This window comes from Microcoleus sp. K5-D4, assembly GCF_036704575.1.
In the GTDB taxonomy this organism is placed as follows: Bacteria; Cyanobacteriota; Cyanobacteriia; order Cyanobacteriales; family Microcoleaceae; genus Microcoleus.
Genome location: NZ_JAUBSD010000024.1, coordinates 1 through 56,500, shown reverse-complemented (window position 1 = coordinate 56,500; position 56,500 = coordinate 1). Strand labels below are relative to the sequence as shown.

The following is a 56,500-nucleotide window of genomic DNA, read 5'->3' as shown; positions in this document are numbered from 1 at the left end:
TTATTCGTTTTGCAGTTTGCTATTGCTGCCAAATCTCTTTTGAGCATGGTTTTGAGGTAAAGCTTTTCTTTGAGCCATATTGGCATGGCTGCTAGGAAAGAGCGAAAACCTTGGGGTGCGTAGGCTAAATAGGTTTCGAGAAGGCGCTCGAATTTGACTAAAGGTTTGTCGTAAAAGACTATGTGATCGAGTTCCCGCAAATCTATTTGCGCTTCTTTCAAGCAATAAGCGATCGCATTCTTAGGGAATCTGGCGTCATGCTTTTTGCGGGAAAATCTTTCTTCCTGCGCTGCTGCTATAATTTCTCCGTCGCGAATTAAGGCTGCGGCGCTGTCGTGATAGTACGCCGAGATTCCAAGTATGTTCATCGCTCTCCTCACAAATCGCAATGCGTTTGCTTTTGACTATTTAGAATAGCTAACGATTATAGCTGTTTCAGTGCTGATTGGGAATTGAATTTTGCGATCGCCTCTAATTTTACCTGGATCGATGTCGGTGTGCCGTCCTGGGACGATCGGCTGTTAGAGAGCATTTAAGCTAGCGCCGGCTTATTCTGCGCCGCCAAGCTCTGAAGTAAGTGACCACCGGGAATTGATAAAATTCACCTACCAACCACAGCACAATGCCTAAATGCGACAAAAAAGCTAAGCCTGTCCAAGCTACGGGCAGCCACGACAACCGGCTGCCGGGAACCGGGGGAAAATAGTAAGCTGAAAGTCCCAGCAAGGTAGTGGGAAGGAAAATTAGACCAATAGCCGCTGCAAAGTAGGGCCATCCGAATTCTACGCCTTCGAGGTGGGCTCCTATCCACTGTTTGCCGTTCCAGTGCCAAGTTACGGGCGGTTGGCGATCGGCCATTTGGAGCGATTGTCTTTCAACGCTTGCGGTATAAATGTGCTGGCAGAAGTTGCAAGCTAGGGCGTCCATCATTGCTAGGGTGGAAATTTGACCGGTGCGGCACACGGGACAGGGATATGTATCTTGAGGGTTGAAAGGTCGGGTTGATTTTTTGAAAATCTGCATAGATCAGGCTGTTTGTCAAGATATTGAGCGATCTTAACAAAGTACAGACATTATGGGTTGGCTGATGGCGGTTTTTGTATCTAGATTGTTGGTGATTTAACAGGTTTTTTCACGCTTACGTGTCCTAGGGGTTAATGCAGTTTCATGGTGGATGATTCGGATTAATTGCGGTGATTGTTGCTGTACCGAATTCGGGCTCCTGCCCAGTGAAGTTTTTCCCTCAAAGTGTTGAAATAAGAATAGTTTTCCCGCAAAATGATAAACTGGGCTTCGCAGTCTGCCCTCCGCACGTCTACGCGCTGTCCTGGCCAAATTGCAGTACCCAAAATGCCATCTGTCCAGAGTTTGGTACTGAGTTCGTAATCTGCTAAAGGCCAAATGCTGACGACTGAACCGGGCGGGAGTACGATCGCCCGACTAGATAAACTCAAAGGGCAAATCGGAGTAACTGCGATCGCCTCCATTCCCGAGTGCATAATCGGCCCGTTGGCAGATGCAGTGTAGCAAGTCGAACCGGTGGGAGTTGCCACAATTAAACCGTCGCCTTGATATTGATCGACTACTTCGCCGTCAACTTCCATTTCTAGAATACAGCTCGGCATTCGATCGGCTGAAGCAGGTTTGACACACATTTCATTTAGTGCCAAAAATCGATCGCTTTGGGGTTCGAGATTGCTTCTGTTTCCCTCAAAAACTGTTGCCTGCAACATCATCCGCGTCTGCACAGCATACCTGTCTTCCGAAAGTCTGTCCCAAATCTCCTCAGTATTTTGGAAATCCTCAAAAGACTCGGTTAAAAACCCCAGATGTCCCCCCACATTCGCTGCCAAAATCGGGATGCCATCAGCCGCCAAATTCCGCGCGGCAGCTAAGGCCGTACCGTCGCCGCCGAGCACCACCGCTAAATCAATTGGGCTGTTACTAGAAGCTAAAAAAACCGGATACGGGTTATCTTTCGGGCCACTGGGCCCCATTAAAACCTGACACCCGCGACTTTCTAATTGGCGGGAACACTGTTCAGCCCACCGCTGGCTGAGGGTATCTCTGGCTTTGTGGGCGATAATTACTTGTTTTAGTTGCACAACCTATCGATTTTAGATTTTAGATTTTGGATTTTAGATGATTAGATTTTAGACTGAATTGCCGCGAGCGGGACGATCGCACTGTACTCGGAAAAATATTATTCCGATGCCGCAGGGCATCTCCCCTCGGAGACTCTGCCTCTGGTTTATAGCAATTCCAAAAAGTAATCCAATTTTTGGCAAGCTGCAAACCCTTATCTCATATCAATTCCGGTTATATCGGAATGATTAAACCACAGAGGACGCAGAGGATACAGAGGAAGGGAGGAGAGATGAATAATTCCGATGAAGGGCGGATTTGATATCATCTGTCATTCCCAATTCTTTAATCGAAAATCGAAAATCGAAAATGGTATTATCCCTCGCTGCGGCTGGATTTTGCCCGCGGCCAGATAATGCTGGAATCGGCCGCGAGTAGGCGAGAAACTGCGATCGCCCCAAAGCGGTTGAGGTGGCTGGGGTCAAAAAAATAGTCGTTGCGGCCCGGCCACCGCTGCGACAAGTCGCGGAAAGCGAAGCCTTTTTGCCGCGAGAGTTGCTGCATTCGCTGCCGGAACTGCTGTTCTGCCCGCAGGCGAGTTCCGTCTAAGTAGTCGTTGGTGAGGGGTAAATTGACGAAAATTAGGGGAATTTTGCGAGCTTTGGTAAATGCTACAACTGAATTAAAGGCTGTTGCTTGTTTGCCTCCGAGGTTAAAGTTTTCGTAGTCGCGATCGTACTGGCCTGAAACGTAAGCACGTTCTCGATAATAAGTGTTGGGGTTGTAAGTGCCCGACATAGCCATGAATCCGTTAGAGTCGATCGAATCTGCCAATTGGTTGAGTTGTCTGATGGCTACTGTTGTGCGTCGCGACACTGGAATCAATTGGGCTTTTTGGGTTGCTGCATTCGCTGCGATCGGTTTTAACTCATATCTTGCAGCATTCTCAGCAACGGGCAAGATGCCCGTTCCACTGGACAGGAATTTGAGTGTGGGGTGGGTGTCAGCAACGGGCAAAATTCCCGTTCCACTAGACAGGAATTTGATTGGGGGGTCGACTTCTTGCCGGCCCCTGAAAGGTCGATCGACAGATGCCAATGCTTTGCGGAAAGTGTTGTTAGCGCAGGGCTGCGGGAATCTGTAACACAGCGGGATCTCGTTGGGTTCATCCAACTCCAGTTCGGGGCGAATGCCTGCTGCTAAAAGTTGGCTGCCTTCAGAATCGACGATCGAATTAAAAGTGCGATCGTCCCGGCCGCTGTTAAATGCCCGCACACCATCCGCCCAGACAATCATTTGAGGCAAATGCTCCGGCTTCAAAAGCCGCCGCAGTTGAAAGTCAACTACTTGTGCAGTTGCACCGTTGACTGAAAAGTTAAATACTTTTAAGCTCGGACGGCCCCTTTGGGCCAAAGATTGTTTTAGCTGTTTGGGATCGACGCCCTGCAATGCCCGGGAACTACCGACAATCAAAACATCTGGCGGCCCGACCGCAGCAACGTAGGATAGGTAAAGTTGTAGTTGTTCGTTTAGCAAATCGCTGCTGAAGCTGACTGTACTGGCTTGCGATCGGGTTGCGGTCGCTTGCTGCTGAGAATAAACCAGGTTTCTCATGTACTCGATTACTTTTTTCTCCGCAAACGCCCGTCTGGGACTGCCGGCGGGAACGGCTTGCATCCAGGCGACGGCCTGCACCCACAGGGCGGCTACTTCGTCCCAGTCTTGTTTTGAATTAGCTGATTGAGCCAAATTAGAAGCTTGGGTGGCAAAGTTAACTGCCTCGGTGAAGCCATCGTTTTGAGGGCATGAAGAAACGCTGACGGATTTTTTGGATTTGTTGGGGTTTCGGGCTAACAGAGACGTTGGGGACTGCGCTAGGACTGCGGATTCGATCGAACCCGATGGCGCTGCGGTGTTGGGCGGCTTGGTAGACGAACATCCCAAAGTTAAGGCTAGCAAGGCGGTTGCGGCACAGGTACGTTTTAAGATGCTGGTGCTGATGCTAGCAATGTAGCGGCGAATCATAAAGCTTTCAGCGATCGCGAAACATTAATAGATATTACCGCAAGCCACCATTGGTCTGCAGCGGCGATGGTGACTTTTGAGTATTTATGTATGGGATTCGATGACTGCTTCGGCTTCCAGGGCGATCGACCTCAATTTATCCAATGTATCCTGGTTCGCACTCTGCCATAACCCCCGCTGACGAGCTTCTAGCAATCTTTCCGCCATATCTCGCAGTGCCCAAGGATTGTTTTCTTGAATAAATGCCTGCACTTTCTCATCAAAAATGTAAGCCTCTGCGATTCCTTCATACATAAAATCCTCTACACAATTTGCCGTAGCATCGTAAGCGAACAAAAAATCAACAGTTGCTGCAATTTCAAAAGCACCTTTATAACCGTGTCGCATCGCACCTTCTATCCATTTGGGATTTACAGCCCTACTGCGGTAAACCCGCGCAATCTCTTCCCGCAGTTGCCGCACTTTCGGCTTCTCGGGAATCGAGTTGTCTCCGAAATAGGTTTCAGGATTTTTGCCTTGCAAATTGCGAATTGCGGCCGTCATTCCCCCTTGGAATTGATAATAATCATCGGAGTCGAGGATGTCGTGTTCGCGGTTGTCTTGGTTTTGCAGAACAATTTGCATTTGGCCGAGGCGTTTTTCAAAGGCTTCGGGTGCAGAACATCCCCATTCACTCTGGTTAACTCCTGCTACGTCTCCCGGCAAATTTGAGGAACTAGAGGAGGTATAGGCGTAACTGCTCCAATTAATGTAAGCTTTTGCTAAATCGTTGTCGTCTGTCCAGTTTTGAGCTTCAATTATGCCTTGAAGCCCTGCGCCGTAAGCACCCGGTTTTGAGCCAAAAACTCGAAATTGCGATCGCCCTTGCGCCTCTTCCTGACTCAGACCTGTAGATTCCCAATACTGAATCTCTGCTTGAACTTGTGCTGCTAAAGGATTATTTTCTGCCGATTCGTCTAAATCTGCCACAGCTTTTACCGCACTGTCAAACAAATCAATTAAATTAAAAAAAGCATCGCGGAAAAAGCCAGAAATTCGCAAAGTAACATCAACGCGCGGCCGCCCCAAAACAGAAACTGGCAAGATTTCAAAATCTACAACCCGGCGCGAAGGGCCATCCCAAACTGGTTGAACTCCTATCAGCGCCAAGGCTTCGGCGATGTCGTCTCCCCCCGTCCGCATGGTGGATGTTCCCCACACTGACAAACCCAAAGTTTTAGGATATTCGCCATTTTCTTGGGTGTATCTTTCGATTAAAGTTTCTGCAGCAACTCTGCCAACTCTCCAGGCCGTTTCTGTGGGAATGGCGCGGATATCTACTGAGTAAAAATTCCGACCGGTGGGCAATACATCTGGTCTGCCGCGAGTGGGCGCGCCGGATGCGCCGCTTGGTATGTGCCGCCCATCTAGTCCGCGCAAAAGGTTGGTAATTTCTTGATCTGTTTGGAGGAGTGAAGGTAAAAGATAGTTACTTATCCAGTCTAATTCTTGTTGGGTTGCTTCTCCTAGTTGGATATTTTTAACCGCAGATGAACGCGGATTAACGCGGATGTTTTCGATTAAATTATCTACTAATTCAGCGGCTTTTTCTTCGAGTTCTGCTGTTAAATCGCCTGCTGTGCGGTTCTGAATTATCGAGGTTGGATCGCAGGTTAAGGGGTCGAAATCGTAGCCTGAGTCTTCAGCTAGGGCGCGGGTTAAGCCCGATCGCCCGTTGGTGGGATGGCGGGCGATCGCAATTATCAAATCTCTCAACTGTCTACCTTCGGGACACTGACCGAAAATGTGCAATCCGTCGCGGATTTGGGATTCTTTGAGTTCGCAAAGATAGCCGTCTGTGCGAGTTATAAATTCTGTAAATTCCGATTTATTTAGTTGTATTCCTAAGTCTTTATCTAAGTTTTCTTTGTTGGTGAGGGCGAGAATGCGATCGCGAATCATGGGCAATCTGGACGGATCTAAACTTTGGGCTTCACAATACTCATCAATTAAGGTTTCCAACTGCTGCAAAGGCCCGTAGAGTTCGGCGCGAGTCATCGGCGGTGTCAGGTGGTCGATAATCACAGCTTGCGATCGTCTTTTTGCTTGGGAACCTTCCCCCGGATCGTTGACAATGAACGGATAAAAATTCGGCATCGCGCCTAATGCTACTTCTGGATAACATTTATTAGACAAGGCTATACTTTTACCGGGAAGCCATTCTAAATTGCCGTGTTTTCCGGCATGAATTATAGCGTCAATTCCCAACTTTTCTCGCAACCAATAATAGTAAGCTAGATAATTGTGAGTTGGTTCTAAGTCTGGGGCGTGATAATTTAAACTAGGGTCAAGTTCGTATCCCCGCGATGGTTGAATTCCTACAAATACATTACCGAACTGAACTCCCGGAATCGGAAAAGACGTATTGTTACTTATAAAATCTTGTGCATAGCTTCCCGGAAGCCCCCATCTGTTACAAATCCCATCTTGCACTTGCTGTGGCAAACTAGCAAAATATTCTTCATATTCTGCCAAATCCAAAGATTGATGAACAGGCCGCAATTCGCGTCCTTCCGGGTCATTTGTCACGCCAGAAGTCAGGAGTTCAATTAACTCGTTGCCGTTAGCGGGGATGTTTTCAATTTGATAGCCCGCTTGCTGCATAGCTTTGAGGATTTCGACACAGCTAGCGGGCGTATCTAAGCCGACACCGTTGGCTAAGCGGGCGTTGCGAGTGGGGTAATTTGCCAGAATTATGGCGATGCGTCTGTTGGCAACTGGGGTTTGTTTCATTTTCACCCAATTCGCGGTTAAATCTGCTACAAATTGAATGCGATCGCCCGCTGCTACATAGCCTACTACATCTGTTTCTAATTCGCTGTTCCAAGTCTGTACCGCTTTAAAAGAAACAGCCCTAGTAATAATTTTTCCGTCTACTTCCGGCAATGCTACATTCATCGCCACATCGCGGGGCGAAAGTCCTTGTAATTCAGTTTCCCACTGTTCCAAACCGCCACCGCTGAAGATTGCTTGCAATACGGGAACGTCTAAGGATTTTAAGCTGTTTTGTTCCGGTTCTTGACTGCTGAAACCCGAGACTGCAAAACTTGTGGTGTTGAGCAATAATTGAATTGGTTCGGATTCTTTAGGTTGAAAATACTCCAGCAATTCTATTTGCAAATCTGGTTCCCGCAGAGAAGACACAAAGACGGGAACTGGGACTAAATTTCGCTCTGCTAGAGATTGACAAAGTGCATCAATTGGTGCTAAGTTTCCTGATAAATAATGAGCGCGATAAAATAAAATTCCGACTTTAGATGTAGAAGTAATGTCCCCCTGTCCGCAAGTTGGAGACGATTCAATTTGCTTTTTCCAATCATAAATCCCGACGCGGGAAACTGTTTGAGGGAGGGGCGGACTATAAGCAGTTTTTAGGCAAGTATCGGCGGCAAATTTTAGTGCGTTAACAAAGTTTTGGACTCCGCCTTCTGTGAAATAGCGCCACAGTTTATTGACTGCTGATAGCGATACATTGGAATGGCTGATTAAATCGGGATCTGGACTGTCTTCTCCCGGCATTACAATCAGTGATGCGTTAGTTTTCTGCACCGTTTCCCGCAGAATTTCTAACCCGTAAGACCAATAAGAACGCCCTCCTAAAAGTCTTAATATTATGACCTCGGCGCGTTCTAAAACTTCCTCGGCATAAGTATCAATTGTTAGTTGTTGCTGCAACTGAAGCAGGTTTACGGCGCGCACTTGGGGAAATTTTGTCGGCATTTTGGAGGAGGCGGCCGCGAGTGTTTGAATGTCGGTGTCAGCAGCACTAATAAATACTATTGGTGCTGGGGTTTGCTGAATAAAAATTACTCCTTCTGCTTGAGGGTTCCAACCTCCGGGTGTGGCGGCTATTTTGTGCATTAATTTTTTTATGTTAATAAATAGTGAGAGGAAGTGCGATCGCCTTTACTATAACATGACTTATACATAAATAAAGGCTAGGGCGTGTTTCCCAACCCGGACATTCCCGCCCAACCTAGAAAGGGCGGGCACGGCGGCACCGCCCCTACATTCGGGGGGAGAATGAGCGTCAAAGTCCGGGAAATCTCAACTTATAAACTGATAAATAAAACTCCCACAATCATGATTCCGGCCCCTAATAATCTTTCTTGAATATCTTTTTCCTTAAAAATGAAATGACCGAACAATACACCCATTAACACGCTAGTACGCTTAAGCGCGATCACTCGCACTACGAAAGTTAATGTCAAAGCTTGCATTTGAAAAATTATTCCAATAGCATTGATAAACCCCATAGCCGCTAGCATTGGTAATTGTTTGAGAATTTGTCGCCCTGGATTTGGGGTTTTGTGCAATAAAACTGGCAGTAGCAAAACACTCATTGTACCAAACAAAGAGAATACCCAAAAAATAGGGTAGGAATTGGTAACTCCTATTTTGTCACAATTTGCGGCAATACTCCATAGTAATGCGACGATTAACATCAATTTTGGCCCGGGTTCATCCAGCAGTGCTTTGAATGGGGCTAAATATCCTTTAGATTTCTCTTTGATATTTAATAAATAAGAGCCTGCTACGATTAGTAAAATGCCAATATAATCAAATAATTTGGGATATTCACCGACAATTAACGGTGATGTTACCAACATGAATAAGGGTGTCAAAGCTACCAGCGGTAGTGTCAGGGATAAATCTGATACTTTGATGGCTTTGATGTAGAGGAGGGCTGTGACAGCGTTGATGCTACCTCCGATTAATAGGGCGAGCCAAAATTGAGAGTTTAATGGCGGAATTCCTGTATAAAATACCCAGGGAATCAAAAAGATGACTGAAAAAAATGACAGAGACCAAGCGACGACATATTCGTCACTTTTTTTGAGGTTTTGTTTGCCAAAAACGTCTTTGACGGCTTCAAAGAAAGCGGTCAAAATTCCAAAAATTAACCAAGTCAACCTAAATATGCGCTCCTGACTCGCTCGTCGTTTAGCAAATCCGCTCCTATACCTGTGAGGGTAATATTACCAGCTTCTAGTACGTAACCCCGATCGGCAATTTGCAGTGCTAAACTAGCATTTTGTTCGACTAAGAGGATTGTAACGCCTGTGGAGCGGAGGTTTTGAATAATTGCAAAAATTTCTTTGACGATCGCGGGTGCTAAGCCTAAACTGGGTTCGTCTAATAATAGCAGCTTCGGGCGACTCATCAGAGCGCGGGCGATCGCCAACATTTGCTGTTCCCCGCCGCTGAGGGTTCCTGCTAGCTGGCGGCGCCTTTCTGCTAGGCGCGGAAATATCTCAAATTGGCGCTCTAAATCGGCTTTTACTGCCGCCGAGTCCGATCGAATATAGGCCCCCAATTCCAAGTTAGTCAACACCGTTTGCTGCGCCAAAACCCGCCGCCCTTCTGGACTGTGGGCGATTCCCAATTTCACAACTTCGTGAGCTTGGCGGCGGCTAATATCGCGCCCGCTATAAATAATTTGTCCTTGCCGCAAATTAACTATTTTAGAAATCGCTCTCAGGGTCGTACTTTTGCCCGCACCGTTGGCACCGATGAGACTGACAACCTCGCCTGCATTAATCGTGAGATTAATATTTTGTATGGCTTGAATTCCCCCATAACTTACAGAAACATTTTTGAGTTCTAAGAGGATGTTTTGGGTGGTTTTGGGTGAGCTGTGTTGCATTTTGTGTGAGTTGATTGTTGATAAAATTTTCTCTCTTTTCCCGCAGTTCGCTAGTCGGTTAGTCCGCGAGTCCGCCAGAGGCTTCAACCCCTGGCTCATAGCTGAAGTCCTCTTAATAGGACTGGGAGATATATTTAACAATAACTATTAATCTTACTCGTTCCCCCGCTCTGTCTGGTAACGCAGAACCAGAGGCTCGGCCTCGATTTTTCCTGTTACCAAACGAGGCCGAGCCTGTAGATGTCGCTTCCCCGCCAGAGCCGGGGAAACATTTACAATTTCTACGTTTCATCTCCCAAATAAGCCTCAATCACCGCCGGGTCATTCCTCACAACAGCAGGTTCTCCCAAAGCAATAAGCTGACCGAAATGCAAGACGGCAATTCGATCGCACAACCCCATAACTAGCGGTACATGATGCTCGATCAATATTACAGTTAAATTGAATTGTTGGCGTACTTCTCGGATAAATTCGCTTAATTTGTGCTTTTCACTGGGATTCATCCCTGCGGCAGGTTCATCTAACAAGAGTATTTGCGGTTCTAAGGCTAAAGCGCGGGCAATTTCTAAGCGCCTCTGGTCGCCGTAGGCCAAGTTTTTGGCTTGTTCGCCCGCGCGATCGCCCAATCCGACTAAATCCAACAATTCTAAGGCTTTACGCTGGGTTTTGCGTTCCATTGCGTTAGATGCTGGCAAGCCGAAAATCCCCGCCAGCACCGATAAAACTGGATTGCCCGATCGACTGTGGATGTGTCGGGCGATCGCGACATTTTCTAGGGCAGAAAGTTCCCCAAATAAACGAATATTTTGAAAAGTTCGGGCAATACCTTTATTAGCAATTTGATAAGGCTTCAATTGGGAAATATTTTCATTTTGATAAATCAGGTTGCCGCTAGAAGCAGGTATCAGTCCAGTCATTAGATTAAATAGAGTGGTTTTGCCCGCGCCGTTAGGGCCGATTAATCCAAAAATTTCGTGTTTTTCAACTGTAAAAGATACGTTGTTTACAGCAATTAAACCACCAAAACGACGAGTTAATCCTTTGGCTGCTAAAACAGGATTGCTTGTTGAGAGGGTAAGGGGTTCGGAAATCATCAAATATGATAAAATAGTGATTCTCTAATTATGCCTCAAATTATGGATGCTCAAAAACTCTTAGAACGAATCACAGTAAATCCCAAGATATTTAACGGAAAACCCATTATTCGGGGTCGCCGTCTTGCAGTTGAGCATATTCTAGGAATGTTAGCTGCAGGCGACACTCCTGAAACGATTCTAGAAGGCTATCCCTGGCTAGAAAGAGAAGATATTCAGGCTTGTCTAGTTTATGCTCACCGACTGGTTAGTCACGAGCGTATCGAACCTCTCTTGGCCGAAGCTGGCAAATGAAAATTCTTTTGGATACTTGTGTTTGGGGCGGCTCCCGCCAACAACTCGAAATCGCGGGACATGATGCAATATGGACGGGAGATTTGCCCGAAGATCTGGGCGACGAAGAGATTCTTTCTCGTGCATATAATGAGGGTCGTATTCTAGTAACCTTAGACAAAGATTTTGGCGAACTTGCAATAGTCCGAGGCGTAGCTCACTGCGGGATTATCCGTTTAGTTAATCTAGCGGCGAGACAGCAAGCAGAAGTTTGCTTGCAGGCGATCGCACTTCACGGACAAGAACTCCAGTCAGGTGCTATTATCACTGCGGAATTAGGTCGATTGAGAATCCGAAATCCGGGATAATGAGGATAAACCCATGCGAGAAATCCGATGCAATACCGGAGGCAGCAACCGCTATGAGGAACGTAGAATCAATTACCTTTACAGCCATCAAGGTAAATACTTGCTAGTTCCTAACACGCCAGTAGAGATTTGTGTTGATTGTGCAATGATTTATTATGATGCAGCAGTTCTCAAAGAAATTGAGCGCCGTTTCTTTGCGATTCACCAGCAGAATGAAATGCCGGATTCGTATATTCAAATTCCCAGCAAGAGTTACACGTAAAGAAGGGTTTTTCCAGGAAAGAACCAGAATCTTCTTAAAGTGGCGCTTTTTAAGCAGTATTTAGGGCGATCGATTTCACCACAGACAAGCACAAATTTAGATCGCCCGGAGTCCTGAAACATTTTGATGAGAATGTATACACAATTATTCAAATGGCTGAGACGGCTCATCAAATACAAGGATTCTGGCCCATGACGAAGCACTACCGACAAAGATTAGTTGCCGTAATTGCCCTCTCGTTTCTATCTTTCACCTCCCCTTTGCTGTTGACTCGCAATGCTGCGGCTGGAATTGGGGACGAACCCACAGCTAATCCCAAACAGATTGCCTCCCTCACCGAGAAGTTAAAGAGTAACGATGAAAGCGCACTTGATCCAGCTATTAAGCTGTTACGAAAAATAGGTGAACCAGCCATCCCTGATTGGATGGAAGCTTTGCAGGATAAGAATTTGTCAGTCCCCCAGAGTGCTGCTGAGGTTCTAAGACAAATTGCTCTTCCTGCTATTCCTGCCTTTGTCAAAATCTTGAAAGACTCAGATGTGTCGGTTGGTGCAGAAGCTAAAACTGCACTGCCGCAGCTAATTCTGTTGCTGAAAGACTCCGATGCAACTGTGCGTAGCCGTGCTGACTATGCTTTGGGAAGGATGGGTGCAGAAGCTAAAACTGCTGTGCCACACCTAATTCTGTTGCTGAAAGACTCCGATGCAACTGTGCGTAGCCGTGCAGCCAATGCTTTGGGAAGGATGGGTGCAGAAGCTAAAATTGCTGTGCCGCAGCTAATTCTGTTGCTGAAAGACTCCGATGCAAAGGTGCGTAGCCGTGCAGACTATGCTTTGGGAAGGATGGGTGCAGAAGCTAAAACTGCTGTGCCACAGCTAATTTCCCTGCTTCAAGACTCAGATGCAACTGTGCGTAGTAGTGCAGCCAATGCTTTGGGAAGTTTCGGTCCAGAAGCTAAAACTGCACTGCCGCAGCTAATTGTCTTGCTGAAAGACTCAGATGCAACTGTGCGTAGTAGTACAGCCTCTGCTTTGAATAAAATCCGTGCAAAAGCTTAAACTGCACTGCCGCAGCTAATTGTCTTGCTGAAAGACTCCAATTCAAAGGTGCGTAGTAGTGCAGCCTCTGCTTTGAATAAAATTTGTGCAGAAGCTAAAACTGTACTGCCGCAGCTAATTGTCTTGCTGAAAGACTCCAATTCAAATGTGCGTAGTAGTGCAGCCTCTGCTTTGAATAAAATTTGTGCAGAAGCTAAAACTGTTGTGCCGCAGCTAGTGGCTGTTGACAAAGTGGAATTTTGAGTTAAATACTGACAGAATCGGCGCTGATTATAGCAATATGTACATTAGCCAACCCGACCCGGATCTTTGCAAACAAATCGGTGCGTTTGATGAACAATGTCAGGCTTTTACTTTGGTGAGGCCGGGAGTGGAGGGCGATCGAGCTTGGTGTTATTTCAAGAATGGTGTGCCGTCGTCAAGTCTGAGAGAAGGCAGGATTTCTAGTGTAAAACTAAGGCGTTAAAGAAAAACGAAAGCGGAATGTTATTAAAGTTTCCCTGTTTAAGCTCAACTTCCCCCCACGGGGAAGTTTAACTCAACTTCCGAAGCGATTACAGAATTTCATCGACTAGAACACCACGGATGTAACCGTTCAAGGGGTTTAAACTAAGACTTGAGAAAATAGCAGAGTCCGATTAAGGTAAGCGAGTTAGGTAATTCCTAAGCAAATCAGGTTAGAGGTTACTTCTGTGGACTTGGAATCTTGCTCAGAAATAATTCCTTAGTCCGAGAATCGCGATCGTACATATGTATAACAGGAACAAGTCGATTATCAACCATCACTTTGCCATCTTCAATCTCCCAACATCTCTCATGATCTCCACACAGTGTGAGGACGGCACCACTCTTCAAATTATGTCTCACTGTTTGGTTACTGGGAAATTCATAGTTAATCACCTTATTGAACATTGCTTGATCTAGAGGCTTACGACGATGGCGTTGAGCCTCCACCACCATTAATTCAATTAATTGCATCATGAGATGGTTTCCTCCTAATACTGTGCCTGCACAGAGTATAGGTTTTCCCAACAGTTTTTCAAGAGTTTTTTTTCCATAAACACCACTCACCCATTCACTATCTACATTTTCTGGAGTGGGCGCTCCAAAATAAATACCTGCTTCTTCAAAAACGTGAAGCTTACTAGAGTCTAAGTCATCGAAGGGAGAAGCTTGGAAAACAACATCACGCACATCTGAAGTCATAACCATTCGATAACTGGAGTTAACCTTAAGGAATGTATGGTAAGTAATCCACCGACCTGCTAGTGGATGAATCCAATTGGCAACCGTACTCCTATAATCCTCCTCTAAGTAGGTACGGTTAGACCCTGAACTTAGTCGAATTAAAGCTTGCAGTCCCACCATCTTTGCGTGATAGATGAGATTTAGGATCTTTGAGCTAGTAACCCACTTCCACACATTTTCAATTGGTATAAGGGTGATATTTTTTTCTAGAGCTACCTTTGCAAACTCATCTCCTAAAGCATTAATAAACACAACAATATCAACTTTATCTGGATCACAATGCTGACGAGTGGATACAACGAATCTGTAGAAATCATCGAATTTGCAGTTGGTTGCATAACCCATTATTAAGTCTTTCATTGTTTGTTACCTCAAAATCAGTAGATGTAAACAGTAAAGATACTAACAGAGTCTTAATTGAGTTTTGGTGTAGCCGTCTAAGCGTTGACCGAAAACGGCTTCTGTACTCATAAAAAAGTCCGCAGAGCCACAACTAATTGTGTCGCAGATATTGGGTGGCAGATGTGCAATAAATGATCCCACCTACCATACTACAAATACCTCATCTATGTCAACCTGTTGTTATTGCCAGTCGTCATCTTTTTTGGTCGCTCGAATTCGGCGCAGCATCAAACTCAAAAAATTGAGCGATTGCACTTAAAAATGTTACCTGCATTACATACTAAAATACGTTATAGCTCTCCAAAAAAATCTCAAACCGACCGTCATAGCAAAATGAGAATATTTATTAAGAAAAGGTGTGGGCGATCATCGTTATTTAGCAAAAACTTCCGGTGCAAAGGATAGCGACGTTCTGCCACGACAAATCACATCGCGTTATAATGGTAAGAATTACCATACCGCCTGAATCTCCTTAACATCTCGCAGGGATAATTGTATAACAATGTACATAACAGATTCGCCCAACGCAAACAAAAGTGCTGCTGACGATTTACGCTCTACCAAGTGAAGGCTCGAATCTCCCAGGCTTGCCTGACGAATATCACCTTGGCAATCACAAAATTTTTGAGATAGTTGATTTCTCCCTAATTATCCAGCCGATCGCGTATTCTCTGTCAGCGATATAAATCTCTACTACGACTCCAATCCTCCCAATTGGTACAAAAGACCCGATTGGTATTTAGTTGTCCATGTTTTGAGAGTTTGCCGAGACAGAGACTTGGGCGAAAATTACGTCATTTGTTACAAAGCAGTAAGTCGTTTAATCGCCATTTAAGTTCTGTTACTAGGTAGGGAAGATGAAGATTTGAGCCTGACAGAATCGGAACCAAATCAACCGCCGACCAAGTTGCCTATTTACGAGAGAATTTTGAAAATTCGTTATTAATTTAGTTTTAGCGAATACAACAACCAATTGAAAGTAGTTCGCTTAGTGGGCAACCTTTACCGCGAACAAGTGTTAACACGTTCTCGATTATGGATACTGGAAATAAAGTTGAGTTTGGGTTTGTGGTAAGGTTCTTTCTTGCAACATCAGAGGTTGTAACTGGTATGATGTTAATGGGAATTGAGTTCTGACTCCAGAAGAATTTGCAAGACAGCGATCTCAATTGGAAAGGCAGTGAGCCGAATCTGAAAGTCAGCGGGCAAATCCATTAGCCGATCGACTCCGAGCAATGGGCATTAATCCAGATGAGCTGTAAAATTAAGTAGCAGCATGAAATGGTGCAAGCTGCAAGCGCTGTCCATAAAAATTTATTAACTAAAAATAACTTATGCCTGAATCTACCTCATTGCGCGATCGCTACCTAGCCCTAATCGACAAAATTGTCGAAATCACCCTCAAAGGTCAAATTCGTTCCAAAGAACAAGTTTATCAAATGCTGGTGCAAGACATTAGTACGGGTACTGGCGAAATCTTTGAACGCTGTTTCGGCGAACGCCTTGATGCCGCCGAAAATCAAGTCAGAAATGAAAAAGACGAAATCAAACAAGCAAAGGCAAATCGCACCCTCCGAGCTCTCAAAACCATCCAAGGAGAATGGGAACGCTGGCAGAAAGATAACCGCGTCGATCGCGCAATTGCATCCTCAATCCAACAAATCGTTACGGCAGAATCTAACGCCCGTCTCCTGGCATTATTGCAAGTAATCGATCCGAATAAAGAACATCCGCTGACTCTGGCTCAATTGCAGCAATTGGCAAAATCCCTGCACCAACAAATGCTGCAAACTGCCAATCCTGAAACCGAACAAGATTTGCAGCAAATCACTGCCGGCATCGCTAAAGGTTTAGAATCTTGGCAGCGGTTGGAACCGGAACTCGTGGGCTGGATTTATCAGCCGCAGCAGCTAGGATTTGCCGGTAGTCCCGAACAAAATGGGCCTTGGGCTTTTTGGGCAAAAAAAGTTAACAGTCCCTTTCCCCAGGCTCTTTTGAATACTATTGCGCTCGGTGAATCTGTAGTTCAATTCGCAGCCCAGCAATCGAGTTTAGATTTAGGCATATTGGTGGAAGCGGCGATTATTTTGCAGTGCTTGCAGCGGGCGTTGGCGACATGGTTTGACAAGCAAGTTTATGATTCCAAAGTGTCAACAAAAGCTTCAATTTCTACTTACATTACTTTTGCGGTAATTTGGAGTCAGCTAGCTAGTGGGTTTAATAATTCTACCAAGAGTGGCGAGCAGTTGGCAAATGCTTGTTTTCAAGTAACTTTGCAAATTTTGCGTGCTTTTTCTCAGCGTGAATATTTTCCGCTTTACGGAGGAATTTTTGCTTCGTTTGATGGTAAAGCCCTGCGGCATACTTTGGATTATTTAGACGAACCGCTGCGGCGAGTTGAAGGCACTCAAGCGAAAGCTCGGATTCTAACGCTTTTGGGTTATTCGATGCAGGCGGCTGGGGCCTACGAGCGATCGCTCTTGCTGCACAAGCAAGCGCTGGAAATTGCCCGCATGGAAGGAGACAAAGCTTGCGAAGTTGCCAATCTCAATCACATCAGCCGCAACTATGTTGCTCAAAAAAATTATCAGGAAGCGATTAATTACAGCCAGCGGGCTTTAATTATGGCACGACAAGCGGGAGAGCGACAAGGCGAGGCAAATGCTCTGGCTAATTTGGGTTACAGTGAAGTGTTTCAAGCGCGGCAGTTGGAGGAGGTGGAACCGGAGGTTTACGAGAGTGCGATCGGTTATTTGGAACAAGGTTTGTTGCTATCGGAGAAATTGGGCGATCGCCAAAGTCAAGCTTTTTGTTCCAGCAGTCTCGGTATCGCTAAAATCGCCCTAGAAAATGCTGAAGCTGCGATCGAATATTTGCTCAAAGGTTGGCAAGCGGCTCAATTCTCAGGGGATTTATATTTGCAAGGTCTGAATTTGGCTTACTTGGCTCAAGCTTATTACAGAATCAACTCACTAGAAAAAGCGATATTTGCAGGCAGTTTGGGGATGTATACTTTGGAGCAAATTGGCGCGATGGAGTGGCGTCAATCGGCTGGTTTGTTGACAATTTTGCGGGGTCAAATGGGGGCGGAATCTTTTAAACAATCTTTGGCTAAAAGTCGAGCGAATATCATTCCGGCGATCGGTGTTGACGGCTACGATTACATCCCGGAGTTGCTGGAGAAATATCAGCAATCTATTTAACTCTTTGTGCAACAGGCGGAAAAGCCTGTTGCTGAGAGGGTTTAAGGTGTAAGTTCTAACTCACCGAAAATCACCATTATCAATCAGTCTTTCATGAACGGGCTCTCCTGCCCACCCCACAACCAAATTTAAGTCTTTGTGGAACAGGCATCTTGCCTGTTCCTGGATGTTTTTATGCACCCCAACCTCCAAATAATTAATGCTCAACTACCACCGGTGTGCCAACTGCGACTTTCTCAAATAAAGCCTGTGCGTCTTTATCAAACATTCTGACGCAGCCGTGAGAAGCCGCCCCCCCGATCGACTCTGGATTCGGAGTACCGTGAAAACCAATCACATTCTTGCCATCCGTCCAAAACCCCATCCACCTACTCCCTAATGGATTGTCTGGCCCAGCAGGAATAAGTTCTCCTGTCCAAGGATTTTGCCAAACAGGATCTTTGATCATTTGCATAACTTTAAAATTGCCTGTAGGAGTTTCCCACCCGCCTTTTCCTACAGCAACCGGGAAACTGGTTTGCACCTTATTTTGTCGGTAAACATAGACGCGGCGTTCTCGCAATTTCAGCACTAAACGCACTTCCTCAATAGGATTTACCGCAGGCTTTGGTTCCTGGGGAATATAACGAAATGGTTCTCCCAGGGGCGGCAGTTCTGGGGTTCCGAGATTCGGCAATTTTGTCTCGGGTGTGGGCCGCTGCGCCGCGATCGCACTATTACTTGAATTAGCCACCAGTTCGGCAGTCGCCTGCTGCTGTAGGCCCACCGACAGCGCCGCTGCACTCAAGCTCAGTACAATTAACTTGTCAAACCAAAATTTGCTCTTCACCATTGTTTTGTTCGCTAAACTCCTCACCAGCAGTTCCTACAAAGTTCCTATCTAATTATCCGCCAACCGCACCCGATCAGAAAAATTTTGAGATGGCTTTTTGACTGCCACTGCGCTGCACAGTTTTTAGTTGAAATTCCACCACTGATAACTTGTAACTCAACACAAAGCTTAGGCAATAATAGTACGAAAAAAACAAGGTTTTTATAACCGGCTCCGTGGACTTACGCAAGAGAATGTCGTGATAAAACCCGGTTTATGCGTAAATATTGCCAGAAAATGATTAAATTATACCTCCGACTAATTTGATTTTTTAGCCATGACCGACTGGGGATCGAGTATTCAAACTAGGGCGCTGCTGTATCCGGCAAGCACAATCTGTCTTTGGGTAGAGTTGGCCCCAGCAACAGTTAGGTTGGCGGAAAAAAACTGCTACGGTCGATCGAATAAACTCAATATATCACGGCAACACTCTAGAGATGCGAACCGCTGAACTTGTTGTAAATCGGGAACTTATGATGTAAAATTTAGTCTTTCAATACTTGTTCGATAATCTTTTTTTGAGATTGTCATAAATTTCCTACTCTGGGGATTAAACTGGATTAGGTATAGAGGTTGGGACTTTCGTGCAGCGGAAGCAAACCCGACCCTGAATAGCAGTTAATGTGAGGTTTCAATGCGTCTTCAGAACATCAAATTATTGACAGGTGCAACACTGTCGGTGGTAATTTCGGCGGTCTCAGTACATCCTGCGATGGCTAACCCTGCAACTCAAATAGCCCAAACGCAAACCACCACAACAGCAAACGCTAGAACCATTGTCGGTTTTGTCAAAAGTATTGTCGGCGATGTAGTAACTATTCGCGAAGAAAGCGCGCCGTACAGGACTCTCAGGGTTCAAAGATGCGTCCTGAGAATTATTGGCCTCGTACCGGGAATGAAAGTCAGAGCCACAGTCGCTGGATCTCAGATACAAAATATCGCGGTGATCCCCGATTATAAAGTGGTAGCCACACCGGTTGCTCGTCCCGCAACCCCAGCACCGGCACCGCGTCCGGCTCCAGAACCGCCACCGCGTCCTGCTCCTCGTCCGGCTCCGGCTCCGGCTCCGGTTCCGGCTCCCCGTCCGATTCCAGCTCCGGCTCCCCGTCCCGCTCCTGTGAGAGGGCTTTGGTAGACCTAGGTTATACCATTTTCGATTTTTGATTTTTGATTAGAGAATTGGGAATGACCAAAAGCAATGTGGTCACAAGCCCCGTGATTCATTCGCGGAGGGAGAAAAAAGCTCGAATCCGGATCGCAAGCCCTCGGAGTTATCAGTGGCGTCGCTTTCTTCAATCTAAAATCTAAAATCTAAAATCTAAAATTGATTGACTGATCAAGCTCAAAGCTTGGAGCACTTGCGTACAGTTGCATTCTTTTTTGCAACTGGTATCAGTAAATGGAATTAAGCCACCGCGCCGCCGGTGGCTTAGCTATTTAATAGCAGCTAGAATAATAGAATTGTCCAGCAATTGTGGAGAAATCGCTGCTATGTATTACCTGCGTTTCTTGCTGCTAATTCTGCTGTTGCCGATGATTGCGTGCGATCGAGCTACAGATGCGATCGCCCCTGCTGTGGGCGACAACGGCCCCCTGTCGCAAATACCCTCCCGTGCACCGCTGACAAATGTTGGGACAAATCAAATTGTACCGACCAAACCGCTTTCGCCGCAGCCAATCCGTATTGTTGCAACTACTTTGCCGCAGCCAGGAGCCAGCGATAGCGCCTCAAAACCTCCTCAAGTAGTACCGATTCCCGCATCGCCAGTGCTGCAAGTCCCTCGTGGCTTTGTAGTTAACGTTTTTGCTGACAATTTAGACGCTCCGCGATGGCTGGCTTTGACGCCGACAGGCGATGTTTTGGTAACAGAAACCCGGCAGAATCGGATTACGCTGTTGCGGGATGCCAACGGCGACGGGGTTGCTGAGGTTCGCAAAACTTTTGCAAGTGCCCAAAACGGGTTAAATATTCCCTTTGGTATGGCTTTTGCCGATCGCTATTTTTTCCTCGGAAATACTGCTGAAGTCCGCCGATTTCCCTACACAAAAGGGCAGGAACAATTGAGCGGTACTGGTCAAAAAATTGCCGATTTACCGGGCGGTGGCTACAACCAACACTGGACGCGAAATGTTGTCGTTTCCCCCGACAAGAGCAAGCTTTTCGTATCAGTTGGATCGCAGTCTAATGCCGATGTCGAACCGCTGCCGAGGGCATCTGTTCAAGTGATGAATTTGGACGGTCAGAACAAGCAAATTTTCGCTTCCGGTTTGCGAAATCCGGTGGGATTGGATTTTCACCCAAAAACCAATCAACTCTACACAACAGTCAACGAACGCGATGGTTTGGGAGATGATTTGGTGCCGGATTACTTGACAAGAATTCGTCAAGGCGAGTTTTACGGCTGGCCTTACACTTATTTTAAGCCGAATTTGCTCGACCCGCGCCACGCCAGAAATGGCAATAGCGATCGACCTGATTTAGCGGCTAAAACATTAATGCCGGACGTGCTGTTTCAGGCGCACTCTGCCGCTTTGGGGCTTCAGTTTTACGACGGCAAAACGTTTCCCAAAAGATTTCTCAACGGGGCATTTGTGGCGTTTCGCGGCAGTTGGAATCGGAATGCTGGAACTGGTTATAAAATCGTGTTTGTACCTTTTAATGCCGCGAACGGACGCCCTCAAGGTTATTATGAGGATTTTCTGACGGGTTTTCTGACAGATCCGTCGGGCCCGAAAACTTGGGGAAGGCCGGTTGGTTTGCTGGTTTTACCTGACGGGAGTTTGCTATTTACCGAGGAAGCGAATAACCGGATTTATCGAGTGCAGTATCGCGGCTGAGGATTGGGCGATAGATAAATTCTTAACCCCCGTATACTTTTTGTTGAATCAAGAATTTATCTTCTTTTCTAATTTCACTATTCAATTTGAGATACGCTGGGTTGGGGCGGGTTTTGTACAGAGATTGTCTGCTGTTGATTCTGATTGCGCCCTCAAACCGCCTCTACAACCTCGAATATATCAGAACGATCGAGATTTTGCGATCGCACTTTAAAATCCAGAACCGGGTTGTCTCAGAAACTCGGCTTCTTCGGGGGTTGTTTCGCGTCCGAGAATTTCATTGCGGTGCGGAAATCTCCCAAAACGCTGGATTATTTCCAAATGCTGCATCGCGTATTCAATGAATGAATCGCTGTCAGGTTCGCCGCTGAGTTGGCTAAATAGTTCGACAGATTTTTGCTGGTTTTCTAAGTTTTCGCTGTGTTGAAAAGGCAGATAAATAAACAATTTTTGTACAGTCAGCAATTCGCGATCGTAGTTATGATTAATAGCGTATTCGGCGGTGGCTAAAGCTTTGCTGTCTGTGGCGAATGCTTGGGGCGTTCCCCGAAACATATTACGCGGAAATTGATCGAGCAGTATTATTAATGCTAGGCAGTTTTCGGGGGAATCTTGCCATGAGTCAAGTTGACCGGAGGCGGCGAGTTCGTATTGCGGGAGAAATCGCGATCGCACTTCTGCATCAAAATCCGCATTTTTTTCAAACCATTTCTTTTGGACTTTGCCCAACTCTGGAGAGTGCGATCGACCAAACCAAAAATCTAAAACTTCATTCATTAGCAATCTAGTATGCGATTGATTGTTGATTAAAGCTTCTGTGTCTGTAGTTGCACAAAAAGTGCTATTTGTGCAACTACAAACCACAGCGATTAATGATTAGCAATAATGACTGAGGAACCTTTGTTGTGCAGTGCTTAAAGTTAGGAACTAGCAAACAGTCTGTCCCAAGTTTTGCCTCCCACCACTCCGTCTACAGGAATATGAGCTTGTCGCTGAAATCTTTTCACTGCATTTTCGGTTGTCGGACCGAAAACGCCATCAATTACGATCGGGTGTGGGGACAAGCCCCGCGCGTTCAACAACTTTTGCAGTTTCTTCACATCGTGCCCTTTCGAGCCGCATTTTAAAATCCTTTTATGGTGTCTTACTGCTGGTCGATGGCAATCATCAGTGTAGCAAACTGCGGAGCTCGCTGCATAGTTTGCTCTACTTGTTCCCGTCAAAACTAATAGGGCGAGAACTGCTAGTAAATAATAAAAAGTCTGCGATCCGGCCATACTTTCCCTGTTAATTTTTCAAGCGTTTTTTGTAATTTGGACGATTGTTTGAGGGTGAGAAACCGGGTTTATAGGATGGGGGCATCCAATCTTGATTGACCGGGTTTCTGGCAACAGTCAACCGACATTCTACAATATAAGTGGCTTTACTGCAAAATCTCCGATCGTGCAAGTTAAATTTTGTTGCTCTTTGGTAGCAGCAAAGGTAACAATAACTTCGCAGGCAACTGCAACTGTCAGGATTACCAAGTTTCGCGCCAGCGGGTAATCGCAAACGTCATCATTCACCGCTGAAGGAACCCGATAGTGTTGGTTCCAAATTATTTCGGAGTAATCGGCAGCTAATCCGACGTGCACGCATGGAAGGGAGGCACTCGCACAGTAATCCTTGACTGCTTGCCGCCCGACACTGTTATCAAAAGTATCGATGACTGTGGCGCTGTTGGCAAGCAGTCGATCGGCATTTGCGGGTGTCAATTCTTTTGAGTGCGCGTCAATGCTGACTCCCAAAGCGCGGTAGAGGTTGTTGGCGAGAATTTTGGCTTTGAATGCGCCGATGTCCGATCGATAATAGGGTTGAGTAGAAAGGTTGCGTTCCTCAATGCGATCGTGATCGATGACTTTTAACTGACAAAAGCCCGATCGCGCCAGACTTTCTGTAATATTCGCACCCAAAGCGCCCGCGCCACACACCGTTACCGGGAAATTTTTGATCAGCGACATCACTGCCGGACTTCTGTAAAGTTGTTCGTGAAAAAATATACTCATGGTAATCAAGAATTAGCGATTTTCGACGACTCCAACCAATGAATGCAAGTCGAAGTCTTTGTCCAATCCGCTGAGACAAATCCCCGCACTCATAACTGTCAAGTCATTTTTGGCGATCGCAGAAGTGTGGTGTTCTCCCGTTCCGCTAGTCCATTCAACCAGCCAATAATTGTCGCGATCGAAAAAATCTCGCAATTCACCGCCACCCATTTTCAACGCCCCCTGCAAGCGCTTTTCTGCCCGCACTTTCGGATCGAAACCTTTAATATTTCGGGACACCAACTCATAAACTGTTCGCATTTCCGGTGTCATCCCTTTAAAGCGAACTTCTTGAGGCAAAATCAACTTTTTCAAAGCTGCTTTCAATTCCTCAGACGGCTGCGGATCGGCGCGTCTGTCAATCTCTTCAAACCACAAACAATGACCATCCCAGCGCGCAACAATCGGCTCAAACTGCGAACCTTCAGTTACTAAATGCACGGGTACGGGTTTAGCAACACCCGTGCGCTGTTTAGCATCAGATTCGTTAACAGGATAAGCCAGCCAAGTTTGCCCTTGCAGCACGCAAGCCAACTGCAAGCGAACGGGTACGAGCAGTTGCAAATACTCGGCTACTTGCGGCAAACTAGGTTCCTCAATCACCGCAGCAATTTTCTCATTGACTGGCCCAAAAATAGCCCATCCTTCAAAGTTGCGTGGCTGCGGTTGAAAAGTATAAATCATTGAGCTAACTCTTATCCGCACGCTTCCCCCGCGCACGCAGGGCGCAAGAAATTGGGTATCAAGTAGGTGCGCTTCTTGGGCAGCGAGTTGGCTGAGGATTTTGCGGATATCTGCCACTGAATTTACCTCCGTCATCTTAGTTTTTGTTACCGAAGACACTTTTTGTTTAAGAGAATATAAAGATTTCTCAACACTATTGACAGGAATTAATATCCTAATCTAATATTGAGCGAACCTCGCAAGTTAACCTTGTAGATATCTTAAGTAAATATGCTGCAAAAGCTTTTTTCTAAGTGGGTTGTAGTCACAGCTTTGACACTTCCTCTTTTTGGCTCAGTCCAGGTAGCTAAAGCTCAGGACAGCTATGGAGCTACTGCTTATTCTCCGACTTCTGACGCCACTGGTATTAGTTGGGATCATGCTACAGAGAAAGAAGCACTAAACGCAGCAGTAGCGGTGTGCAATGAACAAAGCGGAGGTGCGAACGACTGCGAACCCCTGACATCTAATAGTAATAATTGTGGAGCGATCGCAGTAGGTAAAGGAGGAGCAGGTGCAGGCTGGGGCGACGATCAAGCCGCAGCAGAAGCTCAAGCTCTCGCCGGTTGCAGCGAACTAGAGGGCGGCAGTTGTAAAGTGCAGCTTTCAGCTTGCAACAACTAATTAAACGGATAAAAATCGGTGGAACAGGTGTATATGTTTGCTGCTAAAACAGCTTAAAAAATAGTAAATGTATGGTGTGCAATGCACACCATACCAAATACAACTCAGCTAAAATTAGGGTACGCAATGCACACCCTACGCAGTTAATCTCCTACTTCGGAAGTAACTGCATCGGGTGGCAGCAAACTTTCTAATCTATCTTTAGACCAATATTCAGTAGGGTAAGCGAGTGCAATAATATCAGAGAGTCGAATCAGCCACGTAACTTGTCCGTAAGCATCAATATGTTCCGCCTGTTCGTTAGGAGGAACTATCACCAAAAGTTCCACAAACTCCCCGAACAAATTAATCGGGATGCCGCCGAAACTGCTATTATTAGTTTTAATCCAAACTTTGCTGCCTCGATCGAGAGCTTCTTGGAGTCGCTGGCAGAGCAAACTGGATTTTTTGACCTGGGATTTTTTGGCTTTCGACTTTTTTCCCATAGTTTTAAGAAGTTAAAGTAGTTGTATTGTGGATTGCACAGCGGGTTGCACAGTTCGTTGAACAGTGGGTTGAGATCTAGTGCGCTCGCCCTTTGGTATTGAAACGGACTGAAGCAAAAAGGGCGATCGCCCCGTCGCTACCCTATCACTCTAGTCTATAAGAAAGCGCTGTACTGCGATCGTAATAACAATTTAATCGCAAAATGGGGAAATGACACCAGCTCAAAAAAAATACCACTGTCGCCAAACTCCAAACCCTGGTTGGCATCAGTGATTCCCAATCTAAAATCTAAAATCTAAAATGGTATTACCTGCCGTATCATGTTACACAATCAGTCAACGAGATCCGTGTTTCTACTGTGCCCAAATGCAGTATAATTGGCTGAATATTCCCAAATCGTTTAAGTAAAACAATGGACTGGCGAAAGCTCATTCATCCCAACCCGAAAGCTTCAACAAGTCAACCAGCAGCGCCAGAAACTCGATTGTCTGTAGAATTTTTGCTAGGGCTCTTTGCTGCGGGATGGACTCAACAGCAGGTGTTAGAAAAATATCCCGCACTGACTTCGGAAAAGTTACGCGCTGCTTTGGCTGGTGCGGATTCCCAGTTAGTGTCATCCATCGCTAATCCAGAATTACAAGAAATTATCGCTCAAACTAGAGAATAATTTAAAATGCTAACACCTGAAGGATTGCGGGCTGTTTTCCGTTTGCTGCTGAATGTCTCCATATATAAAAGTTCTACTTGACACGATAATTCCAGGTTTGGATAGCTAAATCTATAAACCATCCTAAATTAAAGTCTGTCTCCTTTTGGTAAATTTCCCACCATTCCCTAGTAGTGCTATCAATAGGTGGAGTAATTCCTTTAAGGAGATACAAAAGTAAGAAAAAAGTATTATGATTATAACCTAGTGCAGCTTGCGTCAAGTACATATTAGGTTTACACCATTTTAACATTCCATGCCTAGTCATTCCTGAAAATGTATTAGGTTGAGGTTGCTCTTTTAAGTTGATAGTATCTTTGGTACAAACAACCCATTCTATAGAAGAATTTGAAGAAAAAGGGTTGCCTACTTTTTTCAAAACACATCCAAATCGAGTTATCGGTGTTTTGATATTATTATTAACGGCTGTTGGCAACCAAAGAAATAAAACGATTCCGTTAGTAGTGTTAGTTATTTCTGCCACTTTTTTGTGATTCACTCCATCCCCAGTTCCATACAATATTTTTCTGTAAGTGGTACTAACCATTTCTTTTACTTTTGGCTGAGACAAAAGCAAAGTTCGCAACTTCAGAAAATCTGTATGATAGTCTGGTGGGAGCCTACCTACAAAATTGCAAGTAAAAGGAGGTAAACTGCTAAGATCTAAATTATGAGAGATTTCTGGCAACCCAAATACAGGGTAAGAAATTTCATAAATTTGACTTAATAGTTTAAATTGACCTGAATTATGATAATTTTGTACAGCAAATTCCCAAAAACAAAAATCTTCTTCAAATTTTGAAGCTTCTTTGTCTGTGTAATTATCATCGTGAAAACTCGGTGCGATCGCTATCATTTTCACGGGCAATGAATAGTCAATTTTCTCCTCAAAGCATTTATTGGTGAGAATAGCTTTACGATAACGAGTTAGCTGCGAAACTAATCCTCGATCTTCTTCATTTTTCAACTCAATAATTATCGGTTGATTTTCGGATTTGGTACAGCACAATAAATCGCATCGCTGCATTTTTACAGTATGCTGCCTTTTGATTTTAATTAGCGAGGGAAATATTTCATCAAATTTCTCATCTATATAATCTTCCAAATCCATCTCGGATTGAAACCTGATTTCACCACCAATATAAATTAACTTGCGATTAGCAGTTTTTACCCTCTCATTCAACCTTTTACCTTGGGTTGATAGATGTTTTGCTTTGAGGTATGGCACAGTAGCTCTCCCATAAAGTGAGCATTGGCCGCAAGCTTAACTCACGAGCCATGCCCAATTATATCACTTATCATCCCTGACCGGCAGCGATGTATCCAGAATTTCCATCAACAATTCCAGCCGCGAAGGACGGCTCAACATCGGCACTAAATTCGGTAAGGAGTAGTAATCTCCCGCAAACGTAAAGGTTTCCACCGATACTTGTTTGTCCTTCAATTGCTTCTGGACATATTCGCACCAAGCACCAACTCGCACAATCACAACATCAGGAATTACCCCCAAACTGCGGCAGTAATTCTGATAAGCATCTGCAAAATAAGGTGCAGCGTTTTCGCCTTCATCTGTCACCATAATGAATTGTTCGACAACCTGCTTCTTAATCCGCATTGCTTCCACCGCGCAACCGCAACTTGTGCCGCCGCCAGCGCGAATGTGCTTGAAAGCGCCTTCCCAGTCTGTCAATTCGCTGCCGTTTGCTTGCACTGGATACGGTATCGTGTCAAAGGCATAAACGAACAGTGCAGCCTCGGAAATGCCGGAAATCAAAGCAGCGAGACGCTTCCCGACTTCGATCGCACTTTCCATTGAACCCGACTTGTCAATCAACAAACCGGTTGCTTTCGCAATCTTGCCGCGCTTCTTCACCTGTTCGTTTGTCACCGCTTCCAGCTTCGCCACCGTTGCTGCGTCGAAGTTCGCGCCCGCGCCCGCAACACTCGCTTTGTAAGCAGAAACCCGATCGCACTTTACCGCTTCATCCAGCTTCGAGTCAATCAACTGCTTGACTTCCGCGTGATCCATCGCCCCGCGCGACTGAATCGATTTCAAATTGTTGATAACTTCCTGCGGCGACATCGAGTTAATCAGCGCGGCCAAAACCGTTGGCGTTAGCTGTCTGATCGCACCAACTGCGATCGTATACGGAATCTTGTACTCAACAATCAAATTCGCCTGTTCCGCAGGTGTCGCCGCCTTGGCCAACTGCTTCAAAACGAACGCCAGAGAGTCTTCCGGCGGATTGTCTTTGAAGAGAATAGCGTTAGCGCGATCGCTCGGCTTGACGTGCAGCGTTGCGTACAAATGCTTCATCGCCTTGCGGTTGCGGAGGGCGGCGCGATCGAAAAACTGTGCATTCTTTTCCCGCGATTTCAGATAGCGAGTGACAGCAGTGCGCGCGCTGCGCGGCACCTTATTCTGGTGCCGCTTCATAAAGTCCACAATGCGCGAAACCTCGTAGGGAGGGAACTCTTGCAGCATCATAAACCCGGCATCTCGGTGTTCCGTCAGCGCCGAAGTCAGCAAATTTCCGGCAAAAACTTCCTTGTGATCGCGCACGTCGCCGTGACGCTGATACCACACTGCTAAATGACCGTAAAAAATGGGGTCTAATTCGATAATTAACTTGTGAATTTCTGCTACTTTTTCTAATACACGGTGAGGAGTGGTGAGCAGACTGTTGAGCATTTCCAAACGCAAATCGCGTTCTGCTGTATTCATATTCATTGGTGTTACCTTCCTATTCGATTTTGGATGTTGGATTTGAGAAGTATTCAAAATCGGTGGTTGGCAGTTGTTGCACGCTAGCGAGTGAAATTTAAAAATCACCGCGCAAGTTTGGGGAGCTTTTTTTAGTAAACCTATGGCTAAACCTAATAGGGTCTGTATGTAAGCTCTCGCGATTGGGGCGCGGCAAAAACTGCGATTTGAAATTAACTATTTCAGGGAAACTGTTTCTAATTCGATCGCTCTCAAATCTGGTTCAACCCAGTTATTTCGAGCTTCCCAAGACATCAGCCGATCGCGCGTGTAGTAGCGAAAGGGTAAAGTGCGATCGGCATATTTTGCAATCAAACCGTTAGCCAGATGTACGATCGACCGATTCCGGCTTTCATCGGCGAGATATCGGTGAATAGTTCGCACCCAAAACAGCGTTAGCGTTTCGTGATACCCGCTGTTTTTTGTGGTTTCAATTCCTTGAACCGAGTTGTAACGTTTAATGCCATTGCGAATCGCATTGATTGCTTCTTGCTCGGAGTCATAAAACAGATACCAAAGGGCAACGGTTAAATGTGCCTCGTGCGTCCATTGACTTCGCGACAGGTTGCATTCTTGGAAGGCATGAATCACACTGTCTATCTCTTTGGGCGATAGGTAAATTATAGTTTTTTTGGTCATGATTTAAGGCTCCTCACACACCACTTTTATATCTAACTTTTTATAAAGATGAGATGTTCCGCACAAGTTTGCGAAGCGTTTTGACTGTCCGATGGCTCTACCCCTGAGCTACAGCCCCTTAAACGGGGCTGGCAGGATTTGAACCTGCGACAAATCGATTAGAATGTGTGTATTCGCTTCACTCGTTAGGGTGCGGAACAAAATTTTTCTAATCTCTAAACTAGAAAATTTTGACTTGTGATTATTCTAAATTGCTCAATTATTTTTGCCTTTTATAGCATTAAAAGTCACTTCGCGCAAGTTAAGAAAGCCGTTGGCACATACGCAGGAGTTGAACCCGCGACCTTTTCTGTTAAAGAGAAATGCTCTACCAATGAGCTAGTATGTAAGCTTCCTTTGTTGGGGCGCGAAGTGGAACTTTTAAGCGCCTGAAAGATATAAAAAATTCAGCTATAAAAGGCAGCGCACAAGTCAGAGAAGCTTTTTTTCAGCCTAGGGGCCCGTAGGAATTGAACCTACAATTGGATTTTAAGTTGAACGTTTCCAGTTTGTAAGCTTCTTTAGTTGGGGTGCGCTGTCTAATACGTGCTTTAAGTTAATTTCTAGCCGTAAACAGCTTCTGGGCGGACAATTAAATCACCGCTGGGACGGCGATCGAGCACGTAAGACTCGAAACGCTCGCCCTTGACATCAAAATGCTTTGCCAGACGTTCCTTAATAGCCTTGTCGCTCATTCCTGCCGCGATACCCAGTTGGTTTTCCGCCAAGTCATAGGAACGTCCTTCAAAACGAATGTGAACCATTACCGATACCTCCTAGAGCAATTTTGGATTTGGGATTGGTAGCTTATCTGCTCTCGACTTTGGCTTTTTGTGAGACTTAGCAAATTGCCAGTATCGGTAAAGATTCACGAAATCTGATAACCTTTACTGAAAGAAGCGCCGTTCTAGGTGATAAGCTTGTTTGATTCTGCGGATTTCCTCAGCCTTTTTGGTTGCTTGAAATCTGGCCGAACTTGTCTGTTCTGAATCCGCATGAAATTCATTGAAATTAGACTGATTTCCTACAGCATCTGACTCTGGTCGAGTCAGTTTGTAACCGAACAGTCTCGTATAAAGTAACAACATGACCATCGAGTCTGTATTGCAAGACTTCCAACTTGATGTTCCTTGAAATTTTGAGCAATATTCAGTTGTCAAGGTTCAGAATTTGCACGGAAAATACAGGTTTTTGCTTGTCCTGCGCTTTCCATATTTTTTATGCTACATAAATACTACACAGGTGTCAAGGGGGTAGCAAAAGTTTTTTAGATAAAACTTACACGAGGGGCGAGAAACCGGGTTTTTTCACGAAAATACTTCGTAGCAACCCGCAGATTTAGTAAAAAACCCGGTTTCTTTGGTCAAAGCGCGATCGCGAACTGTAACATCGATCAAACGTCCTTAACATAAGAAATGCTATCGCGAATATTGTGGAAGCCCGCAGACTCGTAAAGATGCAAGGCACCTGATGAATTTTCAGCATCGACGCCGAGAATAGCAGTAGCGACACCGGCAGCTTTCAGTCGATGCAAACCAGCGAGCAACATCGCTCGTCCCAATCCCATTTTGCGGAAGCCGCGCCTAGTCCCGAGACAAGCAATCCAGCCTTCATTGCGCCCGGTACGATCGCACTCTTCCACACTAATCTTGCAGCAACAAAAACTGACAAATGTGCCGTCATCAGCAACAGCAATCAAGTCTAAATCATTTCTGTAATCGGGTTTAGCTAGCTCGTGCTTAAATTTATCCACCGTTAAATCGTGATGATTCCAGTGATCGATAAACGACTGGTTGAACATTTCTACCCAAGCTGCCGCATCCTGTTCGCCGGGGAACTGACGCAGCGCGAAACCTTCGGGAAAGTGCGGTTCTGGGATCGGTTCAGAGAGCGATCGCGCCATTCGGTAAAAATAGCGATCGGCCTTAAAACCGCAACTAGCCAGCACAGAAATGCGATCGCAATCCTCAGCGCGCGCGTAGGTTCGCAGCTTCACGCGCGCGCCCCGCATCCCAGACACTTCGCGCATCCGCACTTCACCCCAGGCGATCGCGGCTGCTTCCACATCACCACCGCGCGCATCGGGGTGAACGCGAAACCAGAGCCAACCGTCAATTACTTCCCCAGGTTCAGAAATCCACAACCGAGCGAAACCGATTAATTTTCCCTCCACATCTTCCCAAAGGCGAATATCGCGGGCTTTGTCGAGGGACGGTTGGTTAAATTCTTGTTGCAATTCCGAGAGGGAAGTACCTTCGTCGAGCCGATCAACTTCTTCGCAAGTATTGATTAAATGGGCGATCGCAGTTAAATCGCCATCGCCCCCATAGCAGCGCGCCGAGAGACTTGCCATCATAGCTAATCACCATTTCCTGTCGTTATTCAGTTTAAAAATAGCTTGGGCGATCGCACTTTTATCGATCGACTCGCCCCAATGGTCGATCGGCATTCAAAATCTGACAACGCAAACACTCACAGTAATCCAACCGCTACAGCCGTTGACTGCGATCCTGAGCGCCAAATGGGCGTAAAACTACATACTAGAGACAGTTTAAAGTCTCAAAGCCTTGTGAGTCCTATGTTATTTGGGATGGGAGTAGAAGGACTTGAACCTTCGACCTTGAGATTAAGAGTCACCTGCTCTAACCAACTGAGCTATACTCCCGCATCTAGGCTACTATAACACAACTGTTCTGAAAATTCAACTATTTTTGTATAAATTTGTGGCGATCGCCCAGGGTCAATATTTAACGCAAGTGCGATCGCCCTGATTCCATATTTCATTTATGCGCGATCGACCTCAAGCACCTCGGGTGAAAGCATCCAACCTCTGTAAACTACTTCTGAGTTTTGGGGAAGCGGCGGGCTGATTTTAGGTGAATTGTCCCCCAAGGATTCTCAGCAAATAGCCGCAGTGTTGAATCCTGCGTTATTCAGCGATGCAGCTTGGTCGATGTACATCTCATCAACCTGTTTTGGATTGAAGTAATCGCTAGGAAAAAGAAATATCATGACAGCTTTAGTATTGGGGCATAACCTTACAATAATATGAGTAATTGTACATAAATAAATAATGAGTAAGGTGGACTTTTGCCCACCCTACTGATTCTAATTGGTTCCGAAAGCGTCTACTTGAGAATGTGGGACACGACACCGGCACCGACAGTACGATTGCCTTCGCGGATGGCAAAACGCATATTTTGTTCGATCGCGATCGGCTGCAACAACTTCACAGTCATATTAACCCGGTCGCCCGGAATTACCATGTTGATCGCGCTTCCGTCATCAGCCGTAAAAGATGCGATCGTACCCGTAACATCCGTTGTCCGCACGTAGAATTGAGGGCGATATCCCGCAAAGAAAGGAGTCCGGCGGCCGCCTTCTTTTTCCGACAGCACGTAAACCTCAGAATCGAATTCAGTGTGAGGTTTAATTGAACCGGGTTTAGCAAGCACCATCCCCCGCTCAATTTCGTCTTTTTGGATGCCGCGAAGCAACAAACCGACATTATCTCCAGCCCTTCCTTCATCCAGAAGTTGCTGGAACATTTCAACGCCGATAACAGTTATCGTGCGAGTGTTTTGGATTCCCACCAATTCCACAGTATCGCCGACTTTGATTTTACCCCGCTCGATTTTGCCCGTGGCGACAGTTCCCCGACCTTTGATCGAGAACACATCTTCAACAGCCATCAGAAAAGGTTTGTCAATATCGCGATCGGGCGTAGAAATCCAGTCATCTACCGCATCCATCAAATCGTAAATGCCATCGACCCACTCATCCTCGCCGCGCTGAATTTTCGGATTAGCAGTCATCTTTTCCAGCGCTTTCAGTGCCGAACCTGCGACAATTGGAATATCATCGCCCGGGAAACCGTAAGAAATGAGAAGTTCGCGAATTTCTAACTCGACCAACTCCAAAATTTCCGCATCCTCCACCATATCTTTCTTATTCAAAAAGACAACCAACTTCGGCACTCCCACTTGCCGCGCTAACAAGATATGTTCGCGAGTTTGAGGCATCGAGCCATCGGCAGCAGACACGACGAGGATTGCACCATCCATTTGAGCGGCACCCACGATCATGTTTTTCACGTAATCAGCGTGACCCGGACAATCAACGTGAGCATAATGGCGCTCGCCAGTTTCATACTCAACGTGAGCCGTATTAATCGTGATTCCCCGCTGTTTCTCTTCCGGTGCAGCATCGATTTCATCGTATTTTTTAGCCTTGGCCCGACCCTGTGCAGCCAGCGTCATTGTAATCGCCGCTGTTAGGGTTGTTTTGCCGTGGTCAACGTGACCGATCGTACCGACATTGATGTGGGGTTTGTTCCGTTCAAATTTGGTGCGTGACATTACATTTGATTCTCCTCTAAGAGTTGTTTTTGGTTTCTAATCATGAGTTTTTAGTCCTTAGCCTGTTATTGATGACTAAGGACTGATGACTAATGATTAAAAAGGAAAGTGGAGGAGTCGAACCTCTACAGCTTTCGCTGCACTCTGGTATTCCAAACCAGTTGCCGTCCACACAGCCGCACTTTCCAAGTTTTGGAATTTTTAACCGCAGATAAACGCTGATTAAGGCAGATAGATTGAAAGTGGGTGGTATAGGAGTTGAACCTATCTGGTACCGGTTAAAAGCCGGGTGCATAACCGCTTTGCTAACCACCCTTAAAAATTCAGCGTTTGTGTAATTACTAAAAAATTATTGTGTAGTAAACACTTCAGTCCTTTTTTGCCCCCAGCAATTGCAACGCCTAAAGTCCCGATTGCTAATGCTTCACTCGATAATGAAGTAACATGAAACCGTTGCTATAGATTTTGCGATCGGTAAGTTCCAAATCTGTCGGATCGAGTGCACGGGAAAAAAGAGGAATTCCAGATCCGATAACTAGCGGATTCAACTTGACAATCATCTCGTCAATCTCCGAAAAAAGAGTTGCCGCTAAAGCGCCACCACCGCACAGCCAGATGTCTTTACCCGTTTCTTTTTTCAATTCCTTAACCAATGCGACAGGATTGTCCGAAACAAGTTCAATATTCTCATCATGACTGGCTTCCATAGTGCGCGAAAAAACATACTGCTTCAAGCTGGGATAAGGATTAGTTACACCAACATTTAGCCCTACCTCATAGGTTTTCCGTCCCATCAAAACGGCATCAAACTGCTTGTTCTCTGCACGAATGCCTCGTGCTTGCTGAAAGTGAGCGGGAAAAGTTTCAGGAAAGGAATCGAATAAATCAGCGAAATGCTCTCCTTCCATAGGAAAACAATCAAATGAGCCATCTTCGCGAGCAATAAATCCGTCAACGGTGCAAGCAACGTAATATTTTAGTTTTCTCATATTTAACCTTTCTTTTGATAAACTGACAAGACTACAAATGGAGAGGACGGGACTCGAACCCGCATCGATCGGCAGCAACTTTCAGGAAACGCGCTTCCTTACTGCCCGCAAGCAGATGAGAACTGCCCCCATCTCGGACTGTTAATTCCTTTCAGTGCCTCCGCAACCCGCTGCCAGTTTGCGTTTTCAGGGAACGTCGCGAAGCAACTTTTTACCCTACTCAACAAACCCGATCGTCCTTTTGGGAGCCGCTTTTCCAAAGTTTTTACGGTGCCATTCCAGTTAGGCGACCTCCCCGCAATTTTTCTCAGTCTATGATAGCAAATCTCGTAAAAAATTGACCATGATTCTCCCTTATTTATATATAAAATCATAAGCAATCCACCGAGGAGGTACTGCCCCTCCTATCCCCGCGTTATCAGCACGGTGTCTCGCTTTTCGACTTCCGGTGGTTAAAAGGAAGATGAAGGAATCGAACCCTTACAGTTACCTGTACCCCAGTTTTCAAGACTGGTTGCCAACCATTTAGCGGCATCTTCCAAGGGGTGTCTGACGGGGCTTGAACCCGCTAATAACTAGCTTCACGGGCTAGCGTCTCGACCGCTTCGACTTCAGACACCGGAAGTGGAGTCAAGGAGAATCGAACTCCTGGCCTCTTGCGTGCAAAGCAAGCGCTCTACCAATTGAGCTATGACCCCGCGTAAAAGATTCACCTGTGGAGTAAATCTCAAATCTCAAATCTCAAATCTCAAATTTGTGTGGTGGATTGCGATCGGATTTGAACCGATATCTTTCTAACAGCCAGTTAGATGCTTTACCAATTAAGCTACGAACCCAGACAGCAGGAGCGGTAGGACTTGAACCCACAACTTTCGAGGTAGAAGCTCGATACTCTATCCAGTTGAGTTACGCTCCCATGTTTTTTGTTAATGCGCGATTCCCTACGGGATAGCGGCGCTTCACGCACTTTGACGTGCAAGTTATCAGAGCATTGCGTTTTCTCAGTTACTAGAGGGACTCCGCCGATGAGTTACTACACACTCTTTAAAGGATGGCTACCTTTAAGCCAACCTGCCGGGTTCATGGCACTCCTCGTTCTCAAACGCCCGCTGATTTTGACAGCGTTACCTTTCCTCTCGTACTAAAGTATGTAGGCTCTAAAGATTGGGGCACGCAAAGGGCGATCGCTCTTAATATAAAAAATTATCCATTCAATGGAATCAACCTCCTTAAATTAAAGCAAAAACAACGAGAGTGGTAGGACTCGAACCCACAACATCCGCGTCCGAAGCGCGGCGCTCTATCCATTGAGCTACACTCCCATAAATTGGTAGTCCTGGCAGGATTTGAACCTGCAACATCTTGCTTGTAAGGCAAACGCTCTACCGTTGAGCTACAGGACTACAAAAGCGGATGATGGGACTCGAACCCATGCGCTGAGAATGGCATACTCAGATGCTAGCCTTTACATCACACCCGCAAACCGATTTGAGATTTGAAATTTTGGATTTAACTGAGATGTTGCACCATTGTTAATAAGCCTTTTATGAACTGCCAAGATGCCCGTTCCACAAGAAAATCTACTCTTTGTGGAACAGGCATCTTGCCTGTTCTGGAGAAGGGTGCAAGATGTGAGATTTAACAAACTTCTTGTTTCCCTAAGCGGATAACGAGGCTCGAACTCGTGCCTAGAGTTTGGAAGACTCGAATGCTACCGTTACACCATATCCGCAATTGTGGGGCTGGTGATAGGAATTGAACCTACAACCGACTGATTACAAATCAGTTGCTCTGCCTAATTGAGCTACACCAGCACGCCAAGCAGATGGCGAGATTTGAACTCGCAAGAAAGCTTTACAAGAACCTCATGTTGCCAATTACATCACACCTGTATTTTTGGTGGCGGGGGCAGGAGTTGAACCTGCTATTAAGAGGCTTATGAGACCTCCAAGCCTACCCAGGCTACTTCACCCGCGATGTCACCAAATACCCCTGACTGGCATCGAACCAGCACTAACTAGATCCTAAATCTAGCGCCTCTACCAATTGGGCTACAGGGGCAAAACCGATTTGAGGTTTGAGATTTGAGATTTTAGATTGAATAAAACCTCATACCCCTGACAGGCCTCGAACCTGCAAAAAACACTCGTTCTGAGCGAGTGATGTTTTCCAATTACATCACAGGGGTAAAGTCGGGATGGTTGGATTTGAACCAACGACTCCATGCTCCCAAAGCATGGCTTCTGGCCGCTGAATTACATCCCGTTCATGCTCCTAGTGAGACTCGAACTCACAATCAAAATAAAACAGATTTTAAGTCTGCCGCGTCTGCCAATTCCGCCACAGGAGCAAGTAGAAACTTAGTTAAAAATTTGGTACTCCTGGTGAGATTTGAACTCACACAACACAATTTTTGAAATTGCGGCCTCTGCCAATTGGGCTACAGGAGTGTAATTGATCTGCTTTGGTAATAGCAGAACTGGGAAGGCAGGGCTCGAACCTGCATTTTGCCGCTTTCAAAGAGCGGTGCCCTACCAATTAGGCGACTTCCCAATTATTGGATGCCGAGGCAGGGGTTGAACCTGCAACCTCATCGTTCAGAGCGATGCGACTTGCCTTTCGTCCACTCGGCAATTGAAAAAATGGCTGCCCCAGTAGGACTCGAACCTACAACCTAGCGGTTAACAACCGCTTGCTCTACCATTGAGCTATAAGGCAACGCAATCCCCCAAGTCAGTATCGAACTGACGACCTCTTGTTCTTCACACAAGCACTCTACCAACTGAGCTATCGGGGGAAAACGGAGAAGGAGGGATTTGAACCCTCGACGGCTGTTAAACCGCTCTTTCTTAGCAGGAAAGCGCCTTAAGCCACTCGGCCACCTCTCCATAGCGAGAACGGAGGGATTTGAACCCCCAAATCTTCAGTTTCGTAGACTGAGATGTTATCCAGTTACACCACGTTCTCAAGATTGCAACTGCATATTAAACGCAGTTACAAATGGGTCGGGCTGGAATTGAACCAGCAACGCTTTAAGCTACTGTTTTACAGACAGCTACCCACGCCAATAGGAGGGCCGACCCAAGATATAAATTTTGGTAGGTCGTCGAGGAATTGAACCTCGATCCTTCCGCTTAAAAGGCGGCTGCAAAACCATTCTGCCAACGACCCAGGAGAAGTGCTGACGGGAGTTGAACCCGCAATCACTTGGGTGAAAACCAAGCGGCTTAAACCATTTGCCTACAGCACTATAAATTGGCACAGGAACTGAGATTTGAACTCAGAATGCTGGTTTTGGAGACCAGAGTGTTGCCAGTTACACCATCCCTGCTTGTGGTCGCAGCGGCGGGATTTGAACCTGCATTGACCAAGGTATGAACTTGGCGCTTTACCATTAAGCTACGCTGCAATGTCACTTTCGCTTCGTTCCTTTTCAAAGTTAAATAAATTAATTAAAAGACTGTTAGTTTAATCTTTTAATTTCTATTTTTTAATTTCTGATTGGGAACAGAGGTTAGGGCGGGATTTGAACCCGCGAAAATCGGTTTTGCAGACCGACGCCTTCAACCACTCGGCCACCTAACCTGGGAGTCCCGACGAGGTTTGCACTCGCAATCTTCTCCTTGAGGGGGAGACGGCTTGACTTTTGCCTACGGGACTTTGACCCCCGCCGAAAAACGGATACTTGCTTTCCGACAGGAGGTGTGGATTTTAGACCAAAGTTCCAGTTCCTAGATTCTTCTCCTGTGGAGTAAATCTAAAATCTAAAATCTAAAATCTAAAATCGACTGACGGGAGTAACGAGACTTGAACTCGCAACCTTTCGCTCGACAGGCGACTGCTCTGACCGGTTGAGCTATACCCCCGCGAAAATCAACAATATTCTGTCCTTGAATTAGTCAAGTTGGGACGGGGTGGCGGTTGATTCCGCGTACTACAACCCGATCGGGCTATTGTTGCCGGAGTCTACACCGCCGATGTCCACAATTATGTGACACGATTAACTTCCTATTCTGTTTTCAAGGTTCATATTGCTGGTGGGACAAGGCTTTGAAGCTCTTTCCCCTTCGCCATACGCTTATACTACATTTATAATACAAGACTGTCAAGGGGGTAATACAACTTTTTTTTAAATTGGGTTTTTTAAAGGGGTGTCGATCGCTCCCACTAACCCTATGCGTTCCCCAAAACCCTTATATACCAAGGTATTTTGCTGCTAAACTGACGGTGTTGCGTAAGGTAAATCTGATGCTGAAACTGTACTACACTCCAATTTCTATGAATTCTCGCCGTGTGTGGGTGGCACTTCTGGAAAAACAGATTGCGTTTGAGCCTCTAGCACTTAACCTCGACGGCGACCAATTTAAGCCGGATTTTCAGGCAATTAACCCGTTCCACCGCATACCGGTGTTAGTGGATGGAGATTTGACTTTGGTGGAGTCGCTGGCAATTCTCGATTATCTGGAGGCGAAATACCCCACGCCTGCACTGCTACCGACAGAGGCGAAAGCGTTGGGAATTGTACGGATGGTGGAAATGCTGACGTTAAATGAACTGTTGCCGGCAATGTTTCCATTAACACGTCAAATGCTGGGTGTAGCGGGAGACACAGCAGAGAAGTTGGAACAGTCAAAACAGCAGATAGTAACGCTGCTGAGGTTTTTTGAGGGCTTGCTGGCGGACGATCGCACTTATTTTGCTGGGGAACAGTTTACTTTCGCCGAAGTGGTGGCGGGCACTGCGGTGCCTTCGCTGGGGATGTTTGGCATATCTTTTGATGAGTATCCGAAGTTGCAGCAGTGGGCCGATCGACTTGCAGGGCGATCGAGTTGGCAGCAAACCGAGGTATCTCAAGCCGAAATTGCGGCCAAAATCCCAATTATTAAGGATTTACTGGCGGCAAGGCTTTAAAAGAGCGATCGAGCTTCAAATAAAATAAATATAGGGGGTGATTGAACTCCCCGCTTTACAAATAAATCTAAAGATACCGGGCGATTTTCAATCGCCGCTTTACAAACAAACTTTACCTGGGTTGACTCAAGAAACTCTTAAGCCTTGCTTTGCGGGTTTTGTCTGTCTAGGCGCGCATCCGAGCGCCCGCATTCGATCGCTGTCAATCCCCGGTGAGACATATTTATAGAAAACTTCGATCGCAACCGCAAGAATTAACACTGACGAAAATGCCGATAGCCCAAACTCGCACAAAAGATTAATCGCCCTGCGATAATCAGCTTTTAGATATCCAATACTACAAATCAAACCTTGTCTGAATTGCCCTTAACTCCCGTACCCGCATCGCCAGAAGCCGATCGCCCAAACCTCCATCACTGGCTACACTCGTTGGATACCTGTCCGAGTACCAACAGTTGGGCGATCGCCCGCGCGGCCCAACTCCACCACGGAGATGCAGTATTTACCAAGCGACAAACCAGCGGGCGCGGCCAACACGGGCGCACTTGGCACGCCCCAACTGGTGTCTTAACTGTTAGTTTTGTACTCGACAACCTCAACCCCAATCTGTTGCCAGGGCTCAGTTTAGCAGCGGGTTTAGCCGTGATTTACGCGATCGAAGATTTGGTTCCCGACTGTCGCGATATGCTGCGCCTGAAATGGCCAAACGATGTCTGGATCGATCGCCACAAATTAGCCGGAATTCTCTGCGAAGCTACTTCTGGCAATGCTTTGTGCAAAACTCGCGCGGTTGTGGGAATTGGACTCAACCGCTGCGTAGATTTCGCGGCTGCGGGATTGGATGAAAGGGATCTCGGCAATGCGGTAAGCTTGCATTCTATTGCTAGTAAAGTACCAGATGAACTGTGTTTGGTCGATCGACTGCGGCACTATTTACTCGAACTAGCCGATATGTTTTCTACCACAGACAAGCCAGCCTCCAAGTCCGGTTTAGCGCTACTTTTGCCGGAATTGCGCCGCCGCGATGCGTTGATTGGCTGCCCGGTGGCGATCGAACTTTCCTCGGAAACCATCTGTGGAGAAGCCGTCGGCATTGATGGAAGCGGCCGCTTGTTAGTATGCTTGGCGGGCGATCGAATACAAGCCTTTACCTCTGGGCGAGTTCGATTAATTTAAGAGGAAGAAGGAAGTTCGGCAACGGATTCTGTAACGGATGTAACGGATGTAAAGGATAGAAGGAAGAAGGAAGTTCGGCAACGGATTCTGTAACGGATGTAACGGATGTCAGTCCGATGGAAGAAGGAAGAAGGAAGAAGGGAAATGCAGTCAGAGCAATATTTTCAGCGATAAAAAATGTTCTAACCTTCTTGCCAGTTACTATAAATTAAGAGAAAGAAGTCATTAGTCATTAGGGAAAATTCCCAATTAACAATGCCCGATGCCCGATTCCCCATGCCCGATTCCCTATTCCCAATTTTAATTGATCACCTCAAATACTACCAATCTGCTCAACCACAGCGGTTGATTGGCCTCCACACCTTCCGGGCGACCCTTAGTAGAAGCAATTTGTATTCTATTGCCATTTATCCCTTGTCTAACCAAAATATTTTTCACATTTGTCGCCCTTTCCAGTGCCAACTTTTGATTTTCTGCCGGAGTGCTTTTAAAATCGCTGTAGCCAACTATCCTTAAATTCTTCGTGCGGTTTTTCTCCATATATTCCTTGACTTTACTAAGTTTTTGTGCGACATCTTTCGCCTCCAAACTTGCCGAACCTGCACCGAAATACACGCGAACTGGCATTATTATCTTTGGCGGCGGTGGAGTTCCTATTATCACTGTATTTGTTACGGACTTTACCCCCGGAATTTTCTCAAAAGCTTGAGTTATTTTCTGAGCATCTGGCACTTTGCTTACGCTGCCTGCAACGGCGACTTTTCCCTCTGCATAGCGAGCTGAGATATTAATGCTTTCTACTTTATTCAAAAGAGCTGCCGTCCGCTTGACATCGGCTTCGACTAAAACTGGATCGGGAGGTACTTCAACGGCTATAATTTTATTTTCAATTCTTGATTGTGGAGCCACTTGCTGAGCGATTTTTTCCGCTTTCAATCGCAGATTTTGATTTGGCACTCGGCCCGAAATCTGCAATAATTTATCTTTAACATCTGCCGCGATACGATAAACCGATAACTCTGGAGCAGATTGTAATGCTAAATTCGTATCTGCTTCTAAGTTCGCTTCAACTGCACTGCGGTATTGATGAATTCCCCAAGGTACCCCAATTAAACCTAACGCTGCCAAACCGATAATTGGTAAAATGGGAAGCTTAGAAGATTTAATTTTTACATCTGTATCGATTAATTTTTGCAATTTCGAGTTTACTTCTGGTGGTACAGTTGCTGGATCGCCGTTAAATGACCGAATTTGATCTCCGTATTCTTGAACAATATTGTTGAATATCGCTCGCATTTTGTACTTAAACCACTGGCGGGTTTCTCCTTGCATCACTACTGCTAGATAACACGAACCCGCAACTTCCAGCACGATCGTAGATGTGCCGTATTCTATTGCATCAATTTCTGCAATATTTCCAGACTGAGATATGCAATCGTTGACAAAAGCCCGAATAGCAGTCAGCATCCCCGCTACCATGTCTGATTCTAGCTGTTCGCGTTCAGACTTCTGCACTGCTGAAATTACTAAGCCCGATTCTGTTTGAATTAAAAAAACAGCTTTAACACTCAGTGCTGTTGTTTCTTTTATCAGCAATTCTGCTTCAGAAATGCCCTGTAATTTTGCTTTAATTTTGCGACTAATTCTCTCTGGACTTAAAGATGCTTCGAGTTTTTCATTAATCTCCCGCATCATCTCGGCGATGTATTTTAAAATCGTGCTGCCGATGATCGGATAAAGTGCATCCGACATTGCTTCTCTCTTGAGATGAATTTGCTGTTTGATAGCGGTGGCCATTTCCGGCGCGATCGCCATTGCAATTTCATCGGGCGATTCACTGATTCTGTGGCTGATTCCCACAGGAAGAGCAGGCGATATGGCTACTCCCATCGATTGTCTATTTTCTCGGCTTTTCGTATTAATTATTTCATCAATTATCGGAGCTATGGTTTCGACAAATGATTTTCTAGACTCATTAATTGTTTGGATCATCATTTCGGGAAAGATGACTTTAATTCTGGCAAGTAATTCTTCCCGATCGCCACCCCATTCCGCATCAGTAATTTTGCGATCGAGTTCGCCTACTTTATCGTTGAGTCTGTAATTATAACTTACCACTTCATCTAACAATGGTAAAATAGATTCTATGACCGACTTTTGCAGTTGGGCGTGATGGCTAACCATCAGCTCGTCAATCAAAGGTTTCAGTAAATCTGTAAACAAGTCTGTCGATTCATAAATCCGGTGTTCGATCGCCACAATCTTTTGTTCGATCTTCGCGAGTCTTTGATCGATCCTTTTATTCTGAATGATGGCATCGACAGCGGGGGCGATCGCAGATTCTATCTCTAGCTTTGCTTCCCCGATGTTTCGAGACAGCATTTCTACAATCACTGGCATTATTCTTGCCATCAACCCTTCTATCTCGGCTAAAACTTGCTGCTGAACTTCGACAATCTTAGTTTCATTATTTAATATTTGTGCTGCAATACCGCTGTTTTGAATAGCCGTGTTGACACCGGGCGCGATCGCCTCTCTCACCTCTAACTTTGTCTCCTCGATTTTCCGGTTCAGCGACTCAATCATTAACGGCATTAACCTTGCCATTATATCTTCCGGCTGAGATTTTTGCTGTCGCTGAAGATTATTTAGTCTACTTTCTACATCGCTCAATTTTCCTTGAACTTCTCTTTGAAGAATTGCTGATTGTATCAAAGGTTCGATCGTCGCTGCTACTTGTAATTTTGATTCATCGATTTTCTGATTAAGCAAATCAGTTATGGCCGGCATTAGCATCGCCATTATCTCTTCTGGCTTCTGAAGTGGCGAGTGTTGTGTAGCCAGTCGCCGTTCGATGATGCTCAATACTTTTTCTTCTATTTCTACCCAAGCTATTCTTACCTGTACTGAGGGGGTGATAGCTTCTACAATCTCTGATTTTAATTCACTAATTTTGCGGTTCAGCAATTCGGTAACTACTGGTACTAGCTGCTTGATTAAATCTTCCGGTTGCTGCTGGTAACGCTGCTGAATATTCGCAACTCTATCTTCAATTCTTACTATCTGTTCTTCAAGTCCGTTTTGATTGTGAATTACTTGATTGACTGTCGGTGCGATCGCCGAAGCTACCTCTAACTTAGACTCCTCTACCTTACGCTTCAGCAGCTCGCCCACCACCAACATCACCCGTTGCATTAACTGTTCTGAATTCGGCAGTTGCTGCTGGTTGAAGTTAGCAATTTTATTTTCCAAATCAGCTATTTTGGTCTGCAATTCGAGCTGATTAATTTGATCGCTGCTAGCGAGTTCGCTCGCCTTTTTTAATTCCGACTTCAACCCCTCTAATTCATCTCTCATCAACTCAGGAATTAACGGCTTCAGTAAAGTCATCAACTCTTGGGGTTCAGACATCAACTTCTCAAAATTTTCTAACCTTTGTTCCACGCTCAAAACATTACTGTAAAATTCCGGTAAATCCCTTTCAAACAGCAGTTGTTGCAACCGCTTAAACTCCTCTACTGCTTGTTCTAACTCTTCCTCAGAGGGTCGATAATTTTTTGCTACCTTCGCGGTTATAGATAAATCGTGTTCTTCATTACTTTTTTCTCGTCTTTGAGAGGGGATCTCTTCATCGTTAGTTAATACTTCCGGTACAAGACTCGGTGCTTCGATCAGGAAAGACAATTGTTTGCGCCGATTTTCCTCATCCTCTAATCGCTGCACAGACTTTTCCGCAAGCGGTAACTTCAGCTCGCTTGGTTCTTTTTTTGATTTCTTTAATAACTGGAATTCAGTCAGTATGGTTAGCAATTCCTGAAGTTGCTCTCCAGCTTTAGAACTTGCTATAGTTGCATCAGAAACCTCTTTTTCTGACTGATATATTTTCCCTGAATTGTCATTTGATGCTGCCATACTGCCCTACCCAAACGTAATTTTAATCGACCGAAGTAAATTACTAGCTTGCTTGTCGCCTCACCCCAGCGAAAATCAATAGGAATGACACAATTTTTCCAAGCGTCAGGCGTACTAAAGCTATCGCCTTATTTTAACTGCTCTTCTGCGACTAGCCAACTGGGCCGCCAAATGCAATGCTGCCTTCATGCTGGAGGCATCCGCAATCCCTTGACCTACAATATCAAAAGCTGTGCCGTGATCCGGAGAGGTGCGGACAAAAGGCAAGCCAATTGTAGTGTTGACTGCTTTATCGAAAGCCATCAATTTTACTGGAATCAACCCCTGGTCGTGGTACATTGCCAAGTAACCGTCGTGAGCTTCCTTGGCTAAACCGTACCAAACTTTAGCCGGTTTTACCCACAGGGTATCAGGGGGGACTGGCCCGTCTAACTGCACTTGAGGAAAGCGAGCGCGCTGCGTTTCCAACCAAGGTATCATCCAGTCTTGCTCTTCATTTCCCAGTTTGCCATTTTCGCCGCTGTGAGGATTTAAGCCAGAAATCGCAATTTTCGGTCTTTCCAGCCCAAAATCTTCTCGCAAACACTCTACCAGCAATTCTAGTTTTTCGCTCAGTAATTCTGGACTCAAAGCATCGGGGACTTGACGCAGGGCAATATGTGTGGTAGCGAGTAAAGTTACGAGCGTCCAGCCACTGTGGGGAGATGTGGCGGCAAACAGCATTCCGAACCGCTGCGATTTTGCCCTTTCTGCGAGGAGTTCTGTTTGTCCGGGATAATTGTAACCGGCCGCCTGCCAGCAAGTTTTGGAAATCGGGCCTGTCACGATGGCGGAGAATTCCCCGGCGAGGGTACGGGCGATCGCGCTTTCCATGTAAGCAAAGCTAGCAGCCCCGCTAGCTGCATTTCCGACACCGGGGACAATTTGGCCCCACTTGCTGTCTGGTTCGATATCAATAATGTTTAATGTTTCGGGATTTGCCGCTTCTGCTACTGGATTGCTCGATCGCAACTTATCGTAGGTTTCCTGCAAAACTCTCCTAGAACCTATAACCGTTGCCCTCAAACCAGCAGCGGTATCGGCCAATGCCTTGAGAATCACTTCCGGCCCAATTCCCGCCGGATCTCCAAGAGTTACAGCTAGTTGTGATTCCCGATCGAGACTCAAGGCAGTTTTCTCCAACAAAATACAGCAATTTCGGCACTGAAATTTTAGCATTCATGTACCTGGTTGCCCCAAATTATATTATCTTTATTTAATGCGATCGCCCAATTGGACATATCAAAACCATGAATCCTGAAATTTTCAATGCAGCCTTTTTGTCCTTTTCCCTAATTTTCGTGGGTATAGCTGGAGGCTTCCTCCTGCTCAAATTGCAAGGCGGCGAAGAATAAGTTTTTTTCAACCAATCCTTCAGAAGCCTTCTACCTTCTGCCTTCTAGAGTCTACTTGCTGCCTAAAGCCAGCCTTCTGCCGAATATCTCAAGCCTAAAATGAGAAAAATTCAGGTTTTTGTTAAGTTTTTATAAAAAACTTAACAAAAACCTGATACCATCTTATTGAAAGTTTAAGATTCATAATTAATCCCTAGATGACTTTATTGATTTTAGGTGCCACCGGCACTCTCGGCCGCCAGATAGCCCGCCGCGCCCTAGACGAGGGCTACCAGGTGCGCTGTTTAGTCAGAAGTTACAGAAAAGCTGCATTTTTGAAAGAATGGGGCGCTGAACTCGTACCGGGGAACCTTTGCCAGCCAGACAGTCTGCCTCCGGCCCTAGAAGGCGTCAGTGCTATTATCGATGCAGCAACAGCCAGTGCAGCCGATTCTGTCAGCATCAAAAGAGTAGACTGGGACGGAAAAGTATCGCTGATCCAAGCAGCAGCAGCAGCAGGCATCAAGCGTTACATATTCTTTTCCTTTCTCGACGCTGAGAAATATCCCCAAGTCCCCTTGTTGGAAATCAAGCGTTGTACCGAACTGTTTTTAGCAGAATCCGGTTTAGACTACACAATCTTGAGACCTTGCGGCTTTTTGCAAGGACTGCTGAGCCTGTATGCAATGCCGATTTTGGACAATCAGGCAGTCTGGCTGCCCAACAAGCCATCCGCCCTTGCCTACATGAACACTCAGGACGTTGCTAAATTTGCCGTCCGCGCCCTTTCCGTTCCTGAAACCGAGAAAAAAAGCTTTCCGGTGGTGGGAAATCGCGCTTGGGATGCTGACGAAATCGTGCGGTTGTGCGAACGGCTGTCAGGGAAGCAAGCTAAAATTACGCGCACCCCAGACGCCTTGTTGAAGGCTACTCGTCAATTTGCTAAGTTCTTTCAGTGGAGTTGGAACGTAGCTGACAGATTGGCTTTTTCAGAAGTTTTGGCAGCCGGAAAACCCTTGAAAGCTCCGATGGATGATGTTTACAGTGTCTTCGGAATCGACCCCAAAGAAACTACTACTTTGGAATCTTATCTCGAAGAATACTTTAATCTGATTATGAAGAAGCTCAAGGAAATAGAGTACGAGCAGCTTAAAACTAAAAAACGGAGTAAACAAAAAATGCCCTTTACATTTTAAAGTGCCGAAAGCTGGGATTATATACAACGACGTTAAACCTGTGGCTTGTCGCATCGCCGCAGAGTTGGAAGATAAGCTGACTGCCCGCGGCTGGGAGGTTTGCTCGGTTTCTGGTTCCGGAGGAATTCTGGGCTATTCTAGCCCCGATCGCCCCCTGTGCCACACTCAGATCGAACAACTCGTCCCCCCCGGTTTTGACAGCGACATGGAGTTTGCAGTGGTTTTGGGCGGCGACGGTACGGTGCTGTCGGCATTTCGCCAAGTTGCTCCGATTGGAGTGCCGCTGCTGACTGTCAATACCGGTCACATGGGCTTTTTAACAGAAACTTACCTGAACTTGCTGCCGCAAGCTTTGGAAAAGGTAATTGCCGGAGAATACGAAATAGAAGAAAGATCGATGCTGGCGGTGCGGCTGTTTCGAGAAAACGACTGCCTCTGGGAAGCTCTTTGTCTCAATGAAATGGTGCTGCACCGGGAACCGCTGACTTGTATGTGTCATTTTGAAGTGGCGATCGGTCAGCACGCCTCTATTGACATTGCCGCAGATGGAGTCATCATCGCGACTCCCACAGGATCGACAGCTTACGCCCTTTCTGCCGGTGGGCCTGTGATCATTCCGGGAGTGCCGGTGTTGCAGTTGCTGCCTATTTGCCCGCATTCAATGGCTTCGCGGGCTTTGGTGTTTTCCAACACCGAGCCTGTCAAGATTTTGCCGGCGAGTCCCACCCGCCTGGTAATGGTGGTAGACGGGAACGGCGGATGTTATGTTCTGCCTGAAGATTGGGTGCAAGTCGAGCGAGCTCCGTACCAAGCCCGGTTTATTCGCGTGCAATCTTTTGAGTTTTTCCACATTTTGCGGGAAAAATTGGGCTGGGGTTTGCCTCACATTGCTAAACCGAGTTCGGTTGAGTTGCCTTGATAGTTGTTGGTAATAAGCGGAGGGCTAAAGTCCCGTCACTTCGGCTACGCTCAGTACGTCGCCTTTTAGGGCGGCTTTTTCTTTGTTTTTGGGCAGGATAAAGTTTGATCGGAATCTCCTACGGAATCCTTAATTCTCGATCGAGATTCCGAATCATCTCCAAACTCAGGCAGCGTTTATGATAGATGTATTCTCGTACTTCTGGGAGTTTAAACCATGTCTCTCGCTGAGTTAATACCTTTGGTGAACAATCTGAGCCAGTCAGACAAATTATCACTCTTCAAACTCCTAGCAGTGCAAATCCCAGACGCTGAACTACAAGTCATCTTTTCTGCATCAGAGTATCCGGTTCGATCGCTCTACGATGCAACGGAAGCGGCAAACATTATGATGCAGATGATTCGAGACGATCGAGAGGCATCTACTCATGCCTAGTTCGATCGAGTTTCCCTTTTCTGACAATGAAGCATTACCCACGATTCCCATCACTCTGATTCATGCAGGCTTTTCTGTCTCGGCGAATGCACTGCTAGATACTGGGTCTGCGGTCAATCTATTACCTTATGACATTGGTCTGCAATTGGGTGCAATTTGGGAGGAACAAACTGTCCGCTTGCCATTGGCTGGAAATCTGGCAACGGTTGAGGCGCGGGGTGTATTTGTAGATGTTCAAATTGGGAATCTGGAACCCGTTCGCCTAGCATTTGCTTGGGCACAAGCCTCTCAGGTTCCATTAATTCTCGGGCAAACCAACTTCTTTCGAGAATTTGATGTTTGTTTTGTGCGATCGCGAGGCACGATCGAAATTATTCGCTTCTAATAAGCATCGATGCAGAACTCGGAGTTTTATTTAGCTTAACTCTCGATCGAGCTTCCGAATCATCTCCAAAGTCAGGGAACGTTTACGAGATAACGCTCCCAATCAGTGGCGGTAGCTATCTCAGGACTCAGCACAGCGACTCTCGTCCGTCCGCTGCATTGGGGTTGTTATATTTCGCCTTCATTGCCTCAACGCTGATGCCCTTTCCTTCTCGGCAACTTGCAAATAACCTGACAGGTCGTTTTTGACCGAAAGCATCCAGAATACAAGCCCCCGGATTCATCCGTCCAGAAATAAAAAACCTGTATCCGATGAAACTTGCCCCCCGAATTTATCCGTGGGGTCAATGCTAAAATCTAAAATCTAAAATCTAAAATCTAAAATCGATTGACTTCATCAATCGGGACTTGCTTAAGTCCTCTCTCCTACCGAACTCGGCTAACCACCTCATTGCCTCCGATTTCTCTCGAAATGCAGTTTATTTCTCTTCCCTATTCCTTAATTTACACAAACATTTTTTGCAGCCAGCCTTTTTTGAATTGTTCGGTGCGCTGAATCTGTTACCCCACTGCTTCGGTTTGGGTCATGGGGACAGGGAAGATTCATATATTTTTAAGCCTTGGATAAAGCGAAAATCTTTGAGGTTTAGGGTATAAAGGCTAATGTTATGGGTTAGGGCAGTGGCGGCAATCATGGCATCGGGAATTGTGAGTTTATGGCTTAGGGAATATTGCGCCATGAGTTGAATGAATTGCTCTGAGATGGGTCGAGCGATGGGAATATTTTGAAGTAAGTCGAGGTGTTTTTGAATGCGGTTTATTTCGTTTTTGTTGAGTGCGCCCTAGTACAGTTCTGCTCTGGTGATAATGCTAATGGTTAAGTTCTGGCTGCAGATTTGTCGTAGTTCTTGAATGATGGCGGTATTGTTTTTATAGAATTCGATGAGAATATTGGTGTCACACAAAATCATTGGTTTTCTTTGCCCCAGGCATCTTTGCGAATGTCGTCTAGAGTGATATTTTTTTCTTCCCAGATTCCGGCTAGCTCAAAAAAGGATTGTTCTTGATTGGAATCATCTTTTTTTGGTTCTCTCGTTTTAGTTGGGCTGGCTTGAAATTCTAGAAATTCGATAAATTCAATAACTTTATTGCGTTGTTCGGGGGAAAAATGTTGGATTTTTTGGATTGCCATTTCTAGGGTTAACATGGGTTTCTCTTTGGTGGTTTTTGGTACTATTTTAACGATTTACACAAACATCTTTTTTTTGGATCTACTAGCTTGTTGCATGGTGCGCGATCGCAGCGTATCTATTGATTCTACCAATTTTCTGTCGGTCAAACTCGCGATCGAGCTTCCGAATCATCTCCAAAGTCAGGCAGCGTTTGCGAGATAGCGTTAGTACACAGGGACATTTTGGTTTAACATCCCACCCATTACCTATGCCCCATTCCCTAAACCACCGCTGCGATCGAGAAAATCAGTAATCTCCTGTTCATGGGTATGCTCCTACACTTTGAATTTTTTACAACTTCAATCCAACGGCAGCCCGACTTTTATCAATAAGCCGGGAATACAACAAATTGAACAGCACCCTTTAGGAGTTTATATTTTTTCCACAATAAATACAATGTTTTTAGGTAAATTCATTAAATCTTTACAATGTATTTGATTACAACTAACTCATGATTATCAACTATACCCTAACCAAGATTTAGCGGGCTAACGTTCCCGCTCACCGGACGCAGATGAACTTTGCATCTCACCGATAACTCGACTTCGTTCCGGTGCAGCGGGATTGTTATGCTGTGCCAACTTCAACTTTCACCAAAGAACTCTAGAATCCTATCCATAAAGTTCTGCTTCCAAACTTCTTGTACTCTCTCAACCAGCCAATCATCTAAACTATTAATTTGGCTACCATATTGGTCAAGTACATCATCTCTGTAGCCACCCCCTTGACCCCACCTATTTTGAGCATAATCCCAAAATTCATTAGAGTAAGTTTGGGGAGCAAGACTATCTTTGATACAGCAGCAAATTTCTTGCCCGATCTCAATAATAAATTTCTCAAAATATTCATCTATTTGTTCGCTTAAAATTTTCATGACGGGTTTAAGCCCTGATTGTTCTGAGGCATGTTCCTCAACCAACTCAACAGCACCTATAATCTCTGCCTTTGACTCACGAAGCCTGTCCCTAAGTAATACTTCTGCAACAGTAGAACCATCGAAATAAATATCTATATCTCGCAGATCATAGGTGCCAAACCTATTATTTATTGCACGAAAAACCATCACATGATAGCTTTTAAGATGATTCTTATATCTATTCTCAAAATTACTCAAAAACTCTGTCTTTTCATGAGACTCAATAGTTTTTTTTAGATCGTTTATTAATTTTTCCTCTTGGGGGTTTAATCCTCCTCCACTTTTGATGGCTTGAAAAAAGTGTTCATAATTTTTTGCTTCTTGAAGTAAGGCTCTCTCTCTTCTAGAAATTAAATCATTGATAGCATCTAACAGTTCAATTCTTGCATCAGAAACATCATCCTTTTCATACTGAGGTTTCAGGATATGTTCCTCGTCGTAGAACTGAAGAGCATCATAGAAGAAAATATTCTCTCGCAAGAAATTGATGTTCTCTCTTGCAAAAGCATCATCGATCTGATTTTTTCTAACCTCAATTCCCTCGTCTCTATCCTCTACTTTTCCATCTAAGTTGACGACATCTTCAGGTTCGCCCTTTCGAGGCAGAACCAGTAATGCTACTTTTGTATCAATATCTCTCGATTCTCGCGTTAGGTATCTCTTCAGAAGCTCGCTAACATTACTTGGAGCAGCTAGAAATTGTTCCGCAAACAGACAGATTGAATTGTCTTGGTTACGGATGTAATCAGACAGATCTTTTCTATCTCTGGCATCATCCATACCTCTTGTGTCAATGATTGATCTGAAGCGAGGATATTTATTAAATTCAATTAGTTTATTACTAACACCCACATAAATTCTCTTGGGCAAAGAGAATTTATCCATTTTTCCAAGATTCAAATTGCTAAAGTTATGACGCAACCACTTTCTCTCATCTTCTACACTTTCAAAATCATGGAGAGATTCTAAACGGGTTTGATTTCTGCGTGATAAATTTGCTCTTTCAAGAACGGACTTTAAAAAGCCATCAAGATTTTTAGATGACTGGGCAAGTTCAGATGCTTTATCTACACGCTTTCCTTCAATCTGAGAGTCTCGAAGATCAGTGATATTTCTAATGGCTCTTAGCAGTTCAGCAGGTGGTAGGCCAGTTACTTCTGAATTTTGATCACGTTCCTTATTCCAGAAGTAGATACAGACTTCTCGGATAAATTGTTTAACTTCATCATCACTGTATGGCTCTATCTCAAGGAAGCTTCTCTTGGACATTGAGGGCTGTATGACAACTTCACAAATAGTTGTCCTCCCTGATCCCGTAGATAGCAGTTCACTAATCTTATTGACAGTCTTTCCGGTTTTACCAAAAGTTTTTTCTTCTTTGTGAAACAGATTAAATAGATGACATATAGCTGTAGTTTTACCAACGCCTATTTTCCCAATAAAAACCAAATTATAATCTTGTATTTCGAGCAGTGCTTTCATTCTTGCTAGACGCACCGAAATGCTTTTAAGCGAGTTTATCGAGCAGCGAGTTTTAATAAGAAAATTAACACTCTTCTGACCTTTTATATTTCTCTCTAATATCTCAATCTCAGACTCTATCCGTCCCTTTAGGCTTTGGACAAATTGTATGCTCATATACAAAACTCTTGAAGTGCAAGACTAAACCCCGACTACTCTGACAATAGAGCAGATGCTTTTAGTCTTCCCAAATGCGTAGAAATTGGCTCATTATGATTTTCCGGGCAGCAGTAATTTTGGTACGGCATAGCTCAGTGATTGAGCAGCATAACTTATAATTATATCGCAGTTGCGGTACAATACTGAGTATAGCCGTATAATACCGCAGATTGACGATGTATGTCAACTCCTTCTTACTCCCCATCAGAATCTCCTTTCCTCGATCGAATTCGCCACACGATTCGACTCAATCACTTAAGCCGTCCTAATTAAAAAAGCTATCTTTATCCCAAACTATTGGGTCGATCGTTGCTTTCATTCCCACATCTCGAACGTGAAGCGAATTTGGGAAAATATCGCTCAAACGATTCGGCAACTTGGGCGACAAGTTTTCATCAAAAAGTAATTTCATGCGGATAAGGTCGCAGTCATAAACCGACGCTCGCGGTCAGCAGCATAAGCAATACAGGCTTTTAAATCTTCTCGCGTCAAATCGGGAAAATCGTCGAGAATTTCTGCTTCGGTCATCTCGGAAGCCAGGTACTCAAGCACTTCATAAACCGTAATTCGCAAGCCGCGTACACAAGGCTTACCACCGCGTTTATTTGCTTCGATCGTGATGTGGTTTCGGTAGTTCATAGTTGGAATTTTTGAGAATCTCCTCGTTTGATGTTTGGCGAAAAGATTGGATATACTAGCTTGTTGCATGGGTGCGCGATCGAATAATTGTATTGCAGTTACGGTACAATACTGGATATAATCGAGTAATACCGCAGCTCGATCGTGTGTGTCAACCGCTTCTTAATTATATTTTAGATTAGAGTCGATCGCACACTTTCGGCGATCGGAAAAATAGAGACATTCATCAGAACTTCTTCACGCACGAATAACTGTAACGGTTCGCCCCATTGGTGTCAGATGAATTTCAGTATTCAGTCGTTCTTCTAATTCGATCGCATTCTCGCGTCGATCGAATATCACCAACCACCCTTCATCTTCTCCCAATCGAGCCAAATATCCATCTAACTGTTCCAAGCCTTTACTCAACGGATCGACTTTCCGAGTTCGCCAAACCTTCAGTTCAATTCCCAATGTTACGTCACCATAACGCAAACATAAATCCATTCTGTCGCGCCCGATCGCATATTCCCGCTCCAATGTTCCCCCACCATTAATCACCCGATGCAGAAACGCCATCAACACTAAATGAGGGGCTATTTCGGGATAAGACGCACTTTTGAGTAACGGTTCGCCATGCTGTAGCCAAAACGCGAGAAATGCTTCCAGGAGTGCATCTGGTAGTAGTTCGCCGCGATCGTTCAACCAACTCGGACGGATAATCGGTAAACTATCTTGCGGCCCTTGCGCCAAAACTCGCGGCAACACTTCTCGATAAATCGGATTGGCGATGACTAAACCCCCGGCTGGATCTCGTTTGAGCAAGCCCAAATCTACGAGGTATTGGCGATCGTCATTAGAAGATTCTGGCAATTCTCGTCCGGCTAGCATCGGCTCGATAATGGCTTTGACTCGGTTTTCTCGCAGTCGTTCTGCCAAACTATCTAAATGCGTATCTTGTCGTTTTATGAGAATTTCTTTGGATTCTAAAATATGTTGTGGTGTAATTTCTATAGATTCATCTGTTACTAATTCTTCTACAATTTCCTTAGCTAAAGCATTCACTAACCAAGGTTGTCCCTGAGTCAGTTCAAAAGCTAAGGCTACCGCTTCAGGTGTAAAAACTTGTCCGGTATCTTCGGTATGTTGCGCGTAGAGTTCCGCGACTTCTGAGGCATTAAAATCTCTCAGAGTAATCGATCGCACTTTAATATTAAACGGACTGGATGTATGGAGTCGATCGCTTCCCCCCGCAGCCACTTTGTAATCGCGAACATCCCGCAAACCAATTAAACCCACCGATTGCGGAAACGCTTTCGGGCGATTGGGATAACCATCGCGTAATTGGCGCAGAATAGAAATCAAAGCTTGGTCTTGTAGTGCGTCAATTTCATCGATGAAAACCACTAAAGGACGAGGAGAAGATTGTGTCCACAGGCTGAGTACATCGCCGATTTGCTGTCCCGGTTCCGACGAAGGCCAAGCAGGCGGCTGCAATTCTGGGGGAAGTCGAATCGAAATCGCCCGTCGCCAAGCACCGAGAATGGCATCCTCTGCACCGCCGATGTCTTGACTGAAGGGTGCGCCCACTTCAACTGACAGCATCACGGCGGTGTATTGTCCGCTGTCGGTGAGTTGTTTGGCTAACGCCAGCATAGCGGTGGTTTTCCCCACTTGCCGGGGTGCATGGATGACGAAATAGCTTTGCTGAGCAATCAGTCGCTCTAAATTTGGGAGGCGACGGGTGGCAGGAAGCTGATAGTGGATGTCATCTCGGCAAGGGCCGGCAGTATTGAACCAACGCGGCATAGGTCAACTGGGGCGAATGGGGCTGCTCTCAGTTTAGTGTACTGTTGTTGGAAAGGCGTTCTTGTTGTTTGTTAAGCGGGGGTTTGTATCGACTCTCCGCACCCGATGAAACTCTCTCAGAGCGAAAGTCCTGCTCGATTCTTGATTCATAGAACGGAAGAACCCCAACGGCCAACTGCCAAAGTTTCACTCTTCTACCCGATCGCCCAATTCCGCTAAACGAGTGCGAGACTGCCACCATTTCGGCTGCACTTTGACAAATAACTCCAAATATACTTTGCCCTCAATTAACTTTTGAATCTGTTCTCGCGCCGCACTGTCGATCGACTGTAAGCGGAAACATATAACTCAAATGAGTGACACTCCAATGTGTGAACTCACACAAGTTTCACTATAAAAAGCGACTGTGAAGCCATCGAAGACAGCAGTTATACCTGAAATATCAAATGAAAACACTTGAATGCACAGAGGATTCCCATCATGTTTACAGAAGAAAAAACTCTCAATAATCAAGCTATGGCTCTCGTCGCCGATACAACTTCTCAATCCACTCTTGCAGTTGCTGAAGCGTCTGGACTCATGAAACCCACTTTAAAACGGGGTTCTACTGGTCAAGCGGTCAAGGAACTGCAACAGCTTTTATATCATTGGGGATATTATTACGGTTTTTCGATCGATGGTATTTTCGACACCTATGTTGAAGACGCCGTAAAAGACTATCAACACCGCGTCTTTTTACCTGAAGATGGGATTGTCAGTCCTCTAACCTGGCAAGCACTATACTCGGGTGCACCTGTGAATATGCCGACTCTAATGATTGGTAGTTCAGGTAATGCTGTCAAAATTGTTCAGAATGTCTTGAAATTGAATGGATACTATTTCGGTTTTGTTGACGGATACTTCGGGGTTATGACCAAAGTAGCGGCGATCCAGTTCCAAACGATTAAGGGTTTACCAGCCGATGGAATTGTCGGGCCGAGAACTTGGCACGCTTTGAGCAAGTTACCGCACTAAACAACGGTATATCTCACTGGTATCTGGGGGGGTAACAACCAGCCTGAAACCCATACCTTTGTAAGGATTGAGCCAATGTGTGCTAAAAAAAGATAGGCAG

Annotated in this window: 52 protein-coding genes, 32 tRNA genes and 1 pseudogene (1 of these 85 cut by a window edge); 20 read left to right on the top strand and 65 right to left on the bottom strand. The window is 45.5% G+C overall.

Going from position 1 to position 56,500, the window contains the following annotated elements; genetic code table 11:
• The 8 genes from QUA77_RS10500 to QUA77_RS10465 all read right to left on the bottom strand — a co-directional run.
• Window positions 1-368: the 5' portion of a carbamoyltransferase gene (locus tag QUA77_RS10500; RefSeq protein ID WP_333450065.1), read on the bottom strand. The gene continues 1,609 nt to the left of window position 1, outside the view; only the first 368 of its 1,977 coding nucleotides appear in the window; it begins with the start codon at window positions 366-368; its stop codon lies beyond the left edge, outside the window.
• A gap of 169 nt (window positions 369-537) precedes the next feature.
• On the bottom strand, window positions 538-1,023 hold the full coding sequence (locus QUA77_RS10495; protein ID WP_333450064.1) for a hypothetical protein: 486 nt from the start codon (window positions 1,021-1,023) through the stop codon (window positions 538-540).
• A 161-nt stretch (window positions 1,024-1,184) separates the two neighbouring features.
• Entirely contained in the window at window positions 1,185-2,105 is a 921-nt protein-coding gene (locus tag QUA77_RS10490) for an NAD(+) kinase (protein WP_333450063.1), read from the bottom strand.
• Window positions 2,106-2,460: 355 nt separating this feature from the next.
• Entirely contained in the window at window positions 2,461-4,110 is a 1,650-nt protein-coding gene (locus QUA77_RS10485) for a hypothetical protein (protein ID WP_333450062.1), read from the bottom strand.
• Between the two features lie 84 nt (window positions 4,111-4,194).
• Window positions 4,195-8,010 (bottom strand): cobaltochelatase subunit CobN, encoded by a 3,816-nt coding sequence (cobN, locus tag QUA77_RS10480; RefSeq protein WP_333450061.1) that lies wholly within the window; start codon window positions 8,008-8,010, stop codon window positions 4,195-4,197.
• A 191-nt stretch (window positions 8,011-8,201) separates the two neighbouring features.
• The gene (locus QUA77_RS10475) at window positions 8,202-9,062 is read right to left on the bottom strand and encodes an EamA family transporter (RefSeq protein WP_333450060.1); all 861 of its coding nucleotides are present in this window, start codon (window positions 9,060-9,062) and stop codon (window positions 8,202-8,204) included.
• On the bottom strand, window positions 9,059-9,796 hold the full coding sequence (locus tag QUA77_RS10470; protein WP_333450059.1) for an ABC transporter ATP-binding protein: 738 nt from the start codon (window positions 9,794-9,796) through the stop codon (window positions 9,059-9,061). Before QUA77_RS10470 ends, QUA77_RS10475 begins: the two co-directional genes overlap by 4 nt.
• Before the next feature lie 281 nt (window positions 9,797-10,077).
• Window positions 10,078-10,890 (bottom strand): ABC transporter ATP-binding protein, encoded by an 813-nt coding sequence (locus tag QUA77_RS10465; protein WP_333069509.1) that lies wholly within the window; start codon window positions 10,888-10,890, stop codon window positions 10,078-10,080.
• A 30-nt stretch (window positions 10,891-10,920) separates the two neighbouring features.
• Here QUA77_RS10465 and QUA77_RS10460 point away from each other — a divergent pair, with 30 nt between their 5' ends.
• The 6 genes from QUA77_RS10460 to QUA77_RS10435 all read left to right on the top strand — a co-directional run bounded on the left by QUA77_RS10460 (window position 10,921) and on the right by QUA77_RS10435 (window position 13,317).
• Window positions 10,921-11,184, top strand: coding sequence for a DUF433 domain-containing protein (locus QUA77_RS10460; protein ID WP_333039059.1), 264 nt, complete (start codon window positions 10,921-10,923; stop codon window positions 11,182-11,184).
• A complete protein-coding gene (locus QUA77_RS10455; RefSeq protein ID WP_333450058.1) occupies window positions 11,181-11,531 on the top strand; it encodes a DUF5615 family PIN-like protein in 351 nt (116 codons plus the stop codon). The genes QUA77_RS10460 and QUA77_RS10455 overlap by 4 nt, the downstream gene beginning before the upstream one ends.
• Window positions 11,532-11,544: 13 nt before the next feature.
• Window positions 11,545-11,793, top strand: coding sequence for a type II toxin-antitoxin system MqsA family antitoxin (locus QUA77_RS10450; protein WP_333039057.1), 249 nt, complete (start codon window positions 11,545-11,547; stop codon window positions 11,791-11,793).
• 191 nt (window positions 11,794-11,984) lie between these two features.
• The gene (locus QUA77_RS10445) at window positions 11,985-12,851 is read left to right on the top strand and encodes a HEAT repeat domain-containing protein (protein WP_333450057.1); all 867 of its coding nucleotides are present in this window, start codon (window positions 11,985-11,987) and stop codon (window positions 12,849-12,851) included.
• Window positions 12,852-12,875: 24 nt separating this feature from the next.
• Entirely contained in the window at window positions 12,876-13,094 is a 219-nt protein-coding gene (locus tag QUA77_RS10440) for a HEAT repeat domain-containing protein (RefSeq protein WP_333450056.1), read from the top strand.
• Window positions 13,075-13,317 carry a PAN domain-containing protein gene (locus QUA77_RS10435; RefSeq protein ID WP_333039055.1) on the top strand — a complete coding sequence of 81 codons (243 nt, stop codon included), beginning with the start codon at window positions 13,075-13,077 and terminating at the stop codon, window positions 13,315-13,317. The genes QUA77_RS10440 and QUA77_RS10435 overlap by 20 nt, the downstream gene beginning before the upstream one ends.
• Before the next feature lie 218 nt (window positions 13,318-13,535).
• Here QUA77_RS10435 and QUA77_RS10430 read toward each other — a convergent pair whose 3' ends face one another.
• A complete protein-coding gene (locus QUA77_RS10430) occupies window positions 13,536-14,459 on the bottom strand; it encodes a hypothetical protein (protein WP_333039054.1) in 924 nt (307 codons plus the stop codon).
• Window positions 14,460-15,835: 1,376 nt separating this feature from the next.
• Between QUA77_RS10430 and QUA77_RS10425 the strand changes: the two genes are divergently transcribed.
• Window positions 15,836-17,704: a tetratricopeptide repeat protein gene (locus tag QUA77_RS10425; protein WP_333450055.1), complete on the top strand. Its 1,869-nt coding sequence runs from the start codon at window positions 15,836-15,838 to the stop codon at window positions 17,702-17,704.
• Window positions 17,705-17,900: 196 nt separating this feature from the next.
• On the opposite strand, the gene QUA77_RS10420 is transcribed toward QUA77_RS10425, so the two are convergent.
• Window positions 17,901-18,536, bottom strand: a complete 636-nt coding sequence (locus QUA77_RS10420; protein ID WP_333450054.1) for a L,D-transpeptidase — start codon at window positions 18,534-18,536, stop codon at window positions 17,901-17,903.
• A 316-nt stretch (window positions 18,537-18,852) separates the two neighbouring features.
• Between QUA77_RS10420 and QUA77_RS10415 the strand changes: the two genes are divergently transcribed.
• From QUA77_RS10415 to QUA77_RS10405, 3 genes are all read left to right on the top strand, one after another.
• Window positions 18,853-19,026 (top strand): hypothetical protein, encoded by a 174-nt coding sequence (locus QUA77_RS10415; RefSeq protein WP_333039049.1) that lies wholly within the window; start codon window positions 18,853-18,855, stop codon window positions 19,024-19,026.
• A gap of 183 nt (window positions 19,027-19,209) precedes the next feature.
• Window positions 19,210-19,710, top strand: a complete 501-nt coding sequence (locus QUA77_RS10410) for an autotransporter (protein ID WP_333450053.1) — start codon at window positions 19,210-19,212, stop codon at window positions 19,708-19,710.
• A gap of 356 nt (window positions 19,711-20,066) precedes the next feature.
• Entirely contained in the window at window positions 20,067-21,413 is a 1,347-nt protein-coding gene (locus tag QUA77_RS10405) for a sorbosone dehydrogenase family protein (protein ID WP_333450052.1), read from the top strand.
• A gap of 210 nt (window positions 21,414-21,623) precedes the next feature.
• Here QUA77_RS10405 and QUA77_RS10400 read toward each other — a convergent pair whose 3' ends face one another.
• From QUA77_RS10400 to QUA77_RS10385, 4 genes are all read right to left on the bottom strand, one after another.
• On the bottom strand, window positions 21,624-22,190 hold the full coding sequence (locus QUA77_RS10400; RefSeq protein WP_333450051.1) for a DUF924 family protein: 567 nt from the start codon (window positions 22,188-22,190) through the stop codon (window positions 21,624-21,626).
• Window positions 22,191-22,333: 143 nt separating this feature from the next.
• Window positions 22,334-22,513 (bottom strand): peptidoglycan-binding domain-containing protein, encoded by a 180-nt coding sequence (locus tag QUA77_RS10395; protein ID WP_333450050.1) that lies wholly within the window; start codon window positions 22,511-22,513, stop codon window positions 22,334-22,336.
• A 306-nt stretch (window positions 22,514-22,819) separates the two neighbouring features.
• Window positions 22,820-23,458: a ThiF family adenylyltransferase gene (locus tag QUA77_RS10390; RefSeq protein WP_333450049.1), complete on the bottom strand. Its 639-nt coding sequence runs from the start codon at window positions 23,456-23,458 to the stop codon at window positions 22,820-22,822.
• A gap of 12 nt (window positions 23,459-23,470) precedes the next feature.
• Window positions 23,471-24,298 carry a hypothetical protein gene (locus QUA77_RS10385; RefSeq protein WP_333039033.1) on the bottom strand — a complete coding sequence of 276 codons (828 nt, stop codon included), beginning with the start codon at window positions 24,296-24,298 and terminating at the stop codon, window positions 23,471-23,473.
• 153 nt (window positions 24,299-24,451) lie between these two features.
• On the opposite strand from QUA77_RS10385, the gene QUA77_RS10380 reads away from it, so the two are divergent.
• On the top strand, window positions 24,452-24,844 hold the full coding sequence (locus QUA77_RS10380) for a DUF4189 domain-containing protein (protein WP_333039031.1): 393 nt from the start codon (window positions 24,452-24,454) through the stop codon (window positions 24,842-24,844).
• Window positions 24,845-24,987: 143 nt separating this feature from the next.
• Here QUA77_RS10380 and QUA77_RS10375 read toward each other — a convergent pair whose 3' ends face one another.
• A complete protein-coding gene (locus QUA77_RS10375; protein ID WP_333039029.1) occupies window positions 24,988-25,329 on the bottom strand; it encodes a hypothetical protein in 342 nt (113 codons plus the stop codon).
• 413 nt (window positions 25,330-25,742) lie between these two features.
• Between QUA77_RS10375 and QUA77_RS10370 the strand changes: the two genes are divergently transcribed.
• The gene (locus tag QUA77_RS10370) at window positions 25,743-25,997 is read left to right on the top strand and encodes a DUF433 domain-containing protein (RefSeq protein WP_333039025.1); all 255 of its coding nucleotides are present in this window, start codon (window positions 25,743-25,745) and stop codon (window positions 25,995-25,997) included.
• 73 nt (window positions 25,998-26,070) lie between these two features.
• Here QUA77_RS10370 and QUA77_RS10365 read toward each other — a convergent pair whose 3' ends face one another.
• The 41 genes from QUA77_RS10365 to QUA77_RS10165 all read right to left on the bottom strand — a co-directional run bounded on the left by QUA77_RS10365 (window position 26,071) and on the right by QUA77_RS10165 (window position 38,691).
• Window positions 26,071-27,264, bottom strand: coding sequence for a hypothetical protein (locus QUA77_RS10365; protein ID WP_333450048.1), 1,194 nt, complete (start codon window positions 27,262-27,264; stop codon window positions 26,071-26,073).
• Window positions 27,265-27,327: 63 nt separating this feature from the next.
• Entirely contained in the window at window positions 27,328-28,767 is a 1,440-nt protein-coding gene (locus QUA77_RS10360; protein WP_333450047.1) for a hypothetical protein, read from the bottom strand.
• Between the two features lie 210 nt (window positions 28,768-28,977).
• Window positions 28,978-29,439, bottom strand: coding sequence for a hypothetical protein (locus QUA77_RS10355; protein WP_333450046.1), 462 nt, complete (start codon window positions 29,437-29,439; stop codon window positions 28,978-28,980).
• Window positions 29,440-30,041: 602 nt separating this feature from the next.
• Window positions 30,042-30,242 carry a hypothetical protein gene (locus tag QUA77_RS10350; protein ID WP_333039015.1) on the bottom strand — a complete coding sequence of 67 codons (201 nt, stop codon included), beginning with the start codon at window positions 30,240-30,242 and terminating at the stop codon, window positions 30,042-30,044.
• Window positions 30,243-30,365: 123 nt separating this feature from the next.
• Window positions 30,366-30,566: a radical SAM protein gene (locus tag QUA77_RS10345; RefSeq protein WP_333450045.1), complete on the bottom strand. Its 201-nt coding sequence runs from the start codon at window positions 30,564-30,566 to the stop codon at window positions 30,366-30,368.
• A gap of 305 nt (window positions 30,567-30,871) precedes the next feature.
• Window positions 30,872-31,834 carry a GNAT family N-acetyltransferase gene (locus QUA77_RS10340; protein WP_333450044.1) on the bottom strand — a complete coding sequence of 321 codons (963 nt, stop codon included), beginning with the start codon at window positions 31,832-31,834 and terminating at the stop codon, window positions 30,872-30,874.
• A gap of 235 nt (window positions 31,835-32,069) precedes the next feature.
• Window positions 32,070-32,143: transfer RNA gene (locus QUA77_RS10335), tRNA-Lys, on the bottom strand.
• Entirely contained in the window at window positions 32,134-32,262 is a 129-nt protein-coding gene (locus tag QUA77_RS10330) for a hypothetical protein (protein WP_333450043.1), read from the bottom strand. The genes QUA77_RS10335 and QUA77_RS10330 overlap by 10 nt, the downstream gene beginning before the upstream one ends.
• A gap of 344 nt (window positions 32,263-32,606) precedes the next feature.
• Complete coding sequence (gene tuf, locus QUA77_RS10325; protein ID WP_333450042.1) at window positions 32,607-33,836, bottom strand: elongation factor Tu; 1,230 nt, start codon at window positions 33,834-33,836, stop codon at window positions 32,607-32,609.
• Between the two features lie 102 nt (window positions 33,837-33,938).
• Window positions 33,939-34,023, bottom strand: a tRNA-Ser gene (locus QUA77_RS10320).
• Between the two features lie 56 nt (window positions 34,024-34,079).
• Window positions 34,080-34,151 (bottom strand) — tRNA-Lys (locus tag QUA77_RS10315).
• Between the two features lie 101 nt (window positions 34,152-34,252).
• Window positions 34,253-34,825 carry a dihydrofolate reductase family protein gene (locus tag QUA77_RS10310; protein ID WP_333450041.1) on the bottom strand — a complete coding sequence of 191 codons (573 nt, stop codon included), beginning with the start codon at window positions 34,823-34,825 and terminating at the stop codon, window positions 34,253-34,255.
• A gap of 457 nt (window positions 34,826-35,282) precedes the next feature.
• Window positions 35,283-35,365, bottom strand: a tRNA-Ser gene (locus tag QUA77_RS10305).
• Window positions 35,366-35,369: 4 nt separating this feature from the next.
• Window positions 35,370-35,444 (bottom strand) — tRNA-His (locus tag QUA77_RS10300).
• A 6-nt stretch (window positions 35,445-35,450) separates the two neighbouring features.
• Window positions 35,451-35,523: transfer RNA gene (locus tag QUA77_RS10295), tRNA-Ala, on the bottom strand.
• Window positions 35,524-35,584: 61 nt separating this feature from the next.
• A tRNA-Ala gene (locus QUA77_RS10290) sits at window positions 35,585-35,661 on the bottom strand.
• A 6-nt stretch (window positions 35,662-35,667) separates the two neighbouring features.
• A tRNA-Arg gene (locus tag QUA77_RS10285) sits at window positions 35,668-35,741 on the bottom strand.
• Between the two features lie 333 nt (window positions 35,742-36,074).
• Window positions 36,075-36,147, bottom strand: a tRNA-Arg gene (locus tag QUA77_RS10280).
• 6 nt (window positions 36,148-36,153) lie between these two features.
• Window positions 36,154-36,228 (bottom strand) — tRNA-Val (locus QUA77_RS10275).
• A 5-nt stretch (window positions 36,229-36,233) separates the two neighbouring features.
• A tRNA-Gly gene (locus tag QUA77_RS10270) sits at window positions 36,234-36,305 on the bottom strand.
• Window positions 36,306-36,486: 181 nt separating this feature from the next.
• Window positions 36,487-36,557: transfer RNA gene (locus tag QUA77_RS10265), tRNA-Gly, on the bottom strand.
• Window positions 36,558-36,562: 5 nt separating this feature from the next.
• Window positions 36,563-36,639, bottom strand: a tRNA-Thr gene (locus tag QUA77_RS10260).
• A gap of 6 nt (window positions 36,640-36,645) precedes the next feature.
• Window positions 36,646-36,716, bottom strand: a tRNA-Thr gene (locus QUA77_RS10255).
• Between the two features lie 96 nt (window positions 36,717-36,812).
• A tRNA-Leu gene (locus QUA77_RS10250) sits at window positions 36,813-36,886 on the bottom strand.
• Window positions 36,887-37,017: 131 nt separating this feature from the next.
• A tRNA-Pro gene (locus tag QUA77_RS10245) sits at window positions 37,018-37,090 on the bottom strand.
• A gap of 4 nt (window positions 37,091-37,094) precedes the next feature.
• A tRNA-Leu gene (locus tag QUA77_RS10240) sits at window positions 37,095-37,175 on the bottom strand.
• 23 nt (window positions 37,176-37,198) lie between these two features.
• A tRNA-Leu gene (locus tag QUA77_RS10235) sits at window positions 37,199-37,275 on the bottom strand.
• 29 nt (window positions 37,276-37,304) lie between these two features.
• Window positions 37,305-37,378 (bottom strand) — tRNA-Gln (locus tag QUA77_RS10230).
• A gap of 5 nt (window positions 37,379-37,383) precedes the next feature.
• Window positions 37,384-37,458, bottom strand: a tRNA-Gln gene (locus tag QUA77_RS10225).
• Window positions 37,459-37,468: 10 nt separating this feature from the next.
• A tRNA-Asn gene (locus QUA77_RS10220) sits at window positions 37,469-37,543 on the bottom strand.
• 6 nt (window positions 37,544-37,549) lie between these two features.
• Window positions 37,550-37,622 (bottom strand) — tRNA-Phe (locus QUA77_RS10215).
• 4 nt (window positions 37,623-37,626) lie between these two features.
• Window positions 37,627-37,713 (bottom strand) — tRNA-Ser (locus QUA77_RS10210).
• A 4-nt stretch (window positions 37,714-37,717) separates the two neighbouring features.
• Window positions 37,718-37,792, bottom strand: a tRNA-Arg gene (locus QUA77_RS10205).
• 34 nt (window positions 37,793-37,826) lie between these two features.
• Window positions 37,827-37,908 (bottom strand) — tRNA-Tyr (locus QUA77_RS10200).
• Between the two features lie 13 nt (window positions 37,909-37,921).
• Window positions 37,922-37,996 (bottom strand) — tRNA-Lys (locus QUA77_RS10195).
• A 5-nt stretch (window positions 37,997-38,001) separates the two neighbouring features.
• A tRNA-Glu gene (locus QUA77_RS10190) sits at window positions 38,002-38,075 on the bottom strand.
• Window positions 38,076-38,081: 6 nt separating this feature from the next.
• Window positions 38,082-38,156: transfer RNA gene (locus QUA77_RS10185), tRNA-Trp, on the bottom strand.
• 3 nt (window positions 38,157-38,159) lie between these two features.
• Window positions 38,160-38,234, bottom strand: a tRNA-Met gene (locus QUA77_RS10180).
• A 102-nt stretch (window positions 38,235-38,336) separates the two neighbouring features.
• Window positions 38,337-38,410, bottom strand: a tRNA-Cys gene (locus QUA77_RS10175).
• Window positions 38,411-38,485: transfer RNA gene (locus tag QUA77_RS10170), tRNA-Glu, on the bottom strand.
• Between the two features lie 132 nt (window positions 38,486-38,617).
• Window positions 38,618-38,691: transfer RNA gene (locus QUA77_RS10165), tRNA-Asp, on the bottom strand.
• Window positions 38,692-39,073: 382 nt separating this feature from the next.
• On the opposite strand from QUA77_RS10165, the gene QUA77_RS10160 reads away from it, so the two are divergent.
• Both QUA77_RS10160 and QUA77_RS10155 read left to right on the top strand, forming a co-directional pair.
• A complete protein-coding gene (locus tag QUA77_RS10160) occupies window positions 39,074-39,736 on the top strand; it encodes a glutathione S-transferase family protein (RefSeq protein WP_333450040.1) in 663 nt (220 codons plus the stop codon).
• Window positions 39,737-40,087: 351 nt separating this feature from the next.
• Window positions 40,088-40,912 carry a biotin--[acetyl-CoA-carboxylase] ligase gene (locus tag QUA77_RS10155; RefSeq protein WP_333450039.1) on the top strand — a complete coding sequence of 275 codons (825 nt, stop codon included), beginning with the start codon at window positions 40,088-40,090 and terminating at the stop codon, window positions 40,910-40,912.
• A gap of 300 nt (window positions 40,913-41,212) precedes the next feature.
• On the opposite strand, the gene QUA77_RS10150 is transcribed toward QUA77_RS10155, so the two are convergent.
• Window positions 41,213-44,824 carry an OmpA family protein gene (locus tag QUA77_RS10150; protein ID WP_333450038.1) on the bottom strand — a complete coding sequence of 1,204 codons (3,612 nt, stop codon included), beginning with the start codon at window positions 44,822-44,824 and terminating at the stop codon, window positions 41,213-41,215.
• 120 nt (window positions 44,825-44,944) lie between these two features.
• On the bottom strand, window positions 44,945-46,042 hold the full coding sequence (pdxA, locus tag QUA77_RS10145; protein ID WP_333450037.1) for a 4-hydroxythreonine-4-phosphate dehydrogenase PdxA: 1,098 nt from the start codon (window positions 46,040-46,042) through the stop codon (window positions 44,945-44,947).
• Between the two features lie 71 nt (window positions 46,043-46,113).
• On the opposite strand from pdxA, the gene petM reads away from it, so the two are divergent.
• From petM to QUA77_RS10120, 5 genes are all read left to right on the top strand, one after another.
• The gene (gene petM, locus QUA77_RS10140; RefSeq protein WP_333040919.1) at window positions 46,114-46,218 is read left to right on the top strand and encodes a cytochrome b6-f complex subunit PetM; all 105 of its coding nucleotides are present in this window, start codon (window positions 46,114-46,116) and stop codon (window positions 46,216-46,218) included.
• Window positions 46,219-46,415: 197 nt separating this feature from the next.
• Window positions 46,416-47,393, top strand: coding sequence for an NmrA family NAD(P)-binding protein (locus tag QUA77_RS10135; RefSeq protein WP_190657002.1), 978 nt, complete (start codon window positions 46,416-46,418; stop codon window positions 47,391-47,393).
• Window position 47,394: 1 nt separating this feature from the next.
• Window positions 47,395-48,312: an NAD(+) kinase gene (locus QUA77_RS10130; RefSeq protein WP_333040918.1), complete on the top strand. Its 918-nt coding sequence runs from the start codon at window positions 47,395-47,397 to the stop codon at window positions 48,310-48,312.
• 216 nt (window positions 48,313-48,528) lie between these two features.
• Window positions 48,529-48,747, top strand: a complete 219-nt coding sequence (locus QUA77_RS10125) for a hypothetical protein (RefSeq protein WP_333053554.1) — start codon at window positions 48,529-48,531, stop codon at window positions 48,745-48,747.
• Entirely contained in the window at window positions 48,740-49,132 is a 393-nt protein-coding gene (locus QUA77_RS10120) for an aspartyl protease family protein (protein ID WP_333338408.1), read from the top strand. Before QUA77_RS10125 ends, QUA77_RS10120 begins: the two co-directional genes overlap by 8 nt.
• A gap of 583 nt (window positions 49,133-49,715) precedes the next feature.
• Here the strand turns inward: QUA77_RS10120 and QUA77_RS29290 are convergent.
• From QUA77_RS29290 to QUA77_RS10090, 7 genes and pseudogenes are all read right to left on the bottom strand, one after another.
• Window positions 49,716-49,952, bottom strand: coding sequence for a PIN domain-containing protein (locus QUA77_RS29290; RefSeq protein ID WP_445302069.1), 237 nt, complete (start codon window positions 49,950-49,952; stop codon window positions 49,716-49,718).
• A 146-nt stretch (window positions 49,953-50,098) separates the two neighbouring features.
• Window positions 50,099-50,338, bottom strand: a complete 240-nt coding sequence (locus tag QUA77_RS10115) for a DUF2281 domain-containing protein (protein WP_333450036.1) — start codon at window positions 50,336-50,338, stop codon at window positions 50,099-50,101.
• 608 nt (window positions 50,339-50,946) lie between these two features.
• Window positions 50,947-52,917 carry a hypothetical protein gene (locus tag QUA77_RS10110; protein ID WP_333450035.1) on the bottom strand — a complete coding sequence of 657 codons (1,971 nt, stop codon included), beginning with the start codon at window positions 52,915-52,917 and terminating at the stop codon, window positions 50,947-50,949.
• A 307-nt stretch (window positions 52,918-53,224) separates the two neighbouring features.
• The gene (locus QUA77_RS10105) at window positions 53,225-53,371 is read right to left on the bottom strand and encodes a DUF5615 family PIN-like protein (protein ID WP_333450034.1); all 147 of its coding nucleotides are present in this window, start codon (window positions 53,369-53,371) and stop codon (window positions 53,225-53,227) included.
• Window positions 53,368-53,598, bottom strand: coding sequence for a DUF433 domain-containing protein (locus QUA77_RS10100; RefSeq protein WP_006634608.1), 231 nt, complete (start codon window positions 53,596-53,598; stop codon window positions 53,368-53,370). The genes QUA77_RS10105 and QUA77_RS10100 overlap by 4 nt, the downstream gene beginning before the upstream one ends.
• 237 nt (window positions 53,599-53,835) lie before the next feature.
• The gene (locus QUA77_RS10095) at window positions 53,836-55,386 is read right to left on the bottom strand and encodes an ATP-binding protein (RefSeq protein WP_333450033.1); all 1,551 of its coding nucleotides are present in this window, start codon (window positions 55,384-55,386) and stop codon (window positions 53,836-53,838) included.
• 186 nt (window positions 55,387-55,572) lie between these two features.
• Window positions 55,573-55,719 (bottom strand): annotated as a pseudogene (locus QUA77_RS10090) (GTPase Era); the annotation flags it as partial.
• 147 nt (window positions 55,720-55,866) lie between these two features.
• Between QUA77_RS10090 and QUA77_RS10085 the strand changes: the two are divergent.
• The gene (locus QUA77_RS10085) at window positions 55,867-56,400 is read left to right on the top strand and encodes a peptidoglycan-binding protein (protein WP_333040912.1); all 534 of its coding nucleotides are present in this window, start codon (window positions 55,867-55,869) and stop codon (window positions 56,398-56,400) included.
• Window positions 56,401-56,500: the final 100 nt, after the last annotated feature.

Coding starts and splice junctions, on each gene's coding strand:
- QUA77_RS10495 (WP_333450064.1), bottom strand. CDS start 1,023: ATGCAGATTTTCAAAAAATCAACCCGACCTTTCAACCCTCAAGATACA.
- QUA77_RS10485 (WP_333450062.1), bottom strand. CDS start 4,110: ATGATTCGCCGCTACATTGCTAGCATCAGCACCAGCATCTTAAAACGT.
- cobN (WP_333450061.1), bottom strand. CDS start 8,010: ATGCACAAAATAGCCGCCACACCCGGAGGTTGGAACCCTCAAGCAGAA.
- QUA77_RS10470 (WP_333450059.1), bottom strand. CDS start 9,796: ATGCAACACAGCTCACCCAAAACCACCCAAAACATCCTCTTAGAACTC.
- QUA77_RS10465 (WP_333069509.1), bottom strand. CDS start 10,890: ATGATTTCCGAACCCCTTACCCTCTCAACAAGCAATCCTGTTTTAGCA.
- QUA77_RS10460 (WP_333039059.1), top strand. CDS start 10,921: ATGCCTCAAATTATGGATGCTCAAAAACTCTTAGAACGAATCACAGTA.
- QUA77_RS10455 (WP_333450058.1), top strand. CDS start 11,181: ATGAAAATTCTTTTGGATACTTGTGTTTGGGGCGGCTCCCGCCAACAA.
- QUA77_RS10450 (WP_333039057.1), top strand. CDS start 11,545: ATGCGAGAAATCCGATGCAATACCGGAGGCAGCAACCGCTATGAGGAA.
- QUA77_RS10445 (WP_333450057.1), top strand. CDS start 11,985: ATGACGAAGCACTACCGACAAAGATTAGTTGCCGTAATTGCCCTCTCG.
- QUA77_RS10430 (WP_333039054.1), bottom strand. CDS start 14,459: ATGAAAGACTTAATAATGGGTTATGCAACCAACTGCAAATTCGATGAT.
- QUA77_RS10425 (WP_333450055.1), top strand. CDS start 15,836: ATGCCTGAATCTACCTCATTGCGCGATCGCTACCTAGCCCTAATCGAC.
- QUA77_RS10420 (WP_333450054.1), bottom strand. CDS start 18,536: ATGGTGAAGAGCAAATTTTGGTTTGACAAGTTAATTGTACTGAGCTTG.
- QUA77_RS10415 (WP_333039049.1), top strand. CDS start 18,853: ATGACCGACTGGGGATCGAGTATTCAAACTAGGGCGCTGCTGTATCCG.
- QUA77_RS10410 (WP_333450053.1), top strand. CDS start 19,210: ATGCGTCTTCAGAACATCAAATTATTGACAGGTGCAACACTGTCGGTG.
- QUA77_RS10405 (WP_333450052.1), top strand. CDS start 20,067: ATGTATTACCTGCGTTTCTTGCTGCTAATTCTGCTGTTGCCGATGATT.
- QUA77_RS10400 (WP_333450051.1), bottom strand. CDS start 22,190: ATGAATGAAGTTTTAGATTTTTGGTTTGGTCGATCGCACTCTCCAGAG.
- QUA77_RS10390 (WP_333450049.1), bottom strand. CDS start 23,458: ATGAGTATATTTTTTCACGAACAACTTTACAGAAGTCCGGCAGTGATG.
- QUA77_RS10380 (WP_333039031.1), top strand. CDS start 24,452: ATGCTGCAAAAGCTTTTTTCTAAGTGGGTTGTAGTCACAGCTTTGACA.
- QUA77_RS10375 (WP_333039029.1), bottom strand. CDS start 25,329: ATGGGAAAAAAGTCGAAAGCCAAAAAATCCCAGGTCAAAAAATCCAGT.
- QUA77_RS10370 (WP_333039025.1), top strand. CDS start 25,743: ATGGACTGGCGAAAGCTCATTCATCCCAACCCGAAAGCTTCAACAAGT.
- QUA77_RS10360 (WP_333450047.1), bottom strand. CDS start 28,767: ATGAATATGAATACAGCAGAACGCGATTTGCGTTTGGAAATGCTCAAC.
- QUA77_RS10355 (WP_333450046.1), bottom strand. CDS start 29,439: ATGACCAAAAAAACTATAATTTACCTATCGCCCAAAGAGATAGACAGT.
- QUA77_RS10350 (WP_333039015.1), bottom strand. CDS start 30,242: ATGGTTCACATTCGTTTTGAAGGACGTTCCTATGACTTGGCGGAAAAC.
- QUA77_RS10345 (WP_333450045.1), bottom strand. CDS start 30,566: ATGTTGTTACTTTATACGAGACTGTTCGGTTACAAACTGACTCGACCA.
- QUA77_RS10340 (WP_333450044.1), bottom strand. CDS start 31,834: ATGATGGCAAGTCTCTCGGCGCGCTGCTATGGGGGCGATGGCGATTTA.
- QUA77_RS10330 (WP_333450043.1), bottom strand. CDS start 32,262: ATGAAATATGGAATCAGGGCGATCGCACTTGCGTTAAATATTGACCCT.
- tuf (WP_333450042.1), bottom strand. CDS start 33,836: ATGTCACGCACCAAATTTGAACGGAACAAACCCCACATCAATGTCGGT.
- QUA77_RS10310 (WP_333450041.1), bottom strand. CDS start 34,825: ATGAGAAAACTAAAATATTACGTTGCTTGCACCGTTGACGGATTTATT.
- QUA77_RS10160 (WP_333450040.1), top strand. CDS start 39,074: ATGCTGAAACTGTACTACACTCCAATTTCTATGAATTCTCGCCGTGTG.
- QUA77_RS10150 (WP_333450038.1), bottom strand. CDS start 44,824: ATGGCAGCATCAAATGACAATTCAGGGAAAATATATCAGTCAGAAAAA.
- pdxA (WP_333450037.1), bottom strand. CDS start 46,042: ATGCTAAAATTTCAGTGCCGAAATTGCTGTATTTTGTTGGAGAAAACT.
- petM (WP_333040919.1), top strand. CDS start 46,114: ATGAATCCTGAAATTTTCAATGCAGCCTTTTTGTCCTTTTCCCTAATT.
- QUA77_RS10135 (WP_190657002.1), top strand. CDS start 46,416: ATGACTTTATTGATTTTAGGTGCCACCGGCACTCTCGGCCGCCAGATA.
- QUA77_RS10125 (WP_333053554.1), top strand. CDS start 48,529: ATGTCTCTCGCTGAGTTAATACCTTTGGTGAACAATCTGAGCCAGTCA.
- QUA77_RS10120 (WP_333338408.1), top strand. CDS start 48,740: ATGCCTAGTTCGATCGAGTTTCCCTTTTCTGACAATGAAGCATTACCC.
- QUA77_RS10115 (WP_333450036.1), bottom strand. CDS start 50,338: ATGTTAACCCTAGAAATGGCAATCCAAAAAATCCAACATTTTTCCCCC.
- QUA77_RS10110 (WP_333450035.1), bottom strand. CDS start 52,917: ATGAGCATACAATTTGTCCAAAGCCTAAAGGGACGGATAGAGTCTGAG.
- QUA77_RS10105 (WP_333450034.1), bottom strand. CDS start 53,371: ATGAAATTACTTTTTGATGAAAACTTGTCGCCCAAGTTGCCGAATCGT.
- QUA77_RS10100 (WP_006634608.1), bottom strand. CDS start 53,598: ATGAACTACCGAAACCACATCACGATCGAAGCAAATAAACGCGGTGGT.
- QUA77_RS10095 (WP_333450033.1), bottom strand. CDS start 55,386: ATGCCGCGTTGGTTCAATACTGCCGGCCCTTGCCGAGATGACATCCAC.
- QUA77_RS10085 (WP_333040912.1), top strand. CDS start 55,867: ATGTTTACAGAAGAAAAAACTCTCAATAATCAAGCTATGGCTCTCGTC.